This window comes from Cyclobacterium xiamenense (genome assembly GCF_009467825.1).
Lineage (GTDB): Bacteria > Bacteroidota > Bacteroidia > Cytophagales > Cyclobacteriaceae > Cyclobacterium > Cyclobacterium xiamenense.
On record NZ_WIOK01000005.1, the window covers coordinates 1 to 57,671 of the forward strand.

Below are 57,671 nucleotides of genomic sequence, written 5' to 3' on the forward strand. Positions count from 1 at the left end.
ACAAAAAGCTGGAAAACCATAAAAGATGATGTGTATGGAATGAAAGGCACATCACGAAGAGACGAACTTGAAAGAGATTTTGAATCATTTAAGATCGGGATATTATTAAAGAAAGCCAGGGAGGACAGAAATTTGACTCAGGAGCAACTGGCGGAATTAGTAGACAAGAAAAGAGCCTACATTTCAAGAGTCGAAAATAACGGAAGTAATCTGACACTTAAAACACTCTTCGACATAGTAGAAAAAGGATTGGGAGGAAAAGTCAAAATTTCCATTGAAGTTTGAAAACCAAATACGCGCTATAACATCACCTTGAATCCAGCGGGATTTCCGGTAAAGATTTTAGTAAGCACTCTTAAAAATACTCGGTCAGGACAGGAAGAAAAGGGCTCCGGAAGAACCCGCCGTCTCCAAGCTGAATAACGTGTGTGACTTGAAGTCACAGCGCCTTGAAACAGCTTATTGCCATGCTGATGTACGGATGGGAGAATCCCGGTAAAGTGGGACGGCCTCTCGAAGAAGGCCTTCTGGGGAGTTTTCAAAATGCTGCTGCAAAGGAAACGATGTGGTAGTGAGCGAGGGGTTTAAAGGCGGGAGCAAAGACTTGGGCAGTTGCGCCTTGAAGAGCTGATCCTCCGCGGCGGAGATCCAATAATAAAGCCCCGAAATGGCAAGATGAAGAGAAAAGCGGGTGGGTACGTTTGCACCACACGACCAAGTAAAACGGAAACCGGATTTGTGGGTCGGATAGACGAGGATTTTCCGCCCCTACAGGGCTTAGGAGGCAGTTATTTTGGGTATTTATCACAGGGCTGCACCCTGTGCCGGGGTATTTCGCGCTTTCAGCGCTTGGAGTTTTCAATAGAGAATGGTATGCGTTGCTAGATAACGGTCAGGGATTCGGTTAGTAATAAGCGCTGGCGCCTAACTCCAATTGCCTACTTTTAGCCCTGAAAGGGCGTCATCTCCCAGCGATGGGTGCAGCCCATCGTCGCGATGTCAGTATTTTTTTGGTAGCCCTGTAGGGGCGCGATAGGTTTCTAATCAACGATTACACTTGCAAATAGAACAAAATTCAAATATCTTTAACCGGCTGGTTTTTTGATAATTAGAATAGTTGTACAACAGGCCAGTCCCTTGTTAAAATTTATATTCACCTAATCTTCTATCCAAAAAATCGTCTCCCATTAATAAATAATGCGGTTGAGGGCTCGCTCCATCGTTAGTTGGGTGGTATTTGTAATAAAGTAGATGGTCAGGTTATCAAAATTGGTGGTGGTACATACCGATCAGGTTCACATGTTTTGTTTGCTACCGAAAAAAGGTCGTTTGGGTAAATTTACTTTAAAGATCCGAAATCCTATTCCTCAAAATGGGTGAAGAAACAAGGAATAGGATTGAAAAATTTCTATTGGCAGAGAGGTTATGGCGCTTTTTCAGTAGATCTTTCGGAAGTTGAAACCTTCAGACAGAAGGACAACTAGATCGAAAAAAACGAAAAGACGTTTTCAATGCAATTGAACACCGAAAACGCTGGCATGGTCCGGCCTGAATATCCACATGACACAGGATTTGCGATAATGCTCCCTAAAGGGTCGCAAGACGCTTATTCTAACCTTTGTGCGAAATAAAACCAATGTCGGATGAAGCAATTTACACGTAACGATTGGCTACTAAAGAACTTCCTGGGATTTGCTTTATCCTATTCTATTTACAGTCTACTGGCACATGGCTATACAGGAGGGCATGATTATGAACTTAGTTTTGCTCAATTTTTGGCTCATACGGTAGCTCTTATTGTAGTAGGATCGATCGTTGGCGTTGCCCAATATTCTGCGCTATCAGAAAGCTATAACCTAAGGTCTTCAAAAATCATTGTTGTCCCGCTGTTTTTTGTAGCTTTTTTTTGGATAGGATATTATCTCTCAGGGCCACCACTTGACATAATTCTTGGGTTTCCGGTACTTGGTTCTGTATTGTGGATTTTTGATGAAAAGATTAGGAAATTAACCATTCCCTATAAAATTCTTGCGTATTGCGGTTTCTTCTGTGGTGCTTTGGTGGGAGGAATGGTATTAACCCTCATTGACACACAAACCGGAATTATTGGTAAAATGCAAGACAGTATTGGGCTTCATACGATCATGTGGCTTATTTTGGCGTTACCGACAGCTGTGATCGGAGGATGGATAAGTGGAATTTCGATAAAAAAGTCTCTTTAAAAGTACGGAATATAAGGATGCAAATAAAAATAGGCGAAACAGTAGTAAACGGAAGGCTTTTGGCTCGTTTCAAAGTAAGTGCTTATCCGCAATTTTTGTGCTTTGAAATCGCCGGCTTTTTATATACCAACTCTTAGGTCTCATTGTAAAATAACACTGTAACAAAGAAAATGCTAGGCACTTTTAAACAAAATATACAACTTGACAAATTCTTTCGGGACGGAAACAACTTTGCAATCAAAAGACAATCGGACTATATTTCATATACCGAATTTTTAAAATATTTCAGCGACCTAAATACTATAACTCGACACAACTTAATTATCGGTATAAATTTTACTTATGGTTGGATGCCGACAATTTTTGACTTCCGTTCAGATAACTTTAAAGAAGCACTTGACATTTTGAATGATGCAAAAACAGGTGTCAAGCCAACAGTTGAGAATTTAGTTTTACTAAAAGGCCTTCTGAACAATTCGTTAGTAGGAACAACCAAGCTTTTGCATTTTATCAACCCTGACAATTTTGCTATTTGGGACAGTAGAGTTTACCGCTACTTGACAAACCAAGAACCCTACAACAATAGAATTGGTAATTGCAATACCTACATAGACTACTTGGCGTTTTGCGACTACTTGACCAAACAATCGGAGTTTGAAACATTGCAAAAAATTATTGAATCGAAAATTGGATATTCTATGACAGCATTTAGAGTAGCAGAATTGGTAATGTACTCAAATGGAATTAATAAGATGAAAGAATGAAAAGGAAAGAGTTTGAAAAGGAGTTTTTAACCTACAACAAAAATGGAAAACAAGTTTGGGTAATAACCAAAGTGAAGGAATTACCGAAAGAAATTGTTATTATGGCAAAAAACCTTGCTGACTTGGATTTTATAAAGTTCGTAAGAGTATCAGACGAATCACTTTCTGCATCTAGTGAAAATTATCCAAACAGACCAAAAGTTCCAATAACTGATATGAACCACGACACAGCAATAGGAGTACAAATACTTTACAGCACCGATTACAAGACTATTGACTTTTTCGATATTAATTCCCCAGTCAAAGGAAATGGAAATAAAATGGTAGACGCTATTTTAAAAGACTTACCAAAAGATTGGCAACCCGCTGTTTTAATGGATTGGAGTGACGGATTTTGGGATAAAATGAGGGCGAAATATAAAAATATTGAATGGTTAATGTAAATCTAAAATGACTACTTTAACCAGACAATACAAACTGAATATAAACGAAGAAGAACAACGAAGACATAACAGCACCTACCCAAAAGTGGCGGTTCAGTGGTTAAATCAAGCTTTGTGCTTCTATCAACGTTTGTGCTTGGTTGGCAGGGAAGTGCTTCGAAATCGCCACCTTTAGGTAGCTGCAAAACGTGTGTGACTTGAAGTCACAGCGCCTTGAAACAGCTCATTGACATGCTGATGTACGGATGGGAGAATCCCGGTAAAGTGGGACGGCCTCCCGAAGACGGCCTTCTGGGGAGTTTTCAAAATGCCGCTGCAAAGGAAACGATGTGGTAGTGAGCGAGGGGTTTAAAAGCGGGAGCGATGACTCGGACCGTTGGGCCTTGATGAGCTGATCCCCCGCGGCGGAGGGCCAATGATAAAGTCCCGAAAGGGCAAGATGGAGAGAAAAGCGGGTGGGTACGTTTGCACCCGCGACCAAGCACAACGGAAACCGGATTTGTGGGTCGGATAGAAGAGCCTGTTCCGCCCCTACAGGGCTTGGGAGGCCGGGATTGAGGGTATTTATCACAGGGCTGCACCCTGTGCCGGGGTATTTCGCGCTTTCAGCGCTTGGAGTTTTCAATAGAGAATGGTATGCGTTGCTAGATAACGGTCAGGGATTCGGTTAGTAATTAGCTCTGGCGCCTAACTCCAATTGCCTACTTTTAGCCCTGAAAGGGCGTTATCTCCCAGCGATGGGTGCAGCCCATCGTGAAGGAGCCCGTATCGTATCTGAGCCCTGTAGGGGCGGGATAGGTTCCCGTAAACCGATGTAGGGATCGATGTTGCCAAAACAGTATCGTCACCAACTAGTAAAAGTGGCCGCTTGGTATCAAAAAAAAATCCGTTCACGCTTGATTCCTTACCCGAAATCCTTAATTTGACCAATGAGAACAGGAAATGTGCTGTTGCATCTAGTACCTATATATGCAACGCTTCTTCCAGGACATACCTTTATACCCAGGTTGGCATGCATTATTAAGAACATGAAATCGATAGTAGAAATATTACACAATGATGCTGGATCTTTAACAATGACATTTGGCAAAGGAGAAATCATACAGAAGCCCAATTCTCTTAATACGCATGCGATTTATGTGAAAAAGGGGCTTTTGAGAAGCTATATCATTGATAGCAATGGCAAGGAGCACATCTATATGTTTGCTGCTGAAAATTGGATTATTGGAGATATTGAAGCTATGGAATACCAACAACCTACAGCATTGTTTATTGACTGCCTCGAAGCTTCTGAAATTATTTTCTTTAATAACGACATTTTGTTCAAGCCTAACCTCGACCAATCACAAATCCTTGAAAATGTGAAACTGCTAACCAGACGCATTGGCCGCCTTCAAAGAAGAGTCTTAATGCTTATGGGAGCTCCTGCAGCTGACCGATATAACTATTTTTTGGAGATTTATCCCGACCTAATAAATCGTGTCCCACTGAAATTGATTGCTTCGTTCTTAGGCATAGCCCCACAGACACTCAGCACCATAAGAGGTAAAATCGCTCGATCTGAGTAATTTCATTTCTTCATCTATGTGAATGCATTTTTCATGCTCAGTATGGAAATTTGAAAAAAAATGATCATACCATGAAAAAGGAATATACCAACGGTGAAATCACCATTAAATGGCAACCAAAGCTTTGTCAACATGCAGGAGTTTGTGTGCAGTCACTTCCCTCTGTTTACAATCCTAAGGAGTCTCCCTGGATTAAAATTGAAAATGCTTCAACAGAAGAATTAAAAAACCAGATTTCAAATTGTCCATCTGGGGCTTTAAGTTTTACCATAAACACATAAGCAATGCGTAAACCAAAAATAGCGGATAGAAAACCAATTAAAGTTGAATTGCAAAAAGGAGAAGAGCAATATTGGTGTGCCTGTGGGTTGAGCAAGAATCAACCCTTTTGTGACGGCTCCCATAGAAGTACTGACATCACGCCGAAAAAATTTGTGCCTGAAGAATCAGGAGATGCCTATTTGTGTATGTGCAAACATTCTAAAAATGCACCTTACTGTGATGGAACACACGCCAAACTGAAAGAAGAAGGCTCTTCCGATACCGAAGCACCTATCAATGATGGCCCAACAAAAGAAGAACCAACCATTGCATACATTAAAGAACTCGCTAGAAATGGCTTATCCAAAACTGGGCATCATGGAGAAATGGGTGCCATGGGTGTTCCGATACCTGAATTGCCACAGTGGAAGGATATCCAAATCTTAGCAGCACAAATGGCCACCAAACCGCTAATGGAAGATGTGCCAGTTGGCTCAGAGCTAATTATTGGGCCAAATGCTAAAAAACCACTGAAATTGGCTATACCATTATTTGTATCGGATATGAGTTTTGGCGCACTGTCTGAAGAAGCTAAAATTGCATTGGCAAAAGGCGCAGAGTTAGCTGGAACTGGAATTTGTTCAGGAGAGGGAGGTATGCTTGAAGAAGAACGACAAGCTAATTCCCGATATTTTTATGAGTTAGCATCTGCCAAATTCGGTTTTGACTGGGATAAACTAAAAAGGGTTCAAGCTTTTCATTTCAAAGGCGGACAAGGGGCAAAAACAGGTACCGGAGGTCATTTATCAGGAAATAAAGTGGTTGGAAAAATTGCACAAGTACGAAACCTTGAAGAAGGGACAGCAGCCGTATCACCTCCTACTTTTGACGATTTACATACGCCGGAGGATTTTAAAGCCTTTGCAGATAAGGTTCGTGAAATCTCTGGTGGCATTCCAATTGGATTTAAACTATCTGCCAATCACATAGAAGAAGATATTCAATTTGCATTAGACGCAAGTGCCGACTACATTATTTTGGATGGTAGAGGTGGTGGAACTGGCGCTGCACCATTGATATTTAGAAATAATATTTCAGTTCCTACCATTCCTTCATTAGCCAGGGCAAGACATTATCTGGACAAAGTAGATAGAAAAGACGTCACGTTAATTATTACCGGTGGAATCCGTGTACCCGAGGACTTTATTAAGGCTATGGCTTTAGGCGCAGATGGAATTGCCCTATCTAATTCCGCCTTACAATCCATAGGTTGTATAGCGGCAAGAATGTGCAATACAAACAACTGTCCTGCAGGCGTTGCTACTCAAAAACCAGAACTAAGAAAGCTCTTGAATGTTGACAAATCGGCAAAGCAACTGTTTAACTTCTTTTCTGCCTCTACCCAACTTATGAAAGTCATGGCCAGGGCATGTGGTCACAATCATTTAAATCAATTCAACCAAAATGACATTACCACGTGGAAAAAGGATATGGCAGATTTAGCTGGGATTAGATTCGCTGGAATGAAATAAAACGACACGCCAACAATGCATAAAAGCATAGCGGTTTGGGTATGAACTCGAACCGCTATTGCATTAATAAACTATCTTGCTATCCGAAAGTAACGTGCATTTAAGCCGCTACCGCTCATACACGTGATCATTGGAGAACAATTTCGTTTTCTGCGCAGGGTTTTTAGACCAAATCAAATGTATGAATTCGCCTCTCCCATAACAGGCAAAAAGTTTCACGCTCCGGAAGGGTCATGTTGGAAAAAAGTTGAATCAGAATAATTCAGACTACTCAAAGAGGGAAGGATGTATTTTGAGAAAGACGGAAATGCAATGCCACAGGGAATTCAGTTTCTTTTTGATATTGAAGGTATTACACCTTGGACCTTATGAAGAAGTCGGGCACACAGATGAATTTCTCTCAGGAATCAAGGTCATAGCCGAGCAGTATGTCATTTTTGCCGATAAATGCCTGCTCACCAAAAAGTTCATGAAAAAGCATCGTATCATTTTTAAAAAAATTCCAAGGGACATCACTAACTGGGTAAAAGGAAGAGTCACAGCAGGAACGCTGGTACACTTACCGGAACGCGAGGAATTTGGAAAGTACCTACTGTTTTTTCATGGTTCAGGTCCCAAATCCGAGGGGGAAGGAGATTTTGATAAAAATGCATCGATTGGGATGCCTGGAGCGATGATCTACTCAATTGGGATTGGCCCGGAAAGAATAACTAGTCGCGCCAACCGGTCAGGTCCAAAAGCGGTTGAAGCCAAAGCGATCGTACAGCGAACGTTCGAACCGTTTCACCCATTGGAAAATGGTTCAACGATGCCTAACTCAGTGGAAGAAAAACAGGACGAATCCCGGTACATCGGGGCAGACCTTTGAAATAGCGCCTTGATTTATAGTTCCGGTCACCCCCGAGATAGGGCAGAACAAGAAATAAAATTTGTTTGGAAGGGGCATTCGCTGTATATTTAACTTCATTCCAAACCAGCAAACCATGAATTACACCCACTACTTGTACTCCTGTTTGGTCGCCCTGCTCTTTACTGCCGCTTGTGGCAGTCCCTCTGAGAAAGCGGCGGCCCCCACGCCCTATTTTACGGCCGATGAAGATCAGGGCGGATTGAATTTAGGTTCCGGACTTCAGGCCTACGTGGTCGCCGAAGACCTGGGACGAGGCCGCCACCTGGCGGTGAATGAAAACGGCGACATTTACATGAACCTGCGGGAAGCCACCGATGAAGGGGGTATTGTAGCCCTGCGGGATACCGACGGCGATGGACGAGCGGACGATATCCAATACTTTGGTGATTTTGGAGGCACCGGAATGGCCTTTTACAAGGGTAACCTGTATGCCTCGAACGACAGTACCGTGTTCCGGTTTACCTTTTCGGGAGACAACCTGATTCCGGATAATGCCGCTGCACCCGATACGATCGTTTCCGGTCTGCCCGTGCAGACCTCCCATGCGGTAAAGCCCTTTACCTTTGACGAAGAGGGCTACATATATGTAAATGTGGGCGCGCCGTCCAATGCCTGCCAGGAACAGGACCGCACCCAACGTTCCCCCGCCATGGATCCTTGTCCGCTATTGGAGCGGCAGGGAGGTATCTGGCGTTTTGAAGCCGAGACAATCGGGCAAACCCAATTGGAGCACGGGTACCGCTTTTCCACCGGGATCCGAAATGCAGTGGCACTGGACTATAACTCGGCAGACGGACACGTTTACGTGGTACAGCACGGCCGGGACATGTTGCATGCGCTTTTTCCGGAGATGTATTCCGAAGAGGAGAGTGCGGAGCAACCCGCCGAAGAAATGTTTCGGCTAAGCGACGGAGCCGATTTTGGCTGGCCGTATTGTTACTACGATCCGTCTCAGGACAAGCGGCTGACCGCTCCGGAATACGGAGGGGACCGGCAGCAAGCGGATCGCTGCGAAGGGACGGAGGACCCCGTCATGACCTTTCCTGCCCACTGGGCGCCCAATGACCTGCTGTTTTACACCGGTGATCAGCTGCCGGAAAGCTACAAGGGTACGGCTTTGGTGGCCTTTCACGGTTCCTGGAACCGGGCTCCTCTGGAGCAGAAAGGGTATTTTGTCGCCGCTGTTCCGTTCGAAAATGGCTCGCCGACCGGGAGTTACGAGGCCTTTGCAGAAGGGTTTGCCGGGGTAGCGACGATCGAAGCACCCAGCGATGCCCGGCATCGGCCCACCGGCCTGGCACAGGCGCCGGATGGTACCGTACTTATTTCCGATTCCGTAACCGGAAAGATCTGGCGGGTATTTTACCAGGAGGACGAAACCGTAGCCATGAACTAATTTTTCGTTTTTTTAAGATTCAAAAAACATGTTTAGTAAAAAAGCCGGTTTTCCGTCGCGAGACCGGCTTTTTTCATTCGCTTTGGTTTTGGGGCGCGCATGTTTCGACACCGATTGGCTTTTTCTGAACGAGTGTCCGGGAAATTATATCAATGCATGTACCTCGCGAACCTCCTAACCTACCTATCTTTTGATAAACGGTTGCAATTTTTGTCTATGGGTGTTTATTTTTAAGCCGAATAAAATGGAAATGGTATGTAAAAATAAAGCAGTGGTTATTTTTTTACCCATTACCTCCATTTAAAACAAGAAAAAAAATTAAATTTGGCAGCAAATGGGGGTGATGTTGATCTTACTGTCAGGTATTCCCGCCTTAACCACTTTCGTATACTTGAGCCTACAGACTTTACCACGCACCCCTTATCGCATGATGCGTTCCGTTCCCTTCTTTATCGTACTTTTCGTACACAGTTCGTTTCTATGGGGCCAATCGACTACCGAGACACTGGCCGACTATCGGTTTCAAATTCAGCGGGCAGTAGATCCCCTGGTAGTGGACGGAAAACTGGACGAACAGTCCTGGGCGGAGGCCGAAGTGGTGAGCGACTTTTGGATGCAACAGCCGCTTGACGGCATCAAAGCAGGTCCCCGCACCGAGGTGCGCATGACCTACGATGCCGACCATGTCTACATCGCCGCCACCTGTTACGACGTGCAGAACTACGTGGTACAGACTCTGGAGCGCGATAAAAGTTTTTTTGAAGGAGACGGTTTTGCGGTCATAATCGATCCCGTTAATAGCCGGACCAATGGGTTTTTTTTCGGGATTAGCCCGTTTAACGTACAATCGGAGGATCTTTTGGGGCCCAATGCACCCCGTGAACTCACCTTTAGCTGGGACAACCGCTGGTTTTCGGCCGTAACCCGGCTTCCCGACAGATACGTCGTGGAATTGGCCATTCCCTTCAAAACCCTTCGGTTTAAAAAGGACATAGCCACCTGGGGAATCAACTTTATCCGGAACAACATGGCGAAAAATGAGTATTACAGCTGGACGCCCATGCCGGTTAATTTTCGCCTCTACGACCTTGGCTACACGGGAGCGATGCGCTGGGATAAGGCTCCGGATAAAACGGGAACCAATATTTCGCTGATTCCCTACGTCACTTCTGGGGCGGTGCAGGATACCGACACCGAAATGACCACCGATCTGGGCATGGACGCAAAGGTAGCCATCACCTCTTCCCTGAATCTGGATTTGACCTTGAATCCGGATTTTTCCCAGGTGGACGTGGACGTGCAGCAAACCAATCTGACCCGATTCAACCTGCGGTTTCCGGAGCAACGGGATTTCTTTCTGGAAAACAACGACTTGTTTACGGGATTTGGGCCGAATTCGGCCAAGCCGATTTTTACCCGCAGGATCGGCTTGGACGAAAATAACCAACCCATTCCGATCGCCTACGGTGCCCGCCTGAGTGGTAACCTAAACCCGGACTTTCGAATCGGCCTGATGAACATCCGTACCCGGGCAACTCCCTCCCAGGCAGCTCAAAATTACAGCGTGGGGGTATTCAATCAAAGCCTTTGGGAACGATCGGTTCTCCGAGGCTATGTGACCAACCGGCAAGCACACACGGCCGGTAATGGAATCGATAAAACGGATTTTGGCCGAAATGCCGGAATGGAACTCAACTACCTAAACGAATCCGGGACCTGGAATTATTTTGGGGCTTTTCACCTCTCGGAAAAATCGCAGATCGGCATGGGAAATTACCGGCAACTTGGCTTTGAGTACGGAGGGAGAAAATGGAATTTCCGGCTGAATTACTACGGGATGGAAGACGATTACCATGCGGATATGGGCTTTATTCCGCAGATGCGAAATTACGATGCGCTGAACGATACGGTTTATCACCTGGGGATGGAGCATTTTCACGGGCGGATCGGCTATATCATTCGGCCGGAAAATGGTAGCCGAATCGTGGCGCACGATATTCAGTTGCGAAATACCATCAATTACTACACGGATTGGTCCTTTATGGATAACGAATTGCGCCTGGATTACCAAATACGTTTTCGAAACACCAGCAGGGTTGATTTTCAGGCGCAGGGATTGGATACCCGCTTGCTCTTCCATACCGGCTTTACCGAAGGGGAGCCGCTGCAGCCGGGGCTGTACCGCTACCCACGGGTAAGTTTGTCCTACAGTTCCGATGCCCGAACTGGCCTGCCCTTTCGCGGGGAAATTGGATCGGGGCGGTTTTACAACGGATACCTGACCTCGTATTTGCTCGAGCTGAACCTTCGACGGCAGCCCTGGGGCTTGTTTTCTCTCTCCTGGGAGCAAAATGCCCTTTCCCTGCCGGAGCCCCATGGGGCATCCACGCTCACACTTATCAGCACCCGTAGCGAGATCAATTTTAGCACCAATATGTTTTGGACCAGCTTTTTGCAATACAATACGCAGCAGGAAAACTTCAATATCAACAGCCGCTTGCAATGGAGGTACCTGCCCATGTCGGATTTTTTTGTGGTGTATACCTACAACTATTCCTTTTCCCCCTTTATCGAAACCAGAAGAAACCAAGCTCTTTTGTTGAAATTTACGTACATGTTTACCATCTAGCCGGCAGCCCGCCTTGCGCGACAGAAAGCCAACGTCCAATTCGTGGCGGAGCTGACACCGGAACCTTTCTTCCCTAGTAAACGGGGTATTTTGCCGGCTGGCACATTGTTTGCCCGCTTTTTATTGTATTGATTTACATAAAACAATCGTTACCCATGATCCCTACCCGCCTCTTATTTGCCTGCAGTTTGTTTGCCGCCTTTTCCGCCTGTGTGCCGGAGGATTCCGACCCCGCTCCTGATCCGGTTGAAACCGGTGAGCCGCAATTGGTCAATGCCTTCCCCAGCCTTTCCTTTGACCGGCCCCTGGAGATGGTGCATGCGGGTGACGGATCCGATCGCTTGTTTGTCCTGGAGCAACGGGGAGTGATTTCGGTGTTTCCCAACGAACCGGCTACGGGGCAACGATCGGTTTTTCTCAATTTGGAAAACCAGGTGGACGACGCGGGCAACGAGGAAGGGCTGTTGGGCCTGGCGTTTCATCCAAACTATGCCAGCAACGGGTACTTCTACGTCAATTATACCGCATCCAATCCGGACCGGACGGTCGTCTCCCGATTTTCGGTGGCGGCCGCCGATCCCAATCGGGCGGATCCGGGGACGGAACGGGTCTTGCTGGAAATCGAGCAACCCTTTTCGAATCACAATGGGGGGCACCTGGCCTTTGGGCCCGATGGCTTTCTCTACGTGTCGGTAGGTGATGGTGGCTCCGGGGGTGATCCCCAAAACCACGGTCAGAATCCGCAAACGCTGTTAGGCACCATCCTACGACTGGATGTGGACCGGGAGGAAGGGAATTTGGCCTATGCCATCCCTGCGGACAATCCATTTGTCGGTAATCAGGAAGGGTTCCGGGAGGAGATATTTGCCTATGGGTTGAGAAATGTGTGGAAGTTTAGCTTTGACTCGGAGACCGGCGCATTGTGGGCGGCAGACGTGGGGCAAAACCGATTTGAAGAAATCAGTCTGATCGAAAGCGGTGGCAACTACGGATGGAATACCATGGAAGGCAACGCCTGTTTTTCTCCTTCGTCCAATTGCGCGCAGGAAGGGCTGGAATTACCCCTGTGGACCTATGATCATAGTCAGGGAGACGTGTCCGTGACCGGCGGCTACGTATACCGGGGAACGGCGCTTCCTGAATTGGCCGGTCGGTACGTCTTTGGCGATTTTGTTTCGGGGCGTATCTGGGCCCTGGATTTTTCGGAGACAAGCGAACCCATCGTATCCGAATTGGTGCAGGCTTCCTTTCCGGTAGCTTCCTTTGGTCTGGATCAGGAAGGCGAGCTCCTGATCAGCGGCTTTGATGGGAGGATTTACCGGATCGAATACAGCGGGGAGTAAGGAAACGTGGATCGTGTTTGGTTAAGGGGATCGTTTGGTAGGTAAACCAGCCCTTGTACCAGATCTGCAGCCTTCGTGTAAACCAGCCATTTTTTTAAAAGATGTTCGCCGATTTCATTGGCGGTTAGTTTACCGGTTTTGCAGCAAGGGTGCTAACTTTACGCTTCAATCAACAATTTCCGGCTCATCAGATTAGCTTTGTTTGATTATAGCCCACAAGCAGATCGATTTACCCTATTCCATCCGCAGAATTTTCTCCATTTTCCGGCCTTTCGCCAATTCGTCGACCAGCTTATCCAGGTACCGGACTTTCTGCGTCAACGGATTTTCGATATCCTCGATGCGGTACCCGCATATCATTCCGGTAATTAGGTGGGCCTGTTGGTTGAGTTGAGCTTCCTGAAAGAAGGTTTCGAAGGTGGCCTTTTCCGCGATAAGCTCCTGTTGCTTTTGCTCGTTAAAGCCGGTGAGCCATTCAATGACCCGGTGCAATTCTTCTTTGGTTCGGCCTTTTCGCTCAACTTTGTTTAGGTAATGCGGATAGACGGAATCAAAGGTCATGGTAGCCATGCGCCGATCGTGTTTTTCTGTGGTAGCCATGCGTGTGATCGATTTCTGACAATTTCGAATTTTATTGTTACTTTGTTAAATGTACGATTTTTCCGGCATACCTCACAGGCCACAGGCCCTAGGCGCCCGGAGGAAATCGGTGCAGCAGATCCATTTGTTTACGACATTGAAAACCCCGGTTGCCATGACCTATTCTAATAAAGTCCTCCTGTTTCTTACCTTCCTGCTCGTTTCTTTTGGTGCGTTTTGCCAACAAACCAGTGGCCCCAGATTGATTGTTCGGGGGGACGACATGGGTTCCTCCCGTTCGGCGAATCTGGCCAGTATTGCGGCGTTTGAGGAGGGTATCGAGACCTCCATCGAAGTAATGGCCGTGGCTCCCTGGTTTCCCGAGGCGGCGCAATTGCTGCGGAAACACACCGGCGTGGAGGTGGGCCTTCACCTGGCCATTACCAGTGAATGGGATGGCGTCAAATGGAGGCCCTTGAGCCATTGTCCCAGTTTGACGGACGAAGAGGGGTATTTCTTTCCAATGATACGACCCAACCCCAATTATCCGGAACGGGCTATCCTGGATAATCGCTGGAAGCTGTCGGAGGTGGAACAGGAATTCCGGGCCCAAATTGAAATGGCCCTGAAACACGTACCCCAAATCAATCACCTTTCCGGACACATGGGATCGACTGGTTTTGATCCTGAGGTAGCCAAGATGGTTGCTGGGCTGGCGGCCGAATACGGATTGTTGCTGATCGATAGTGATTTTATGCAGGAGTTGGGGGTACACAGGGCCACGTACGCTGGTCCCAAAGGAACGTCCGAAGAAAAAGAGGCCTCTTTTATCCGCATGTTGGAAAACCTGGAACCGGGAAAAACCTACCAGTTTGTTGATCACCCGGCCTACGACAACCTGGAAATGCAAGGGGTGGGACATATCGGCTACGAAAACGTGGCCGGGGACCGGCAGGGCGTGACCGATACCTGGACCAGCGAGAAGGTGAAGGAAGCAGTGGCCCGGAAGGAAATCGAACTGGTAACTTTCAGCAGCATCGCCAAGGCATTACCCAGAAGCGATCCTGACTCGGAAAATGTCAATCCAACGGCCATCCGGAGCTACCTTGAAGCCGTAAATAATCAGGATCAGGACCTTCACAGCCTGATGATTCTAAGAAACGGCAAGGTGGTATTCGAAGCCTGGTTGGGAGACAACGCCGCCACGAAGCCCCACGTGATGTTTTCGGTTAGCAAGACGTTTACGGCAACCGCCATCGGCTTTGCCGTTCAGGAGGGCCTGTTGGACGTCTCCGATCGGGTGATATCCTTTTTCCCCGACAAACTACCGAATGAGATCAGTCCGAATCTGCAGGCAATGGAAATCCGCCATTTGCTGACCATGACGGTCGGTCACGATGTGGACCCTACCGGCATCCTTCGGGAACGTAGCGATTCGGACTGGGTGGAGGCTTTTTTGGCCTTTCCCATTCCCCACAAGCCCGGCGAGCAGTTTGTCTACAACAGCCTGGCTACCTACCTGCTTTCTGCCATTCTTACGCAGGTGACGGGAGAGCGGATGTTGGATTTCCTGCAGCCAAGGCTTTTCCGGCCCCTGGGAATAACAGGGGCTACTTGGGAGGAAAGCCCCCAGGGCATCGCTATAGGAGGCTGGGGACTGAAAGTAAAGACGGAGGATATGGCCAAATTGGGGCAGTTTTACCTGCAAAAAGGTGTATGGAACGGCAAGCAGCTGCTCGCGGAATACTGGTTTGACGCTGCCACCGCTGCCCAGGTGCCTTCTCTGCCTGCCGGTGCAAAAAAAGAGAACCTGAAAGTGACCGCAAAGGATTCGGATTGGTTGCAGGGCTACGGTTACCAGCTCTGGCGCAGTCGCCATCGTTCTTACCGGGCAGATGGGCGCAACGGGCAGTTTATCCTGATACTGCCGGAGAAAAATGCGGTAATTGTCACTACGGCCAATATCCCGAACATGCAGGCGGAACTTAACCTGATTTGGGCGTATTTATTGCCGGCTTTTGAGTAGTAGTCCGTCTAGAAGCGGTTTCGGCCAAATCGTTTTGTTTATTAGGAACCCGGCGAGCGCTAGCCAGGTAGTTCTGGATTTCAAGGCGTTGCGCGTTTGACTTCTGGAAATAAGAAGGGGGGGTAACCACCTAGGCACATAGTCACATAGTTTTTTTTTAGGAAAGGTATTTTTTCTGTTAATCTATGTGGACTATGTTCACTATGTGGTTCAGGAATTTGGGGGAGTAGGCCGCTAACTTCCGGAAGGAAAAAAAGGTGTAACCACATAGGCACATAGGGTCACCTGGTTTTTTTTGGGCAAGGTATTTTTCCGTTGATCTATGTGGACTAGGTTCGCTAGGTGGTTTAGGAATTTGGGGATGTAGGGGACGGACTTTTGGAAAGAAAAAAAAGGGTAACCACATAGGCACATAGGGTCACCTGGTTTTTTTTTGGGGAAAGGTATTTTTCCGTTGATCTATGTGGACCATGTTTACTATGTGGTTCACTAATTTGGGGGAGTAGGCTACGCCAGTAGGGGGAGGAAAGTCGCGAACGCTAGCTAACCCTTTTGGAAAAAAACCATGACACTAACTAATAGTGAGCATAAAAAAAGGTTCACCTAACTATTCGTTATTTCAAATCCCATTCAACGTCTGTGGATCCCATGGGAGGCGATGTTGGAGCAAATCTGCATCGATTCTTGAATTAATTCGCAACCTCCAGTTTAACCCTTGTTTTCTTTAATTTTCTTCCGGAAGTATTCTGAAGCAAGGCCAGCACTTTTTCGCGAGGGACGGCCACGTAGGTAGCCGTTTCGAGAATGCTAATCAAGCCAATTTCCTCACCTTTCAGTCCGCCCGTTTTGGTCAAAAAACCGAGCACGTCCCCTTTGCTGATTTTGTCTTTTTTTCCCCCACTGATGTACAGGCATTCCATGGGAGCAGGTCCCGGAATACTAAACGTTTCCGGAACTTCGTATTCGGGTAATTCCTTCGATAGGTATTCCGGAAGCTGTTCGTCATGGGCCAATACCAGGTAACCGGTACCCGAAGCCTGCATGCGGGCGGTTCTGCCATTTCGGTGGATGTAGGCCTGCTCGGAGGTAGGGAGTTGGTAATGCACCACCTGCTTAATTTCTGGAATATCCAGGCCTCTGGATGCCAAATCCGTGGCGATGAGCACCTGCTGGCTACCATTCCGAAAGCGAATCAGGTTTTTTTCCCGATCGATTTGTTCCATTCCGCCGTGCAATAAGGCATGGGCAAAATTGTTTTCGGTGAGCAGCTGGCTGATGCGGTTTACCGCTTCCCGGTGGTTACAAAAGACCAGGGTGCTATCCTGATTCAAATTTGCCAGCAGCCGCAGGAGCGTATCTGCCTTTTCGACGCTGGAGGTTCTCACCAGTTTCAGCGCCAAACCTGCCGCAGATGTATCTGTCAAAAAATCGAGGGTCACCCATTCCCGGGATGGAAGCATATCCGGTAAGGGATTCAGCGGTGTAGCAGAGGTTAGGAAAAACCGTGAATGACCGCTTAGTTTTTCAAACAGGATCTTCAATTGTTCCTGGAAGCCCAGTTGCAGCGATTTATCAAATTCATCCAGGACAATCAGCGAAAAATCATCGGGATTGAGGTTGCCATTCAGGACATGATCCGAGAGTCTTCCGGGTGTCCCCAATACCAGGCCGGGATTTTCCTTCAGTCGATTCGTTTCCACCTTCATTTCGTGCCCGCCGTAGCAGGTACAAGAGGAAATACCCGTCTTCAGGGATTTGAATACCTGTTCGATCTGCAAGGCAAGTTCACGAGAAGGTACCACAATCAAGGCCCTTTCGGAAGATTCATTCCGTTTCAATCGTTGCACGAGGGGGAGGAGATACGCCAGGGTTTTTCCCGTCCCGGTCGGCGCCAACAGGATGAGTTCGTTGCAGGACGCTGCCTTTTCGAAAAAGGCAAGTTGCATTTCATTAAAGGCGGAGAAGGGAAGGTTTTCCAAAAAGGGCTGAAATTCCGTAGGGGATGCTGCAGTCATGGGACAAAGGTACGGATTGTCTGGTCCATTTAGTGCATCCGTAAAAGATTCATTCATCTCCACAGCATTTTTGGTAGTTCGATTCGAATGCAATCGAGGAGTTTTCAAAAAAAAAGCACCCGACCAATCGTGATCGGGTGCTTACCAACGTTCACGTGGAAACGTATTAGTTTCTGGTCAAGATCTTAAACTGGTCCATGACCTTATAGGTGGCACGGGTTAGATCGATGTGGATATTGGGAGAGCTGTAGTCGAAATAAGCAGAAGTATATCCTTGCCAGATGGTATTTCCCTTTTTATGGTCGATGACCAATACGACAAGCATGCCGTCGTTTTGGGTATATTTGACCGCATTGTAATTTTCGCCCCGCTTTTGCCGTTCCAGACTGTCTAAAACGGACTCTTCTACCAGTTCAATGCCTTGTTTCTTCAGCCAGTAATCGAAATTCGGTTGGTTGTATCCCCGGTATCGAACCTCACTCATGTACAGCTTATGGATAACCAATAGGTCGGGATTGGCATCTTTCTGTCGGAACCCCTGGGATCCCAGGCGGGAACTGATCGATTTTTCGATGATGCCTGTGAATTCGGCATCGTTTTTTCCTTCCTCCTCAACAAAACCAAAGGTTTTGTATTTCTTAAACGCTCCCTTGTAATTGTAATCGTACTCAGCAATAAAGTCTTTTTGAGATAAACAGGCTGAATTAAAGATCAGCAAAACAAAGATGAAGTAGTTGATGTTTTTCATACAGATTTGTTTTGAAATTGTTGGTGATTACACACGAAGTTTCATGCTAACTAAACGAACAAGCATTTTGATCAAACAAAATCGATTCGTATCGTTTTAGAAATAAACTTCAAAATAAAATTTTTGTTTGCCGGGGTTAGGAACGAATCCGAGTTAATGTTAGCAATTTTCGATTCTATTTCCAAAAAAATGCCCGGGAAATACATAAAACTTATCTGCCTGAGCCTAAGAGAGATGTATTTAGTTGTGTTACTGGCGGCGTGTCGCCGTTCGGATTAAAAAAAATGGCAACCAGAAATGATTGCCATTGCCGAGACCCTGCGTTTAAGCAAAGGAGTGCACCTCCCGATTAACTAAGATTCTTTTCAATAAATTCTCCCAACTCCAGGTATCTTTGGTATTTTCTTTGGTACGTATTGCGGTTTTCCGCCCTGGGTTTGTATACCAGATCGAATCCATTTCCCATGTGGGCAATGGCATCCGCAACCGTCGGATAAATACCGGCGGCAGTGGCTGCATACATCGCTGCGCCAAGAGCGGGGGCCTGTTCCGATTTAGCTACCTTAATGGGCATATCCAATATATCTGCCATGGTTTGCATGACCAGCGTGGATTTTTTAGCGACCCCACCCAGACCAATTACCTGCTGAATGGAGACCCCTTCTTCTTGGAATCGCTCGATGATCCGCTTGGAACCAAAGCATATCGATTCCACCAGCGCTTTGAAAATCTTTGCTGCATCGGTACCCATGTCCAGCCCGGATAATGCGCCCTTTAGATTTTGGTTGGCATCGGGGGTTCGCCGTCCATTGATCCAATCCATGGCAAGCACCTGGGTGTTCTCAGGAGACACCTGTTCCGCCTGGCGGGAAAGCGTTTGGATTAGGTTTTCCTCCAGGTGGCTGCGGATTTCTGAGAGGGTATTGGGGTTCATGCCGGCGTCGGAAAGGGTATCCAGCAGGGGTTTTTGGAGCATTTGGACGAACCAGGCAAGTACGTCTCCGAAGCCGGATTGACCTGCTTCCAAACCGATTTGTCCGGGTAGCACCGATCCGTCCACCTGACCGCAAATTCCTTTTACTGTTTTGTTTTCCAGTGCTGCGGGTGAAGTGACCATGATATCGCAGGTAGAGGTGCCCATGACTTTCACCATTGTGCCGGGAGACACCTCACCGCCAACCGCTCCTGCATGGGCATCAAAGGTGCCTACTGCCACCGCAATTCCTTCCTCCAAGCCAAGTTTTTGTGCCCAATCAGCAGCGAGGTATCCGGCTACGGTATCCGAGGTGAAGGTATCCGTGTACAGATTTTCCTTCAGGGAAGCCAGTCGGGGGTCCAATCGGCTCAGAAAATCTGAATTCGGGAGCCCTCCCCAGCTTTCGTGCCATAGGGCTTTGTGCCCGGCGGCACAGCGACTTCGTTTTGCCTCCTGTATCTTTGTTCCTCCTGTTAATAAAAAGGTCAGGTAATCGCAATGCTCCATCCAGGAATAGGCAGAGGCGGCTACTTCCGGATCTTTCCGAAGTATGTGAAGGATTTTGGCCCAAAACCATTCCGAAGAATAAATCCCTCCTTCGTAGCGGGTAAAGTCTTCTCCACCCCAGGACCGGGCCAGCTGATTGATTTCATCGGCTTCTGCCACAGCCGTATGGTCTTTCCACAAGATCATTTGGGCGTTTGGATTGTTCGAAAAAGCCTCCGACAGCGCAAGTGCCTGGCCGTTTTGGTCCACCGGGAGGGGTGAAGAGCCGGTGGTATCCACGCAGATGCCCTTTATTTGCGCTTTCGGCAGGCCGCTATTGGCTACAACCCTCCGGACGGTTTGTTCCAATCCCTCCAAATGGTCCAATGGATGCTGCCGAAACTGGTTTTTTTCGGGATCGCAATACGCGCCAGCTTTCCACCTGGGGTAGTAAAATACCTCGCTGCCTTTGGTGCTGCCGTCATCGGCGTTTACCAAAAGAGCCCTCACGGAATCCGTTCCGAAATCAACTCCCACTACGTAATTGTCCATGTGTGTTTTTTTTGGGTTAAAAAAAAATCGCTAAAGAATGTACTCTGGATCGTAAAAATAGACGCAATTATCCAAAAAAAAACCAAATAACAGGAAATTAAAAAGGGGCTGGAGTCAATGAAGCTCTGACTCGGAGGGGTCTTCCTGGTGCCAGGTCTGAATTTCCACAATGGAATCGTTTTCCGTTTTTACGGCCATGTGGTATTCGTACTTAACTGACTTTAGTGTGAGGCCATCCAAGGCCGAAAAAGTAGTCCATACCAGGGTCCAGTCTCCCTTTAGTATCCCCCGGTTTACCCGGATACTTTTCAAAACGGGGTCGCTAAACGACAAGTGACTTAATTTTTCATGCTGCGCCTTCCAATGGGCCAACTCTTGCATGCAATCCCGGATCGAGTCGGTGTTGGTATTGATGCACTTAAAATCCGGGTGAATAAATTCTTTGATATAGTCATAGCTTTCCAGCTGTAAACTTTCCAGATAGCGACGGATTAATTTTTGGTCGGAGTTTGCTTTTGGGTTGGTCGTAACGGGAGGCAAGGTGTCGCCTGTGGTTTGTTTTTGTTGTTTTTCGTATTGGCTGGAGAACAGATAGCCTGGTAAAAAGGCCAATGCCAGTGAATTTTGTATGTTGGTCATTTTCGTTCGCTTAAGGTGTAAAAATAGAAGAGATGCCTGGAGTAGGGTGATAAATCCAGTATCTCAGTATTGTTCCTACAAAATACAAAAAAAGGCATGAGAAATCCAACTATTCGGCTAGATTTTAATTTTATTTTTTATTTGGCGGGTACTGTTCCCCAGTTCTCCCGAAGGAGATGCGTATCGGTGAAAATGCCAGAGCCGGAAACCTGTTATTTTTGTTTTGCGGCCAGTCCAGGGGAGTGGGGAAAATGGGCCGGCATGGGGATTTACCGGCCCATTTCCTTAAATGCCGGCTATGGCGTTACGAAGGAGTTGTTCCCATTTTTTCGCCAGAGGCCATTCTCCGCATAGGTCGGAATGCTTGTCCCCGTCAAAAAAAACCAAACTGAAGCACGGAAAAACAGCGGGTTCGCCCAGCAGATGGATTTCTAGGCGGTCCACAATTTCTTCTCGAGATCTCCCCCTGCCCGTTAAATGACTGGTTTTATGAAACCGTACCTCCCGGATGTCAGGTAGGGAGATGCACTGAATTGTCGGTTCGGATGAAGTGTTGTAATAGACCACTGTTTGATTGGCTGTATCCAGGCCGATTCCGTATTGTCCTCGCCAAAAATCGGTTTGGGATAGGTGGAGGCCACGCGTTTTCGCTTCGTTGAGAAACGCCGCACGTTGCAAAGCCCGTTGGGCTTTTTGTCGGATGCAGGCTCTTAGAATTGGGAAGATAAATGCACAGATGGCCAGCAGGGAGATTCCTGTACTGACCGGCTCGATAGGTACCATGTAGGATGAGATGAATTGGTTAAGAAATGAAGGTACTCCGGAAACGATTCCCAGGCGCGATGCGGGTGCGGTTGAATAAGACCTGCCCGATTGCCGGCCAATTAGTAGAAAAAATGGTACGGAAATAAAATCAACCGCAAACGGGCCATTGCATGTACGACAAAGGTCGTTTTCCGTACACCTCTTGCTCCAAAGGCATCGAAGCGTATTTGCAATCCTTCGTAGGGATGCTCCCGGACCGGTACCGGGGGTGGATTGGGTGCATCTACCGTTACCTGATCTGCCTGGTGAATCGGTGTAAGGCTGGCCGGACTACCTGGTTTAAAAGATGCCTCTGGCAGTCCTTCTGGTTGGGATTTATCGTTTGTAGCACCATTGCTGGTAAAAAACGCGATTGCAGCAATCCCGGTTAGGAGTAGCATAGCAAAGAGCAAAGCCGCAGATTTTGCTTTCATGTGCATCAGAAGATATAGAACTAACGGAAAAACGAAAAAAGAAATGGTTCGTTTATCATCATTTTAATTTTCAGCTGTCATGCGTTTCGCGCAAGCAATTCTTCCTACCTTTGCTACCGTACCGTACCATTTCAATTTCTATGCTACTTTCCCTGATAGTGCTTGTATTTGGTTTTGTACTGCTGGTGTATGGAGCGGACAAACTGGTAGAAGCAGCCACTAGCATTGCTGCACGGCTATCCATTCCGAACAGCGTCATCGGACTTACGGTGGTGGCTTTTGGCACCTCGGCACCGGAATTGTCCGTAAACGTGATGGCGGCCATCGAGGGCTCGGGAGAAATGGTAATGGCAAACGTTTTGGGAAGCAACGTTTTCAATGGGCTGGTCATACTGGGTCTCTGCGCAATGATTTTTCCGCTGACTGTAAAATCTGCCACTACCTGGATAGAGGTGCCGCTTAGTTTTTTGGCTGCCCTGCTGGTGTGGATCCTTGCGAGCGACCAATGGTTGGACGGGGGAGACATCAATCTGGTAAGTAGAAGCGAAGGATTGGTTTTGCTGCTGTTTTTTGCCGTTTTTTTGGTGTATACATTGCTTGTTTCCAAAAACCCCCAAAGCCCTACGGAAGAGGTTTCGGTTACCGAGATGAAGCTCAGCCATGCTGTTTTCTGGTTGCTACTTGGCCTGGCAGGATTGGTTGTCGGCGGAAATTTTATAGTCACAAACGCGATTTTCTTAGCCCAGTCGATTGGATTATCCGAGCGAGTGATTGGACTCACGGTCGTTTCCATTGGTACATCGCTTCCCGAACTGGCCACCTCACTGGCCGCGGTTAAAAAGAAGAAAGTGGATATCGCTATCGGTAACGTGGTCGGGTCAAACATCTTTAATATTTTCCTGATTTTGGGACTTTCTTCGACAATCCATCCGGTGCTTGTGAACGATGGGACATTTGTGGACATATTGGTGAATTGTGTGGCGGGCTTGCTCTTGTTCGTGTTTATTTTTTCTGGAAAAGGGAGAATGTTGGAACGATGGGAAGGGGGAGTATTCGTGTTGTTATATGGGGCCTATCTGAGCTATTTGCTTTTTTTCTGATCGTACTGGCTCAAACACCAAAATAAAAAGAGCTGCCCTCTTTTGAAGGACAGCTCCTGGTAGCGCGTGATTTACAAAGCGATGGATGCTGAGTCGATTTCCAGCTGCAGGGAATCTGCCGTCGCCGGCATTTCTTCCAGAACTTCTTCCTCCGGTACTACTTGCACCTGTTCGGAAGGGGTGAGCAAGGCGGGGTCAGCGGGCTTTTTGCCACAGGAAACCAGAATGCCTGCGATGCAGGCGATTGGAATTAAGATGCTTGTTTTCATTTTTTTCTTTTGCTTTTTTTACGTCACAAGGACAGTCATCGCACCCTAAATTGCATGCCAGTTTTTTCAAATCCGGGCCCTTGCTAAAAATAAATTTTTGACATTGGTGTTCCTTTATTGCGGAGGGCTTCGGTGGTCGTTTTTTAGCCATCAGCCTGGGGATTTTTCTGGCATCGTACGGTTTGGGAAGGTAAAACAGGAAGGGGAAAGGAGGTTAGAGAAGCGCATGGGAAGGATCTAACGGGCAAATAAAAAAAGGGTCCGCCGTAGAAGGACCCTTTGACCGTTTCCGGAATGTTTTCAAATTAATCTTGAAAACGAATGTATTTCTCCCTGCCCTGGGAATCGGTGACTTTCAGCGTTAGTTCTTCCACCGGAAATTTATCGAATACGTAATTTTTTCGAAAACCCTTCGGTTCGTCAATGGTTTCCTGCATCAACAACTTGTTGGAGGCGTCGAAGAATGTAACCCTGGTTCCGGGCTTTTCCAGGCCAACTACCAAAAGAGAAAGGGTATTGGGGCCGATTTTTTTACCGTAGGCCATAAGCGGTAGGGACGCTTCTTTCCGGTTTTCCAATTCGTATTGGTTGCTTCCGTTTTCGCCAATTACGTGCAGTACGTAGTTACCTTCCTGGATCTGAGACAAATTTATGGGAATTACTACCGGTTCCCTGGTTGTATAATTGGCTTTGAAAAGGGTTTTTCCAGAGGTATCGGTGAGGCGCAGCACCACGTCTTCCATGGCGGATGTGAAATGTACCTGTACCAACTGCCCTTTGGTTTCGATACGGGTGTTTTCTTTTAACATTTCTACGGTCGGGCTGGCCAGAGAAGCGAAAGATAGGGTACTGCTGAGAACAAGTGTGAGTAGCGTTTTCATGGGATTTACGGTTTATACGGTTAAATGCTAAGGGTTTAATGGATACATTCGGTTTGTTTTGCTCCTTTGCCTACTGCGAATGACAGGCCAAAACCACTATCAAGCCGGTCTGGCGTATGTACAGTGAGTCTGGCATGCGGAAAAATGCGGGTAGGTTGTCCGCTTTTTGAGCAGATCTGAACGAATCTGTCCGGTACCGAGCAGAAATGGGGCGCCCTACGGGCCATACATTCGTTTCTGCTCGAATTGTTTTTTTCAGAAAAAAGTTACCGCTTTTTTTTTCGTTGATTTTTCCGTTTTTGGTGTTCGTTTACGAACAGGCGCTGTACGGATACGAGGTTGCCGGATCCGGTTAATCCCAGAAAAGGAGCGATTGGATACGTTACGAGCGGTCGGGATTGTGAAAGGCGATTTGGTTATATTTGTAATTCACAGGTAATTGCCTAATTTTAAACACATGATTGGAGGGATTACACGTATAGCAGTTTGGTTTGGCTTGAGTAGTTGGATGCTCAGTTGCAGCAGCGATTCCAGCCAAGGTCTTGCCGACATTCCGGAAGCGGTTAGTTACAACCTGCACATCCGGCCTATCTTATCCGAAAACTGTTTTGCCTGCCACGGGCCGGATGCCAACAAACGGGAAGCGGGCTTGCGATTGGACCGGGAAACGGATGCCTATGCTGCCTTGAAAGAACAACCCGGGCGACATGCATTGGTTCCGGGCGACCCGCAGGCATCGGAGGCGTATTTGCGGACGGTCAGCACCGATTCCTCCGAGCGGATGCCTCCCCCTTCTTCCAATTTGAGTCTCACGGACCATCAGGTCCGTTTGATCGAAAAATGGATCCGTCAGGGAGCCGCTTACGAACCGCATTGGGCCTTCGTGCCCCCGGTCAAGGCAGCTTTGCCCACCGATGATCTGGGATGGGCGCAAAATGAAGTGGATTATTTTGTGTTGAAAGGTATGCGGGAACAAGGGTTGACGCCGAATCAATCGGCAGATAAACGGAGTTTACTACGTAGGGTGTATTTGGATATCATAGGATTACCGCCACCACCTGCGGTTTTGGATCAAGTTGAAACCGCCGAACTGGATCTGGATGCCTTGCTGAATAGCTTGTTTGCCAATCCGGCCTTCGGAGAAAAAATGGCTATCCATTGGATGGACCTGTCCCGCTATGCGGATTCTCATGGGTATCAGGACGACTATTACCGTACCCAATGGCCCTGGAGGGATTGGGTAATCCACGCGTTTAACCAAAACATGCCGTATGACCGCTTTGTCACCTGGCAACTGGCTGGGGACCTACTGCCGGATGCGGGGAAGGAACAGGTGCTGGCCACTGCTTTTAACCGAAACCACAAAATAACCGAGGAGTCCGGAGCGATAGACGAGGAATACCGGGTCATGTATGCCGTAGACCGGACCAACACCCTCGGTAAGGCACTGCTGGGAATTACCCTGGAATGCGCGCAGTGCCACGATCACAAATACGACCCCATTTCCCAAAAGGAATATTTTCAAACCTATGCCTTTTTTAACACCGTTGCCGAATGGGGCATGGAAGAGTCTACGCCTGGCTTCTCCAAGAAAAGTCCGGCGAAATTACCCATGCTGGAGATTTCAGAGGCGGATGTTTCCGATATTCTGCATTTTGTCAACCTGCCCGATAGTACCCGAAGGGTGCAGGCCTTGCTGGCCAATATGGGAAAAGGGGCCAACTACAATTCCCTGCTTGCGGAGTCCAATGTTCTAAAGGTGTCGGTAATGGGGGAACCTGACAGTACACGACAAACCTATTTGCTGGACCGGGGCATGTACGATGCCCCATTGGAAAAGGTGTCGCCGGGAGTACCCGAAGCGATCTTGCCCTTTCCGGAACAGCTACCAAAAAACCGGTTGGGTCTGGCAAAATGGCTATTTGATCCGAAAAACCCATTGACCGCCCGGGTGTTTGTAAACCGCATCTGGCAGGAGCTATTCGGGCAGGGACTCGTAAGCACCCCCGGCGACTTTGGGATGCAGGGGAACTTACCGGTCAACCAACCATTGCTGGATTGGCTGGCAGTGGATTTTATGGAAAGTGGCTGGGACATACAGGCACTGCTCCGAACGATCGTTCTTTCGGCGACCTATCAGCAGTCCTCTCAGGTCACCGCAGAAAAACTGGAACGGGATCCCGAAAACCGCTTGCTTTCTCGCTTTCCCCGGCAGCGCCTTCCTGCCGAAGGAATTCGGGACCTGGTACTCGCCAGCAGTGGGCTGCTGGTTCCGGAAATTGGCGGGCCCAGTGTAAAGCCTTACCAACCCGAAGGACTGTGGGAAGCAGCAACCTCTGGCAGGGGAAACCTGTCCAGGTATCAGCAAGATACCGGTAAATACCTCTACCGAAGGGGATTGTATACGTTTATCAAACGCACGGTCCCTCCGCCCAGCATGATGCTGTTCGATGCCAGCAACCGGGATGCCTGCGAAGTAGAGCGATTGAAGACCAATACGCCCTTGCAGGCACTTGTCATGATGAATGACCCCGTTGTTTTGGAGGCATCCCGGGTACTTGCCGAGCGCTTGCTGGAAAGTCGGCAACCGGTACCCGAGTTGATTGGAAATGCATTTTACCGGATTCTGGGCAGAAAGCCGGAAACAGCGGAAAGGCTCATCCTTGAGGAGAACTACCGGTCTTTTTTCGAGGCATTTGAGGCCGACGGAGCACGGGCAGAGCAATTGCTCGCCGTTGGGGAGTATCCCTTGAGTCCGTCCTTGCCGATTACGGAAAGAGCTGCCTTGATGCAGGTAATTTCCCTGCTTTACAATTTAGAGGAAACGATCACCAAATCCTGAGGTATGGAAAAGGAACTATTGGAACACCGGCTTCACATGAACCGCAGGCATTTTCTTTCCAAAATGAGCCTTGGCTTGGGAAGTGCCGCTTTGGGATCGCTGTTGATTCCGGATTTATTCCGGGGCAATGGTGGTATTGGCGAATCCCCGGGCTCCCTGGGGATCCCCCACTTTGCACCCAAAGCCAAACGGGTTATTTACCTGTTTCAAAACGGAGCGCCCTCCCAGTTGGAATCCTTTGACTACAAGCCAAAACTCCGGGAAATGTGGGGGGAGGAGTTGCCCGAGTCCATCCGGATGGGGCAGCGGTTGACCGGTATGACGTCCAGTCAAAATTCCTTTCCTTTGGTTGGATCCTTTACCAATTTCCAGCAATATGGCGAAGCAAGGGCCTGGATTAGTGAACTTTTTCCCCATACAGCGGGCATTGTAGACGATATTTGCATCATCAAGTCCATGCATACCGAGGCCATCAACCACGATCCGGCACTTACGTTTTTCCAAACGGGTGCCCAGCAGGGCAATCGGCCGAGCATGGGTTCCTGGCTGAGCTACGGGTTAGGGAGTGAAAACAGCAACCTTCCGGCGTTTACCGTATTGCTCTCCAAAGGCAAGGGCAATGGGCAGGGCGTCTATTCGAAGCTTTGGAACAATGGCTTTTTGCCGGCTACCCATCAGGGCGTACAGTTTAGCAATGGGGAGGATCCGGTGCTCTATCTGAGCAACCCGGAAGGAATGCGCCCCTCCGAACGGAGAAAAATGCTCGACCATCTGTCCGAGCTGAATCAAATGGCCTTTCAACGCACCGGCGATCCGGAGATTCAGGCCCGGGTGGCCCAGTACGAGATGGCCTTTCGTATGCAGACGGCCGTGCCCGAAGCCACCGATCTTTCCAAAGAACCCGACCGCATCTTTGATATGTATGGAGCGGATAGCCGCAAACCGGGAACGTTTGCAGCCAATTGCCTGCTGGCCAGAAAATTGTCAGAAAACGGTGTCCGTTTTGTGCAATTGTACCATCAGGGATGGGACCAGCACGGAAACCTTCCTTCCGAGATGACGGTGCAGGCGAAAGACGTGGACCAGCCCTCTGCGGCTTTGATCAAGGACCTGAAACAACGGGGGTTACTGGACGAAACCCTGGTAATCTGGGGAGGGGAATTTGGCCGCACCAACTATTCTCAGGGGAAACTAACCAAAGAAAATTATGGCCGCGACCATCACCCCAGGTGCTTCAGTATCTGGATGGCAGGAGGGGGCGTGAAGCCCGGTATGGTCTACGGCGCCACGGACGAGTTTGGGTACAACATTACCGAAAACCCAGTACACGTGCACGACTTTCAGGCAACCGTGCTGCACCTCCTGGGCTTGGACCACGAGCGCTTGGTTTACAGGCACCTGGGCAGAAAGTTCCGCCTGACGGATGTTTCGGGAAAGGTAGTTCCGGACATTTTGGTATGATGCCCGAGGGGTGCCTGTACCCCTTGCGTCCGTCAACAGGAGCGATTTCGAGCCAAAAATCAAGCGGCTGAAATTTGGGATTGCTCGAAAAAAGCCCCATTTTACCTGCTTAGAAACCATCTTATCTGCTAATTTTCAGATTACCAATTCATTTCATGAAATCGAGCCTGTCTGGCGGGTAGGCAGGCATGACGAGAACGTCACTCCTTGGGGTGGGCCGAAGGGTATCGACGTGACACCATGGGAGATTCCATATGGACTTTAAACATGCAAATTACAAACCTATGAAAAAACTAGTATTTGCCAATGGCGATGCCATGCCTGCGCTGGGATTGGGCACCTGGAGATCCAAGCCAAATGAAGTATTCGAGGCCGTGTTGGAGGCGTTGAAAGTCGGATACCGGCACATCGACTGTGCATCCATTTACAAGAATGAAAAAGAAATCGGGGATGCGCTGGCGACTGCATTTGATGAAGGCTGGGTCCGCCGGGAAGAGGTATGGGTTACCTCCAAGCTATGGAACGACAGGCATCTCAAAGCGGATGTGCTGCCTTCCATCGAACAAACGCTGTCCGACCTGCAACTCGACTACCTGGATCTGTACCTGTTGCATTGGCCGGTAGCCGTCCGGAAAGGGGTGGATTTTCCGTCCAAAAAAGAAGATTTTTTGAGCTATGAGGAAGCACCCCTTACCGAGACCTGGGAAGGCCTGGAAGAAGTGCTGGAAAAAGGCCTTACCCGGCACATCGGTGTTTCCAATTTTAATACCCAAAAGCTGCGTGAAATCCGGGAGTCGGCCAACAAGCAACCCGAATTGAATCAGGTGGAATTGCACCCGTACCTGCCCCAAAATAAACTAAAAGCTTATTGCGACGAGCATTCCATGTTGCTTACCGGCTACGGTCCGCTGGGAGCGGCCTACCGGGTAGCCGCCAAGGAGGTAGATTTCCCCATTCTTCTCGAGGATAACACCCTAAAGGAGATCGCTTCTAAACATCAGGCAACAGTGGCGCAGGTAGCTTTGGCATGGGCTTTGGGGCGCAATACCTCGGTGGTGCCCAAATCGGTTAATCCAGCCCGTATTGCGGAGAACTTTGAAGCCAACAAGCTGCGATTGGATGAAGCGGATATTGCACGGATCAACCAGCTGGAGGGCCCTTATCGGTATACGCCCGGGCCAGCCTGGGTAAGCAACGGCAGTCCTTTTACGTACGCCGATCTTTGGGAAGAATATTTATAAACGATCAGATAATTACCTAAATCGAAAAAACATGAAATACGTAACGTTTGAAAACGGCGATCAAATGCCTATGCTAGGACTGGGTACCTGGAAATCTGCTCCGGGAGAAGTATACCAGGCGGTCTTGTGGGCGCTTGAAGCCGGCTACCGGCACATCGACTGTGCCGCCGTGTACCAAAACGAGAAGGAAGTAGGAAATGCGCTGAAAAAAGCATTTGGAGAAGGCCTGGTCAAACGAGAAGAGGTGTTTGTTACCTCCAAATTGTGGAACAATGCGCACGAAAAGGATCAGGTGGCAGAAGGATTGAAGCGCACGTTAAGTGATCTGCAATTGGACTACCTGGACCTGTACCTCGTTCATTGGCCCGTTTCGCTAAAGACCCATGTCATGTTCCCGGAAAAAGGGGAGGACTTCCTCAATTACGAGCAGGTTCCTCTTGCCGATACCTGGGCCGGCATGGAAGCCTTGAAGCGGGCAGGGAAAGCCAGGCACATCGGTGTCTCAAATTTTAATCAGGAGAAAATCAACGAAGTGCTTGAATCCTGTCAGGTAACGCCCGAAATGAACCAGATTGAATTGCACCCTTACCTTCCCCAAAATGAGTTGGTGACCTTTTGCAAAGAAAATGGACTACAGGTAACCGCCTACTCCCCGTTGGGTTCCGCAGACCGGCCCAAAGCACGAAAGAAAGCCGATGACCCCGTGTTGCTGGAGCACCCGCTGTTCCGGAAACTGGCAGAAAAGCACGAAGCGACCGTCGCACAGGTACTGATCGCCTGGTCGCTTCATCGCGATATTGTGGTAATCCCCAAATCGGTGAATAAGGAACGGATCCACCAAAACCTGCAAGCGGCCTCGCTTCAATTGGATGCGGCAGACATGCAGGCCATCGCGGGAATCCTTGAGCGGCACCGCTACATCGACGGAACGTTTTTTACCGAGGTCCCTGGAAGTCCCTACAGCCAGTCTGATCTTTGGGAACCCGTTTGATTTCGCTACAACAAATGAGCCTTAAGGTATCCCGGATTCGGAAAATGGGTCGTTGGTACCCAAAGGCTGAATAATGCGTACGCATCCATCCCCCCTCGGGTGGATGCTTTTTTGTTTGCCGTTGCGGGGAGAAATGAAATAAATGCTGTGCCGGAAAATGACCTTAACGGGTATCGCATAGCAAATCGTCTGCGGATATAGCGTTGCCGATAGATCAAAACGAGGAGGCTGTTAGGGAGCGGCTCCCGCTCCGGGTTTCGAACAAGGCACAGGCACAGGTGCCAACCAACAGGCAAGCTGACAAGCACATGGGAAATCTGTGCGATAAGATCTCCGATATAGGTAGTTGCTTTCTGCATGAACGGCACAAAACCAACGAAACCGGGACAAGCAGCCGGCACTAACGGGAGCTGTTCCGATTGTTTCTTGCAACGGTGGGCGTATGCGGAATAAGCGTATTTACCGATCAAGTGCGATGCCTGGTCCGCCACCGCACCCGTTGGGTATACTGAATTTTTTATCAAATCAGTACATTTAATCCCTTATTTTTAATAGATTTGTAAGGAGCGTAGAAAAAAATCACTTTGATTACTAGATGCTGACGAAGAGTCGATACTACACGATCATTTACCACACTTGGATTACGTTATGAGGTTGGTGCACGTTTTATTGGTAGAGGATAACGAAGGGGATATTTTTTTGACGACGGAGGCGTTGGAAGAAAGCAAGTTTATCGATCGGATAAGCATCGCGCGGGACGGTCAGGAGGCGCTGGATTTTGTCTGTAAAAACAGAGGCTTTGAAACCTGCCTCACGCCGGATTTAATTCTTCTGGACGTAAACCTACCAAAAAAAAGCGGCCACGAGGTTCTTGGAGAATTGAAAAACCACGAATTGTACAAGAAAATTCCGGTAATCATGCTGACTACTTCGTCCTCGAAAAGAGACATTGACCTGTCCTACGAGAATTATGCGAACTGTTACATTACCAAACCTGTAGAGGTGGGGGATTTTTTAGATGCCATCAGTACGATTGAGCAATTTTGGCTCAACATTGCTGCATTGCCTTCCGTTTAATTCGCTAAACAGGCTTGTATCGAGCAGCGTTGGGTTTTGTTAAGTCGTTTGAGATTGCTAAATTTTGTCAATCAACCATATACCCATGACGCAAACCAAATTCACGACACGCTTGCCCCGGTTACTTTTACTCTGTTTTTTAGTGGCCTGTGGTAGTCAAAACGAGGAGTCCGGTACGGATACGTCGCTTCCCAATATTGTACTTATTTTTACCGATGATCAGGGCTATGCCGATCTTGGTGTTTTTGGGGCACAGGGTTACGAGACCCCGCACCTGGACCAACTGGCAAGTGAAGGGACGAAGTTGACCAATTTTCATGTGGCCAATGCGGTCTGTTCGGCTTCCCGGGCAGCCCTGCTTACCGGTTGTTATTCGAACCGGCTGGGAATATTCGGAGCGTTGTCTCATGAGAGCCAGCATGGGCTGAATCCGGAGGAGGAGACCCTGGCCGAGGTGCTAAAGCCACTGGGATACGCCACCGGAATCATCGGAAAATGGCATTTGGGGCATATGCCCCCCTTTTTGCCCACCAGGCAGGGATTTGATGAGTTTTTTGGCTTGCCGTATTCCAACGATATGTGGCCCTATCATCCGGAACGGCCTAATTTCTACCCCCCGCTTCCCCTTTACGAGAACGAATCGGTCATCGATACGCTGGACGATCAAACCATGCTCACCACCTGGTACACGGAACGTGCGGTGGATTTTATTGCGCGTAAGCAAAATGGCCCCTTTTTCCTTTACCTGGCGCACAGCATGCCGCATGTTCCCTTGTTTGTCTCCGATAAATTCAAAGGCAAATCCGAAAATGGATTGTACGGCGATGTCATTATGGAAATCGACTGGTCGGTTGGTCAGGTGATGGCAGCGCTGCAAAAGCATGGCCTATCGGACAATACGCTGGTGATTTTTACCTCCGATAATGGTCCCTGGCTTTCGTATGGGACCCATTCCGGTAGTGCTGGACAACTAAAAGAAGGCAAAGGCACCTCCTGGGAAGGTGGAGTTCGCGTACCGGGAATCATCAAATGGCCCGGAAAAATCCCCGCCGGAAAAGTGATGGACCAACCGGTCATGACCATAGATTTGCTACCCACACTTGCCCACCTCACCGGGGCCGATCTACCGGAGAAAAAAATTGATGGAAAAAATATCTGGCCCTTGCTTGCGCAGGAACCGGGAGCAGTTTCTCCCCACGACGCCTATTACATTTACTATAACCGTAACGAACTGCAGGCGCTGATTATGGATAACTGGAAACTGGTTTTTCCCCATCGTTACCGATCTCTTCCGGCAAGCAGCGAATTGCCGAACGACGGCACGCCGACCCGGTATGAAATGGTGGAACTGGACCAGCCGGAATTATACGATCTTTCCAGCGATCCTGGTGAAAGCCAAAACCTTGCCGGGCAGTATCCGGAAGTAGTGGAAGAAATGATGCAGCTCGCCGAGCGTGCCAGGGAAGATATGGGAGATGCCCTGCAAAATAGGACCGGAGCAACTAATCGCCCACCCGGCCAACTTACCGCTACCGATAACTAGCAGGTTTGAAGGGTGGCTTGCCTTTAGAAGATTAGGCACACTCATTGCGGTCGGGTAACTAGAAAATTAACAGGAACCTTTAACGAAAAAAAAATTTATGGTAAAACAGCAGGAATACAGTCTTTTTGAAGATGTGTGCAAAGTGGTGGACCACGCTGCCAGTCACATGGATATCCATCCGGGACTTTTGGATCAGATCAAACAATGCAACAGCGTGTACAAGTTTAATTTCCCCCTTCGAAACGGGGATGGGACCTACCAGGTGATCGAAGGATACCGGGTGCAGCACTCCCATCACAAATTACCGGTAAAAGGAGGGATTCGCTACAGCAGTTTTGTGAATGAAGAAGAGGTAAAGGGCCTGGCCGCACTGATGACGTACAAATGCGCGCTGGTAAATATCCCGTATGGCGGTGCCAAAGGAGGTGTCACCATTGACCCAACAAAATACACCACCGATCAACTGGAGAAAATCACCCGAAGGTATACCTCCGAGTTGATAAAAAAGAAATTTATCGGTCCGGCCATCGATGTTCCCGCGCCGGATTACGGAACCAGTAGCCGGGAGATGGCCTGGATAGTTGATACATTTGAGGCGTTTAATCCCGAGGTGATCAACGCCAAGGGATGCGTGACGGGCAAACCCCTTTCCCAACATGGCATTGAGGGTCGGACAGAGGCCACCGGTATGGGAGTGTTTATTGGAATCCGCGAAGCTGTCAGCGTGCGTGAAGACATGGAAGCACTGGGTCTCGGTGTGGGATTGGCCGGAAAGAAAATCATCGTTCAGGGCTTTGGAAATGTCGGGTACTATTCGGCAAAATACTTGCAGGAAGCCGGCGCCAAAATCATTGGCATTGCGGAATACAACGGTGGTATTTGGAACGAAGACGGCATTGATGTAGAGGAAATCAAAACCTATCAACTGGTGAACAAGGGGTTTTTGGGTTATAAAAAGGGAACGTTTGTTGAGAATGCCGCATCCATGCTGACCTATCCCTGCGATATTTTGATACCGGCTGCCCTTGAAAACCAGATTACCCTGGATAATGCGGATAAGGTTCAGGCGAGAATCATTGGCGAAGCCGCAAATGGTCCGGTAACCCAGGATGCCGACAACATTCTCCTTGAAAAAGGGATCATGGTCATTCCCGATATGTACCTGAATGCGGGAGGGGTGACCGTTTCCTATTTCGAGTGGTTGAAAAACCTATCCCGGGTTTCTTTTGGAAAACTCGAAAAGCGGTACGACATGAAGAAATACGATGCGCTGTTGGAAACCATCGAAAAGGCGACGGGGGATTCGTTTAGCGAGCAACAGAAGGAACTGATCGTTCGGGGAGCAAGTGAGCGGGACCTTGTCAATTCGGGTTTGGAAGAAACCATGGTAACCGCCTACCATCACATGAATGGTGTGCGCAAGGAAAAAAATATCAAGGACCTGCGAACCGCAGGCTTTATCGTCGCGCTGGAACGTATCGCCATCTCCTACATGGATCTGGGAATTTTCCCTTGATTTTTTCCCGGATGAAAAAAAGGAAATTCTTAAAAAACACCTCTCTTGTCCTTGGAACCAACCTGATTTTGCCCATGGTAGCATGTGATTCGCAACCCCGTTCGCAGACTGACCCCGAGCGGTTCAACTGGGCGGGAAACCTGCGGTATAGTACCGCCATTTTGGACAAGCCCACGGACCGGGATGCCCTCCGGCAACGTATCAAAACATCGTCCAGGCTAAAGGTGTTGGGTACCGCGCATTCCTTTAATGCGATCGCGGATAGCAAACACCGGCAGGTGGCGCTGGATCAGCTGGAGGCGGACATTCAAGTGGATGCTGCCCGGGGCACTGTTAGCATGAATGCGGGGGTGCCCTACGGTGTCCTGGCTCGAAAGCTGGAGGAGCAGGGCTTTGCGCTGCACAACCTGGCTTCCCTGCCGCATATTTCGGTAGCGGGTGCCTGCGCCACCGGTACGCACGGGTCCGGTGATGCCAATGGCAACCTGTCTACCGCCGTTACGTCCATGAGCCTGATGAAAGCCGATGGGGAAATCACCGAACTCAACAGGGAGAATAATCCGGAGGAATTTCAGGGGACCGTTGTCCATTTGGGCGCATTGGGGGTTGTTACCCGAATTTCGCTTTCGATTCAACCTACCTTTTCCATTCGGCAGTACGTTTACGAAAACCTGCCATTTGAGCAATTGGCCGGTAATTTTGATGCCGTTTTTTCTTCCGGATACAGCGTAAGTTTGTTTACAGATTGGCAAAAAAATCGCTTTAATCAACTCTGGATCAAACAGAAAGCAGGGGATCTGGAAGAGGATGCCATGCCGGAGGAACGTTTTGGGGCAACATTGGCCAGGGACCATTTGCATCCCATCAAGGAAATCTCTGCGGTAAACTGTACCGAACAAATGGGGCTGTCAGGACCCTGGCACGAGCGTTTGCCGCACTTCAAGATGGATTTTATGCCCAGCAGTGGAGAGGAACTTCAATCGGAATATTTTGTTCCCCGGGACCGGGCAGTGGAAGCGCTTGCTGCATTGTTTGCGATGGGAGAAACCATTTTTCCGTACTTGCTGATTTCTGAGGTAAGGTCCATACAAAAAGATTCGCTGTGGTTAAGCCCGGCTTACGAGCGGGACAGCATCGCCCTGCACTTTACCTGGAAACGGGATTGGGAAAACGTGCGGAAACTCCTGCCAAGGATCGAGGAAAAGTTAAGGCCGCTCCAGGTCAGACCTCATTGGGGGAAATTGTTTACCCTGGATCCCCGCTACCTTCAGAATCGGTACGAACGCATGGATTACTTCCGCGCGCTGATGAAGCGAATGGATCCGTCCGGGAAGTTTGTAAATGCCTTTCTTCAAGAAAACCTGCTGAGTAAAACGTAAAGCAAACGGCATCTCAACCGGAAAAAAGAGAGATGGGACGCATTGCAGGTATGCCAGGCAAAAGTCAACGTACAGCGGCGGTCTTTCCGTGGGAGAGACCGCCGCTTTTGCTTTTTGAAACCCCTTATTCGGCTGTTTTTAATAGATCCAACACCTCTGCCAGTTTTTCGGGATCGTCCTTGTAGGGAGCCAAATCAAAGATTTCCACCCGCCTGAAATCAATGGGATGGCTTTCACTCTGGAGCGAAATGAATCCCTCGGAAATCAATTGGCCATCTTTTTTTATCTCGGGATTGTGGTTGCTTACGTTGCCTCCGCCCATTTGGGGCTGCTGGTAGGTGAGTACTGTGTCTCCTTCCACAATGTGGTGAATGATGGAATCCCCCAACACCAGAAAATCGGCCGTTACCCACTGTTCGCCATGATAGGTTTTAGAGGAAGAACTGGTACAGTGCGGGGTAAATAGCTCTCCGCTCATGACCACGTTGGTGCCCGGGGTACACAGGTTGCTCGTGGTACGCGGATTTTCACCGTCTCCGCCCAGTAATTGCCCTTCGATGGAAATCGGAAAATCCTGATCCCGGGTCATGGTTTCGGGATCCTGACCGTGCAGCATCACGCCGGAGTTTCGCAGCGCCCAGCCTTCTCCCTCTGGAGCTTGCTCGCCCACAAAACGGTATTCCACCCGGTACAGGTAATGGGAAAAAGACTCATCGTAAAAAATATGCCCGTATTGCCTGTCAAAGGATTCGTACCCATCGTAGCGGACTTTGAGCAAACCGTCCTCTACCCGAAAGGTATTGGCATAGTTTTCATCGAGTTCGTGTTTGGCTATTTTTATTCGCCAGTTTTCCATATCCTTCCCATTAAAAAGGGAGCGCCAGCCGGAAGTGATATCCAGGCTTTCTTTTTCGGTTTCGGTGCGCGGCGAACAGGCCAGCAACAGGCTACCGGCAAAAAGAAATGCCAGCAATTGGGTTTTGGTACGTGTGGGTGTCATATTGGTAAATTAACTGCTTCACAAGCTGGATTGAACATGTAATTTAAGAATTTTCACTTCATGTATTCGATCCGGAAAATAGCCCGGATCGAGTAGTACGTAAAACGGCTGGTCCGGTCCCTCAAAATTAAGCAGAAACAATAGCTCTTTTGGCAGGGCGAGTGGCTCGGACCAACCGCTTTCCGGGAAATACCATTTCACTACTTGTCCGGGCAGGGTAGCGGCTGGCGGCAGGCTGTCCCGGTACAGGCCCTCAAAGTAACTTACCGCGAAGCCGTTTTCCAGGCCAAACAGCCCCGTAATCTCCCCTTCGGCAAGGATGGAGCCATCGTTGCCCAGGGGAAGGGTTTGGCCCTTTATCCGTGCAAATGACGCGGCCTCTAGCGGTACACTTTCCTCCCAAGCCCCTTCCTCGGCAAGGTTGTATCGGTGGATCAACGGCTCTTTGTTGAAAGCAAGGTACAGGTGATCACCAGCCCGGCTGATTAGCGGAGTGGAGGGTTCAAAATGCAGGTCCTGCTGGTATTGACTTTCGGGGGATAGCCGTAAAAATGGGGCCGTTTCGCCGGTCACCAAATCTAACTTTTCCAGCAAGTGATTGTCCCGGTAGTATCCCTTCGCATAGGGGCTTTTGTTTCCTCTTCCGGGAAAAAACAGTAACAGCTCTTCGTTCCATTTCTCCATGATCTGCACGTTCCGTTTCAGGTCCACCACCCCATTTGGGAACGGCATCAGCCGCTTTTCCCGAAGGCGTAGGTTTTGGTCGAGCAGGCCGATTTCTCCTTTGATCGAATGGGCGAATAGCTCCCCATTGGGTAGTAGTTTTAAGCCATTGACGTAAAACAGGCCGTTATCGCCTTGTGGAGGCAACGAATTGCTGGCCAGCACGGCTCCGGTGCTATCGAAAGCCAGGTAGGTCCCGGAACGGTAGTTGTAAAGCACACCCCGGTTTCCCAAAAAGTCTGCGGCATGAATTTCTCCTTCAAAAGGAATCGACAAGGTATCTAAAACGGCCAATGTATACCGGGATTGCTTCTCAAAATCTCCAGGCCCGCAGGCCACGACTACGAACGCAACCAACCCGTGTAAGATAAAGGAACGGATAGAATTCATGTCGAAAGTTACGTGCATTTTTTAGCCTTTTCAAACATTTCAGGGAAACTAATCGGTGATTTTTACCCGAAATTCTCAACAAATGGTTTATCTTCATGCGTCCTTTTCCGTTTCTTTAGAGACGGGGTGCAGGGATCGTTTGGGACGAACAGATCAAAATAACCAAATAAATAAATGAACGATAAACGCAGACAATTTATCAAGTCCGGGCTCCTCGGAGCTGCCGGTATTTCCATTATCCCATCCTTTGTTTTGGGCAAGCCTCTGGGGCACATTGCACCCAGCGAGAAAGTAAACCTCGCCTGTTGCGGTATCGGTCACCGAGGTGGAAGCATCACCAAATCGCTTTACCAAACAGGGCTGGCCAACATTGTGGCCTTGTGCGACGTGGACATGGGAGCGCCCCACACGGAGGAGGTCATGAAAATGTTTCCCAATGTGCCCCGATTCAAGGACTTTCGGGAAATGTTTGACAAAATGGGGAAGGACATCGAAGCGGTCAGCGTAGGTACGCCTGATTTCTCTCACTTTCCCATTACCATGCTGGCCATGTCGCTTGGCAAACACGTGTACGTAGAAAAGCCGATGGCCCGTACCTTTCAGGAAGTGCAGCTAATGATGGACGGTGCCAAAAAATACAAGGTGGCCACCCAAATGGGAAATCAGGGCCATTCGGAAGCCAATTATTTCCAATTTAAGGCCTGGAAAGAGGCAGGAATCATCAAAGATGTCACCAATATGACGGCCCATATGAACGGTCGCAGGAGGTGGCACGGTTGGGACACCAATATCATCTCCTTTCCCGAAAAGCAGCCCATACCGGATACGATGGACTGGGATACCTGGCACACCACTGCTCATGAGCACGCCTATAACGAAGATCTGGTGAACGGACAATGGCGCTGCTGGTACGATTTCGGCATGGGTGCCTTGGGCGATTGGGGCGCGCATATCATGGATACCGCCCACGAATTCCTGGATTTAGGGCTTCCGGAAGAAATCATTCCTACCCGATTGGATGGTCATAATACCTTCTTCTTTCCCATGGAGACCACCCTGGAGTTCAAATTTCCCAAGCGAGGAGATATGCCTGCCATGACCATTACCTGGTATGATGGGCAAAATAACATCCCGCCGGTACCGGAAGGATACGGTGTATCCGAATTGGACCCGAACATCCCTCCTCCGAGTGACGGACAACTGCAGCCGGCCAAGCTCAACCCCGGAAAAATCATTTACGGAAAAGACCTAACCTTTAAGGGGGGATCGCACGGCAGCACGCTATCCATTATTCCCGAGGAAGCAGCCAAAGACATGGCTTCGCAGCTCCCGGAAGTTATGGAAAGCCCTTCCAACCACTTTGCCAATTTCCTGAAAGCCTGCAAGGGAGAGGAGAAATGCCGGTCTTCTTTTGATATCGCCGGACCCTTGAGTCAGGTATTTACCCTGGGCGTTCTTTCACAGCGACTCAAGGCCCATTTGACGTTTGACCGGGAGTCCAAACAAATCACCAATCACGCACTGGCCAATCAGTTGCTGGCAGGCGTTCCGCCACGAAAAGGCTGGGAGGAATATTACAAGCTATAAATTGGCTTGTTGATGAATCGTTTTCAGCAATTTCTGCTGGTTACGCTAGGCTGCTGGGGAGGGGTTTGCTGCAAGCCCTCCCCCCAGCTTCCATTGGAGGTTTCTGCGGAAACCATGCAGGAGGTGTACGAACGGATCAAAACCCCTTATAAATACGGCGTGGTATTTCAGCACAGCGATACCACCAAACTGGTAGACAGTCCCACCGTCTTCCGATACGACGATCAGTGGTACATGAGCTACATCGTCTTTGACGGAACGGGCTACGAGACCTGGCTGGCCAAAAGCAGTAATTTATTGGATTGGGAAGAGCTGGGCAAGCTGCTTTCCTTTACGAAGGATACCTGGGATGCCAATCAAAAAGCCGGATACCTGGCGCTCGTCGACACCGAATGGGGTGCCGGAAACGAAGTGCATCGCCATGCAGGTACCTACTGGATCTCGTATCTCGGTGGAGCCACCGCGGGGTATGAAGCCGGTACGCTGGGTGTGGGTATGGCCAAATCGGAAAATCTGGTCCTTGCCGAAGAATGGGAGCGGATCACTAGTCCGGTACTGTTGCCTGGCGACTCCTCCGCGCGCTGGTTCGAAACCGATAAAATCTACAAATCCCACGTCATCCGCGATGAAGATCAATTGACCGGGTATCGGTTTGTCATGTATTACAATGCCAAAGGGGACACCGCCGCCTATGAAAGTATCGGCATGGCGGGGTCGGAGGACATGGTAAACTGGACTCGGATCGGCGAAGAACCTGTTATCACCCGTGGAGAGGGTATTTGCGGAGATGCGCAGGTAGTAAAGATAGATGACCTATATGTGATGTTTTACTTTGGCGCTTTCTGGAAACCCGGGGCTTTTGAGCGCTTTGCCTGCTCCTACGATCTGCTGCATTGGACGGATTGGGAAGGGGAAGACCTGGTGGCGCCCTCCGAGCCCTACGATGCCGTGTACGCCCACAAACCCTGGGTGATTCGTTGGGAGGGTATTACCTATCATTTTTACAATGCCGTTGGAAATCAGGGTAGGGTGATTGCACTGGCCACTTCCGTTCCTTTAAATTGAGAACCCATGAAAAATTGCTTGAATTTTAGCTTTTTCCTGTACCTGATCCTTTTCTGGGGAACAGATGTCCTTGCTCAGGGTCTGGATGCGAGGGAGAATCCCCCCAATATTGTCATCATCTTTGCGGATGATATGGGGTACGGGGATATCAAGGCCCTGAATCCCTTGTCCAAAATTGAAACACCTGCCTTGGATGCACTGGCTGCGGAAGGCATTACCTTTTCCAATGCCCATGCCAGTGCCTCCGTATGTACGCCCTCCCGTTTCGGCCTGCTTACCGGGGAATACGCCTTCCGAACGCCCGCCGCAGCCCGGGGAATTGGCGGATTTACTCCCCCGGTAATGGACACAGACCGCATGACCATGGCTACACTTCTCAAAAATGCCGGCTACCGCACCGCTATCGTCGGGAAGTGGCACCTGGGTTTGGAATGGGTCACTAAGGACGGCAAGGCTGCGGTATTGGATGTGGAAAGTGGCCATTCCAATGTGGATTACAGCCAGCCGGTTCGGACCGGACCCAACGACTTTGGTTTCGATTATTCGTTTATTCACCCGGCATCTTTGGATATCCCTCCCTACGTTTTTTTGGAAAATCACCGGACGGTGGATCCGGAAGTGATTTTAACGACAGACGTGTATCCCCGGCGCAAGGAAAACACGGAATTTTCCTGGGATAAGAAACACAGCAACGATCAGGCCGTGTATTGGGAAAAAGGCGTATGGTGGCGGCAGGGAGAGATGGCCCCTTCCTTTCGGGTGGAGGATTGCCTGGATGAAATTACCAGTCAGGGCCTGGCCTTTATCGAACGCCAATCGGCGGACACCCCTTTTTTTTTGTATGTACCACTGACCGGCCCCCATACCCCCTGGCTACCTTCGGAGGAGCATACAGGTAAATCCGGAGCGGGGCTGTACGGAGATTTTGTTATGGATATCGATCAGGTGGTAGCCCGCATAAAGCAGCAGCTCCACGCGCAGGGCTTGCTGGAAAACACCATTCTGATTTTTTCAAGTGACAATGGGGCCTATTGGCCGGAGGAAGAGATTTTATTGTACGGTCACGATTCGAATAGGGGTGTACGGGGACAGAAGGGCGATGCTTGGGATGGCGGCCACCGGGTTCCGCTGCTGCTATCCTGGCCGAAGGGCATACGGGAAAAAGCAACTTACCCAGGGCTAGTCAGTCTGACCGATCTTTTCGCCACGGTGGCCGGCTTGCTGGATCAAAAGATACCGGCAGGAGCGGCCCTGGACAGCTACAGTTTTTTACCGGTAGTGCAGGGAGACATGCAATACCTGGCTCGTACTGAGATGGTCCATCATTCCTCTTCCGGTATGTTTGCCATCCGGACGTCGGAATGGAAATACATCGATGGGCTGGGTTCGGGGGGCTTTAGCGCTCCTACTCGGCTTAAGCCCGCGAAAGGCGGGCCCAAGGGGCAGTTGTACCGAATCCGGGAAGATCCCTATGAAAGAGACAACCTATATGCGAATTATCCACAGGTGGTAGAAGAGCTTAAAGCCCAGCTGGAGGAGATCGTCGATCGGTGAGCCGACGGGACTCAGATAGGGTTCGCCTAGAGACAACCCCAAACGTAAGAAGTACCTGGAATACAATGGGTAGGCGCTTCGCATAGTGTTCAGCCCGGGATTATTCAGTGAACCGAAATGGTAAATCTACCGAGTTGAGCGTACCGAATATTCCGAACCCACCGCTTACATTTGACAAAATGGTCACTGGCTCCTGAAAAATCTGGTTGGCGTTGCTGTTATCATAAATAGATCTGGCATAATCCATCATGGATTTTGAGATTTTGGACACCCGGACGGTCTGCGCGTATTCTATTTTTACAGTTTCGTTTGGGAAAGATACCTCGTAATCCTCAAAGTAATCCGTTGTCAGTTGTAATGTGATATCCGGGCTGTCGGCAAAGGCTTCGTTACTGAAGTAAAGGGCTTTTCTATTACCCGTGTCGCCGTAGCAGTTATCCAGGCAAGTATAATCCTTCAGGAGCGGATTAGCGGAGGCCAGTCTGTACCAATTGATGGTTTCCTCACGCTGAATTTCTCCGTTTGAATAATGTATGGCCCGGATATCCAAACTGATTTTGTAGTATGCTGTCTGACCTGGAGTATTCTCGAGCGTGAGGGTATGCTCAACTGAAGGATTCGGACTGTTGGTTAAGGGGCTGTTTTTAGTATAACGGTGATCGTTGACTTTGGGCCTGGCTGGCAATACCTCAACATCGGTGGTTACCTCTGGTAGTCCTTCAGCCTTTACCGAAATACTGTAAATGCGATTTTCCCTGGGAATTTGGTCCAACACATATACCCCCGCTCCCTCATGGGTCATGGTTCCCAGCAGCGCGTCGTTCTCAAACACGTTTACTTCGGCATCGGCAATGTGGTAACGTGCGCGGTCGTAATCTACCTGAGCAGGAACGGGAATGGATCGTACCAGGTCCACGATCATCGGTTTTTCTTTTTCAAAATAGGCATGCAATACTACCTTGGGTTCCTCCCGGATGATAGCAATACTGATGTCGTCCTCGCAGGATAACAGCATTGAGCTGCACAATAAAGGATATAGCATTTTTTTCATATCAGAAACTTCTTCTATAAGAAATACTTGGGATCAATTGAAAGAGGCTGTACTGGACAAATCCTGCATTCTCCCCACTTAGATACTCCAGAAAAACCGGATTTCTTCGGGCATAACTATTGTAGATTCCGAAAATCCAGCGACGCTCCCCATTTTTCTTTTCTCTGATGAGGGAAGCGCTAAGGTCCAAGCGATGATAAGCCGGCATCCGATACGCGCCTCTTTTACTAAATGCCACAATGAGCTGATTATCTGGATTGAGGTATTGTACTTCCGGTAAGGTCACCGCCTGTCCGGTTCCAAGTACCCACACCCCTGAGTAGACAATTTTTTTACTTTTATTGAAGTTTACCGCCAGACTTAAATCGTGTCGACGATCAAAGCGGTAAAAATATTCCTTTCCCAGGTTAAGGTCTGGAGATTTTCTAAAAGCCCATGCAAGGGTATAACCCAGGAATCCGTCCAATTTTCCGGCTTTCTTCTGAGCGAGAAATTCTACGCCATAACTCCGGCCTTCCACGGCAGTTACTGTTTCCTGCCAGTCGGTATTGATATCGGCGTAGTTGATTCCTTCCTTGTATTCCAGCAGGTTATCCATTTCCTTATAGTAGCCTTCGAGAGAGAACTCGACATTAGGATTGGGGGTATAAGCCAAACCTCCGGTTACCTGATACGCATCCTGGGGAGGTATATTTTCGGTAGTCGGCACCCATAGATCGGAAGGCAGTCCGACGGTAGTCGTTGTTAACAGGTGCAAAAACTGGGTCATTTTTGCATAGGCCATCTTGGTAGATAGCTTGGGGCCTAGCCGGTAATTCATAGAAACCCTTGGTTGTAGCGAACTGTAGGTTTTTTCTGGTAGGGAAAACGAAGAAAAATGCAGCCCCATGTTGATGTCGAATCTGTTGCCCAGCTTGATATCATCCTCAAAATAGCTGGCAGTTTCCAAGGCAGTAATGGGTTCGGTAAACAGGCTGATTGCGGAATTGAAATTAGCGGTGGACAGCGCTTTGGGCGTAAACGTATGATAGGTAAGCATGCTGCCAAACTTGATGGATTGGTTTGGAAGTGGGAAATAATCGAAATCGGCTTTAAAGGCCACATCGTCAATGCCCGAGTTGAGTGAATTGCTATAAATTTCCGGTTCAGGGGTATTTCCTGCTACGCCTTCAAACGTGCGCACATAGGCATTGCTAATGTCATAATAAAACCGGCTGTAGGTGATACCCATATTGCCAAAAAGCTTTGAATTATAGGTATGATTCCACCGGAAGGCGGAGATGAAATTGCCCCATTTGAGAGCATTTCTTTCCTCATTACTGACTACCTGACTACTGTTTTCAGAGATAGCGTCATTCATCAGGCTTAGTTTGTCGTTACCCAGATACGTACTGAAATAAATTTTATCCCGATCTGACAGCGAATGGTTTATCTTGGCGTACAAGTCATAGAAATGGTAGCCGATATCTTGGTTCAGGGACCTCAAAATGGGCCTGGCAAGCACATCCCAGTACGTACGGCGTCCCGAAACCATAAAGGAAGTTTGTTCATTTATGGGTCCTTCCAGCGTGATTGCGGAGGCGAGCAGCCCTACCGTGGCATCTCCCCGAAACTCCTGTCGATTTCCTTCTTTCATTTGAATGTCCAGTACCGAAGATAACCTACCGCCGTAGCGGGCCGTAAACCCGCCCTTGTAAAGATCCACATTGTTGAGGGCATCGTTGTTAAACGTGGACAGAAAGCCAAATAGGTGCTGCGTGTTGTACAGGGGAACGCCATCCAGAAGAATTAGATTCTGGTCAGGCCCGCCGCCTCGCACGTAAAAGTTGCTAAACCCCTCCAAGCCGCCACTAACCCCCGGTAGCAGTTGAATGCTCTTCATCAGGTCCGTTTCTCCCAGTAAAACAGGTAAATTGCTCATCTGCCGTATCGGTATTTTCAGGCCGCTGATTTGTGAGGTCTCGACGAGCGACTGCCCGCCGTGTACAAGTACTTCTTCCAGGTTACTGGTGCTTTGGACCAGTGCCACATTAAGTTTTACATCCTCGCGTAGCTCCAGGCTGTGCTTTAACCGTTCATATCCCAAATAGCCTACCCCGATGGTATGGGTACCTGCCGGCAGGCTGGCCGAAAAGAAGCCGTACGCATTGGTCACGACGCCTGAATTGAGTTCCGGAAAGAAAATGTGAGCACCAATAAGCGATTCGCCGGAAGCGCTGTCTGTCACATAGCCGCTAATGCTAAACCTTTCTTTGGATGCCTGTTTTACCCTTTTTTTCTTTTTGACCAGGACTTTCTTCTCGCTGATCTGGTGTTCGTGGGTTTGGGAAGGAAACATAAGGTTGAGAAGTCGTGTGAGTTCATACCTTTCTTCAGGGGTGCTGACGATCTGCTCTTCGTCTACATCAGAAGACGGATAGATAAACGAATGCTGCGTCTGCTCGTTGATGATCTTCAGAAGATTACGGATCCGGTATTCCTGCTGAGGTAGCCTTATGCCGAAGTGATCCTGTGCTTTTATATCGAATGCCGATAGGAAAAAAAGCAACACATATACATTTTTCATATCATTTACTTACTTTTTTGAACTCGCGAAGGGAAGCATGATGGTATCGCTGAAATCCGCCGGCCTTATTCATTACAGTCAATTTTTTCAATAATGACCAGCTTTGCGTTTATGCTGTAGTTGATTCCCAGGATGAAATCCAGGTGTTGCATCGTTTCTTCCAGTGTTCCGGCATCCAGATTTCCGCTTATCTCGCAGCCGGGCCAGGCGCCATCGTAGAAAAATTCTACCAGATAGGTTTCACTCAGAACACTGAATACCTCCTCTAGTGGGCTATTTTGGAAGTTCAGGGACTTTGGATTCTCCCGAAGGTTTTTTTTCTCTAGCTTACTTCCCGTTAAAATTACCTCTTCACCGGGTTGTAGTGTTACAGAGTCACGGGTAGTGGTAAATAAAACTTTTCCTTCGTAAAGCCTCAGACGGGTGGACGTTGCTTTTTTATCGGTATTGAGCGTGAAGGCGGTTCCCAGTACAATGGTTTGACTGTTGAACGTATTGACGATGAAGTGCTCAGCGGCATTTTTTTTCTGAATCTGAAAGTAGGCTTTTCCAGCAAAAGATACGTTCCGATCCGAGGACTGAAAGCTTTCGGGCCTATAGCTTATCCAGGAGTCGGGCTGTAGGTAAACGAGGCTGCCATCGGGAAGATAATGGGATTCAGCCTGCTCTTGGGCGGCAATTGTGACCGTTTGCTGTCCAATCCAAAAATCGTATCCCAGCCAGGCAAAGCTCAGTGCAAATACCAGTACCGCTGCTACTTTCCACCAGGTGTTGTGGACTGACCTGCCCTCACCCCACTTGGATTGTGTTTTAAACGTTTTCCAGTTTTTGTCAAGATCAATCGCCCGGTAAATTTTGGAATCCATGGACTTTTCCCATATTTTCTGTGTCTGCTCCGCATACTGTCGATTTACCTCGCTACTGTTCAGCCAATCTCCCAGCGTATGTAGTTCTTCCTCAGTCGCGGTACCGCTGAGTTTTCTGATGATGAGCGTATCGATATTTTTACTTGTTTTCATAATTTGTCGTGATTTAACGGTATTGGCTCGGTCTGTCTCCTACGGGTTCAATTCGAAGAAAAGAAGTAGGAATGCCAGGATTGTGTACACCCTTTCCCGTAGTAGCTTCAGAGCTTTGCTAATTTGGGTTTCTACGGTTCTGATAGAGATATTCAGCTGAATGGAGATATCCTTGTTACTGAGTCCATCATTTCGGCTCATGGTGAAAACGTTTCTGCAGCCCTGGGGCAGCGCATCTATGGCCACCTGTATTTTTCGCTCAAATTCCGCTTCTTCCATCAGGTCCCGGAATTCTTCCTGCACCATTTCATCCGTATGTATACCCGATATTTTTCTTGATTCACGCTTTAAGACATCCATGGTCTGATTATACACCGCTCTGTATAAGTAGGATTTTAGGGAACTATGTATCTTCAGGTGGTTTCGGCTGTCGTAGAGGGACAGAAAAACGTTCTGTACCACATCCTCCGCCAACTCCAGATCGCGGGTGTATTTGTGCGAAAAGACCGCCAGGGGCTTAAAAAATTGCAGGTACATTAGTTTAAACTTTTTATCGTAGTCATTCATTGCAAAGTAGCCTGAGAATAAGTTGATAGTAATGAATTTCCGGAATTTAAATCAAAAGTGCTTGATCCTGAGCGTTTATCGATGATTTATTCTTTTTATGGCAAAAGCCAGAGACAGGCTGAAAGCTGCATTATGTAGAACAGGATTGGCATTATCCAGCGCATTTGAAATCAGGTTGCTCAGTCCTTTACTGTATTGAAAGCTGAGTGTACCGGTATCGGATAGCCGATAGGCGATGCCTGCCATGAAGCCAAAATCGCTTCTCCGGAACCCTATGGGAATCAGTGGATCGTCCTCAGCTGCCGGTGTGTCGCCGAAAGTCAGTGATTGCTCATTGACAAATTTTCGAGGTTCCCCCAATTCCAGGTACTCAAAGATTGTGGTGCTCCTGCCGCTGATCGCGTAGGCAGCGTATGCCCCAAGTTGTATTTGGAATTTGTTGATGTTGTAATAAGCCATCAGTGGCAGTTCCATGTAATTGAGGGCAAACGTTGCCTCACCCTTTCCAACACCATCTCTCAGCTGCTCAAAATCCAGTTGGAATCCTTTCCCTGAATAAAGTAGGCCGGTATGCAGGCCAAACTGATCGAGGAATCCCTGGTCCAGTGTCAGGCCGATTCTGGGCGAAACCTGCGCACGCGCACTTCCACCGATGTAGGATGAGGAAAATGAAGAATTGCCAGAGGAATAGTTTAGGCCTCCCATTATACTGACCGTCGTCTGGGACGTGGCAGCATGTACAGAGAAAAAAGAGAAGAACAGAATAATGAGATTTTTCATAGTAGTATGATTTTTCTCTATGTCCGTTAAGCTGGATAAAACACGTACGCGAAATGAAAAAAAATACCAATTTGAGGACGATCGGTCCTGCCGAAGAAATTTATCGGCTTTGGATGTTGCGTGAACAAGGTTTCATCAGGTACACTGGCAGCGGGCAGTTTAACTCGTTCTCTACGGTACGGGTAGATCCTCCATTACCTGCCTGCAGGAAGCTTTGACAAACTGATGAAGATAAGAATATTTTCCCTAATTGGTAGGGTGGCGAATCCGCCGAGCCAACGCCCACCAAACTCAACGCAGGCACCTACCTGACTCAATCCGCAAAGGACCAGATGGTGATAGTGAGCTGGCCGGAGGTCTGCGACGCTCCGGATCCGGCAACCCCATTGCTTTACTTAACCTGGCCAATATCTTTGCAGGAGATTTACTCCAGAAACAAGCCCCCGAAGCCTATCGATCTATGCACTATACGATCAGGACAGCAATAGATATGGGGTGGAGGACTGAGCGTTAAGAATTAGTCCTTTAGGACTAATTTTAAAAAAACAGGGTTTTCCAGGAAGCCGCACCGCCCTCCGGGTCTTCGCTACGCTCCCGGCCTGCCAGCGCTTATGCGCTCCTTCTGCTTACTCCCTGATTTGCTCAAATACAAAAACCCCCTTCTTGTTGGCGACTACGATATCCACCAACCCGTTGCCGGTAAAATCCTCCGTAACCACATGGACCCCCACACCGGAATCGGTATCAATCACATGCTGGATCCATTGGGGGTCTGACCCCGGAACAAACTCGTACCAGGACAGATACGGCGTGTCGTATTCGCCGGGGTCGTTGCCCATATGGGCGAAATAGCGTTTGCCGGTAACCAGATCCGGATGTCCGTCCCCATTGATGTCCACCAGTTCCAGTCCGTGCGTTTGCGTAAAAGAGTCATCAATAAGGTGGGTTTCCCATTGCCCGGATTTTCTTTGCTCGTGCCACCAGACTCCCAATTGATGGGCAGAGGAAGAAACCACATCCGCAAGACCGTCCCCATTGAAATCGTACACGTACATCTGTGCGGCCGGTTCACCCAGGTCGGCGGGATGAAATTTCCAGGGCCCCTGGCGAGGGTCTTCCGGGCCTTCCCACCAGCCCTCGGTGATGAGCAGGTCCATTATTCCATCCCCGTTGATATCTCCCACGCCCATACCGTGGGCAAATCGCGCCGTGCCCGGACTCTCTTTTTCACTGATTGGGTATTTTTCCCAGGCCAGATCATCCGGATCCCCGGGGGCTTTGAACCAGACCATTTCGCCCGTCTCGGGAATACTGCCGACAATATCCTTGATGCCGTCCTTGTCCATGTCAAAAAAGCCCGCCGACTCGTTGCCGAGCGATCCGGAAATCCGATGTGTCTTCCATTGTCCGGCTTGGTTTTTTGGGTTTTCAAACCACTGAACCTCCTTCCCCGGAAAGCCTATCCGCACAAAATCTACCCAGCCGTCCTGATTCACATCCATGCCGTAGCTGATAAAGGCATTGCTGTATCCTTTGTCGTAGTAAAACTCCTGCGGTTCTTCCAGTTCGTGCGGTGTCCAGTCCGGCGCTTCAAACCAATAGGCCCCGGCCATGACGTCCATTAAGCCGTCCCGGTTCACATCACCGATGGCAGCGCCTTCTGCCAGAAAGGTACTGCTGAGCGTATGTTTCTGGAAAGAAATCTTGGACGCGGGAACTCCGGACGTATCCTGACGGGCCATACAGGGTGGGAGCAAAACCGTTCCAACCAGGGTGATTAGTGATGCTGCAATTTTGTTGGGGAGGTGGGCTGGAATAATCATCTTATCGAAGGCTAAGTAGGTAATTCATCAACTCATTGAACTGTTCCTGATTCATTGTGGTGCTGAAGTAATCTGGCATCAGGGTAATGGTAGAGGCGGTTTGTTCGGCAATAGCGCTTTTGGGAACGGAAAACTCCTGTCCAGTCTGGTCTGCCATTACCAGCAGCTGTCCTTCTTCCCGCCGGAAAAGACCGGAGTGGGTTTGCCCATTTTTGAGTTTCAGGGTATAGGTCCGGAAGTTCTCGGAAATATTTCGGTTGGGATCCAGCACTTTGGTGGCCAGAGCGGAAAGGCCCCAATTACCAATGCCGTCTAGTTGAGGGCCAATCATGCCTCCGTCTTCCTCGATTCGGTGGCACATGCTGCAATGCTGTTCGTAAAGGGATCTACCGGATAGCACCTGTGCTGCGGACTGTTCAAAATTCTCCACACGCTCGGCAATCAACTGTTCACGTTCCTGACTGATGGGAAGAAGGTTTTCGGTGAGGGCCTGGAAGGACTCCTGCTGCGCGCTGCTGGCACCGGAAAGGAAGTTCTCTTCCACGTTTCGGCGCTGTAAAATTCTCGCGGGGGCCAGGCCCTCCCGGATAAGCCTGATCAAAAGGTCTTTGCCTTCATCCTCCGCAGCGAGTAGCGCAGCAATGGTTTCCTGTAGTTCAATCGGTGCATGCCGCATTCCCTCACCCAATGCATCCAGGCTGCGGCTGGATGAGAAAAGGGCCATGGATTGTGCCATTTTGCGACGAAAGTCGAGGGCGTTTTCCGGATCGGTCATCCAATCCTGTAAAAATGTCAGTTGCGTCTCCGGGTCAATTTCCATCAAGGCTCTGGCAGCTGCTACCCGGATCTCCTCCGGCAGATAGGGCCCGCTTACCAGTTGCCGAAGTTGGGGAATAGTGGACCTAAGCCGCAGCATACCAGATACGCCGGTCGCGTAGTGCAGTTCGTCGATTTGGGCTTCGTTAAGGGAACTGGAGTTCCCAGCCTGTTTTTCCAGCAGCTGTTCACTTAAAGACCGGTTCCAGGTGATCAGTTCTTCGGGCCATTCCACATCCTGCTGGGTAAGCCCGGCGTTGATAGCGATGGCTTTCCGATACAGGGGTAATCCTGGCTGTTTTTGCAGGGCCAGCTGGATCAGTCCATGTATTTTGGAAGCAGGTAATGCTTGTGCCGCAGCTGTCAAATAGGGTAAAAAACGATCTTCCGATACGGGGTTGGTTTGCAAGTGCGCCACCAGAAAGGCTGCGGAAACGCGGGAGGTGATGTCCGAAAAAACCAGGGCCACTTCGGCTGCTTCCTCTTCGTTCCAGGATTCGCTGGCAACTGTATTGGCAATCTCGGGATGGCTGGCATGCCGAAAAAAGGCATGCTGCAAAGCATATCTCAGGTGGCTGTCGCTTTCCGGGGTTTCCAAAAATGCCTGCATCAGGGGGCGGACCATGCTTCTGTCCTGATGCCGGATGAGATTTTCGGCAGCCACGCGTCGCACGTGGGGGCTGTTGTCCACCAGGGCTTCTTTGGTCCATTCATAGTCGGTTGAATCAAATTTGGTCTGTTCCCCCAGAATCCGGTGCAGGTGAACCCGAACCAGGGGATCGGGATGCAGGCGTGTTTTCTCCAGGGTCTTCTTCGGTAGGGCCTCCAGGCGTGATAGTGCCCAGAGGGCTTGTACCAGTTGGCGCGAAGGGCTACGCCGGTGGTTGACAATCTTTTGAAGGGCGGCGGTCGCTTCGCTTCCGTACCGATCCACCAGCTCGTCCGTAGCAACCAGCCGGGTTTGGAGCACGGGATTTCCTATGGCTTCTATGAGTCGTGCCATGCTGGCCCGTGACCAGTCGGTAACGGTTTTTTGCTGTCCGCGGTAGGTGATTTTCCAGATGCGCCCGCTGTTTCGGTCCCGATCCGGGTGATCCAGAGGAACCTCGTAATGCCCGATAATGGGGTTATAAAAATCGGCAACATACAAGGCACCATCCGGTCCCACTTTGATATCTACCGGACGGAACCAGGGATCTTTGCTCACCAGAAAATCCGCCTGCCGGGTGGCCTGGGGCGTGGAGCCATTAAAACTCATGGTGCTCCTGCTGATCCGGCAGGTGACCACGTCTCCCGAATAAAAACTATTTTGGTACGCTTCCGGAAACTGGGTATCTGTGTAATATACCAGTCCGGACAGTGCCGTGGAATTCAGCCCGTAATCCATCATGGTAGGGGCAAAGCCCCGGTTGGGTTCCTTTTTCCCCCATTGGGTATAATTCCCCTCCCGGATTAATTGGTAAATGGGCAGGGTATGGCAATCGGCCGAATAATGGTACCCCAACTCGTCCAAATCGGAACCGAAGGGGTTGATCCGTCCGTCGCTGGTTTTTTCGGCACGGCTGCCGTCCATGGCAAACCGAAACGTGTTTCCCGAAACCATGCGGATGGAATCCCCATCTTTTCCGGCCACGGTAGAAACATTGCTAAAGCCATGGGAAGCGTGGATCCATCCGTCAAATCCACGAAACAGGTTATTCACCATCCCATGCGTATCGCGGGTCTCAAAAGGCCCCAATAGTATTTCCCGCTTGTCCGCTTTATCGTCTCCGTCGGTATCGTAAAAGCGGTAAACGTGGGGAATGCTGAAGCCAATGGCTCCACCCTTCACCGGTTGGACACCGATGGGGATATTCAAGTCCTCGGCAAAATGGGTGATTTTATCGGCCCTGCCGTCCTTGTTGCTGTCTTCCAGAATACTTATTCTATCTCTTCCCTGTCCCTCACCGGCTTTAATGGGGTATTCCGAGGACTGGCTGACCCACAGCCGCCCTTTTTCGTCAAAGGCCATGTTGATGGGTTTGGTGATGTCCGGTTCGGCGGCAAATAGCGTCACCTCAAATCCCGGTGGAAGAATAAAATCGGCCTTCTCTTCCTCTGGCGTCTGGAAGGGGCTGGTTCGCACATGGGCGGAATAAATGGGGTCTGGATCTTCTTCCACGTAGGTGGAAGGGCTGGGCTCCGACAGGTCGGCCGATTGCGTGATTTGCCTGGGCTGCTGGCAACATACGAGTAGCAGGAGAAGTCCAGCGGTAGGAAAGTGGGTTTTCATTAATTGATACGGGATATAGGTAGTAAACTATCCCTTAACATACACTTTATTCTCCAAAGATACAACCAGGCGGTATTTCCTTTACACGGAAGGAGCAACAGGTAGCGCTACAGGTACGCCTAGCTCCGGTCTTTGATTGTTTTTAAGAGTCCCAGGCCCGAACTGAAGAAAACGAACCCCAATACGAATACCACCAGAAGTGTTTTCCAATCGGCTTCCCCAGGCCCCAAAAATGCGTAGGCTCCGTAAATAAGAGCACCCAACCCGATCAAGGTGAGAATGGGTCCAAAAATGCGTTTAAAGTTCATACCGTTTTTTACCGGTAAGGAAACAAAAACACTGCCAGACTGAAAAACAAGTTCTGGATATCCGATTTTGTTTATCCTCGTCCCCGGGGATTAGAAATCGGTATCCGGTTCTTCCAGCTTGAGCCGTTGGACCCAGATATTGCGGAACAGCACTTCGTGTCCTTCGGCTTGCAGTTTGATGCCTCCTGGGCGATTGGTGATGCCTTTTCCACCATCCCTGCCTCCGTCCAGGCCGGAGTTTGCGCCGCCCCATACCTGCTGAATGGCCACATTTTCGTGGATTTTTTTCCCGTTAAAATAAATGGTGGTCATTGCTTTTTCCGACAGTTTGCCGTTCTCATCGAAACGGGCACTTCGGAATTGGATGTCGTAGGCATTCCATTTGCCTACCCCCCGGTAAACGCTGTAGGGAGCCGCTTTCTCGTTGATCACTGCCGCCATGCCATGATCGGTGCTGTCTCCATCGAGGATCTGTATTTCGTAGCGATTTTGCAGGTACACGCCGCTATTACCACCCGGTTCTTTGATCAGAAACTCCACATGCAGGCGAAAATCCGTAAATTTTTGCTTCGTGACAATGTCGGCCGCACCGTATTTCCCACCGGCACCGTCGGGATCGTTGGAACTGACTGCGGTTCCTTTGTCGACCGGATCCGGTACAATTTCCCATTTGATGGGCAGTTTGGCAGTAAGCCGGGGGCCTTCCCAATAGGTCCAGTTTTTATGTAGGGATTTTTTCTTTCCGTTGAACAGCTGTTCCGCGCCCTTAGGAGCGGCGGCGCCCACGTCCAACTGCGCCCTCGCGGGTACTTGAACCAACAGGAACAGCAGGAAGAAGGCCGATAGGCAGAAAGGAAGTAAACGAGGGAAAGAAAACGTTTTTAGAATCATAAGGAGGTTGTTGACAGGCCTAATGGATTATTGATGAACCTCCCGCAGGAGGTCGTTGATGGTTTTGACGGGGTTAAAAGTAATCAGCGGTACCTCTACGAAGAGGGAGTTCCAGTGAGCCATGGATCCGTTCCACAGACCGGGAAGTTCCTGGGCTTTTAAATCCCGTCCGCTTTTGGATTTTTGGGTAATGAACCCGGTCTTTGGGTCCCGGTAGGCCATCAGGTCGAAGGGTTTGCCCCTGTAGTCTTTGATGCCACAAACCAGGTCGGTCGGGTTGAAATGCGTCGCTGCCTGAAAGATGGCTTTTTGATCCGGATCATCGAGGTCTAATTGGGCCGTTTCGGCGATCTGCAGGGAAAGCGAGCCATCCGACTCTTTCACCCAAAAGGGGCCACCTCCGGGCTCACCGGTATTTTCTACCATCCCACAAACCCGAATGGGACGGTTTAGTTTGTTGTGCAGGAAACTGCCCTGTTCGTCTAGTGTAAGCGTTTGAAATGCATCCGGGAGTTTCCCTCCGAGGGTCTGCGTAAATACCTGCCGGGCATTTTCTACGGTGGCCTCGCTGACCGCCTTATCGAGCGCTTTCAGCGCCTGAAAGGCCTCAGACTGTGCCCGGAGGAGCAAGCCGCCAATGGCTTTTTTATAGGTCGTAGTGGTCTCTTTCAGGCGATCCGGTACCACGTTGTCGATGTTTTTGATAAAGACCAGATCTGCATCGATTTCGTTTAGATTCGCCAACAGCGCCCCGTGCCCTGCGGGCCGAAAGAGCAGGTCCCCATTGTCTTCGACAAACGGCTCGTTGTCCAGGTCTACGGCAATGGTGTCGGTGGTCTTTTTTTGCTGGGAAAAATCGACAGAAAACGTAACACCAAACCTTTTCTCCATAGCGGGTCGTACCTCGGCTACTTTTTCTTCAAATTTTTTCTGATGCTCGGGCGATACGGTAAAATGAAGCCGTACCGTTCGGTCCTTTCCTACGCCATACTGTGCGCCTTCGACAAAATGTTCTTCTACCGGCGTGCGGTTTTCGCTGCCGTACGCATGGAATTTTAATAGGCCCTTGGGCAAATTTCCGTATCCAAGGCCCTCGTCTTCCAAAAGGACGGTCAGAATACGTGCATATTCCTTTTGGTTTAGTGCAGTGGGCAAATCGTTGCCGCATTTTTGAAGTTCCCGGTTCAGGTCTTCATAAAAGGCAAAGGAGTCGATGGACGCGAAAAATTGGCGCACAAAGGCATCGTCTTCCAAGGAGTCGGTTCCCTTTTCGAGAAAGCCGAATAGGTTTTTAAACATGCGGCTGGCGGCACCACTCGCAGGAACAAATTTCACCAGTGCTTGCGTTGGGGCAGCGGATTCGTATTCATTCACCGCGGTGGTTAACTCCTCCTCCGTCAAAACCTGGATGCCGTCTCCGATTTTAGCAGCATCTTGAATTTCTAAAAATGGGAAGCCCTGTTTAAAGTTTTGTAGTTGCTCTTCTACCGTTTGCAGGGGCATTCCCAAGGCGCTAATTTGTTGCTTTTGTTCGTTGGATAACATGAATGGATATCGGGTTAATCAGATTTTTTTGACGATCCAATATAGCAATTTCAATTGTGAAAGGCCCTATTTTTTTGGGAATTTAGCCCAATCTTACCTACCTGTGGGAAGGAATTTCTTGCACGTTGCCTATCGACAGAATTCTTTTCCTGGTTTTGGTAAACAATTTTCCGGGAAGGTGTAGTTACCAAACGAAACCTACGCTGCAATGATAAAGAAAAGAGACCTGCCTCAGAAGACTTGCCCGGTTTGTGGAAGGCCGTTTGTCTGGCGAAAGAAATGGGAGAAAAACTGGGAGGAAGTCAGGTATTGTTCCGACCGATGCCGAAATCAGAAATCAAAATCCCCAGGATAATCCGGCATGTACATCCAGTCGACTGCTATCCGCCAGGAGTCCGGTGATAAGGGATTGGCTGCCAACAAAGAAGCCGCCGAATTGTATACCGAGTCCGCCTGCCAGGCCAGAAACCTGATGGTGCATCCAGGGTGAGTAAATCTCCAGTTTGCCTGCAATAAACCGGGGCGTGATGACTAGCAAATCCGGGGCGCTCAATTGCCGGTTGCGGCTTTCGTCGTCGATGCGTTTTTGTCCGTAGACCGCTACCTGAAAATGGCGTACGGGACTGAATTCTACATAAGCCGCGAGTTGTTGGGGCAGGTGGATACGTGTGGCGGTTTGCTCACGGGAAACTGAAAAGAACCCGCTATTCACCAATTGCTGCTCGATTTCTTCAACGCTTCCTGCCAGGTTGTCGATCCGAAAGGATTCACTCTGGCCAATGTCGATCTGGTAATTTCGGGTAATTTGGCTGCTAGCTGTGGTCATTGCGCCCAGGTTTTTCAGGGACATGCCCAGATTCAGGAAGCGTCTCCCATTTCGGTTTATGAGGTAATTGGCGCCCAGGTCGACTGCAAAGCCACGGGGAGAAAAACCCGACCAAAGGTCGGTGTCGAAGCCCAGTCCACCATTGCGATTGATATCCCAGCGATCGTCGTACGATAGGTTCAATATACCCCGTGCGTTGGAAAGGCGTATTTGGTCCGGTCCGGTTAGCAGGGTTGCCTGGATTTGGTCCAATCCCAGGTT

General features: G+C 49.2%; 48 protein-coding genes (1 of these 48 running past the window's edge). 26 read left to right on the forward strand and 22 right to left on the reverse strand.

Annotated elements, in window-relative coordinates:
* The 12 genes from GCU44_RS04875 to GCU44_RS04925 form a co-directional block, all read left to right on the forward strand.
* Window positions 1-285, forward strand: a 285-nt coding sequence (locus GCU44_RS04875; RefSeq protein ID WP_154854557.1) for a helix-turn-helix domain-containing protein, incomplete at its 5' end; no start/stop codon positions are given.
* Window positions 286-1,643: 1,358 nt separating this feature from the next.
* On the forward strand, window positions 1,644-2,222 hold the full coding sequence (locus GCU44_RS04880; protein WP_154854559.1) for a hypothetical protein: 579 nt from the start codon (window positions 1,644-1,646) through the stop codon (window positions 2,220-2,222).
* Between the two features lie 170 nt (window positions 2,223-2,392).
* Window positions 2,393-2,986: a hypothetical protein gene (locus GCU44_RS04885; protein ID WP_154854562.1), complete on the forward strand. Its 594-nt coding sequence runs from the start codon at window positions 2,393-2,395 to the stop codon at window positions 2,984-2,986.
* Window positions 2,983-3,429: a hypothetical protein gene (locus GCU44_RS04890; protein WP_154854565.1), complete on the forward strand. Its 447-nt coding sequence runs from the start codon at window positions 2,983-2,985 to the stop codon at window positions 3,427-3,429. The genes GCU44_RS04885 and GCU44_RS04890 overlap by 4 nt, the downstream gene beginning before the upstream one ends.
* Window positions 3,430-3,642: 213 nt before the next feature.
* Window positions 3,643-3,765, forward strand: coding sequence for a hypothetical protein (locus GCU44_RS23370; protein WP_262885310.1), 123 nt, complete (start codon window positions 3,643-3,645; stop codon window positions 3,763-3,765).
* Window positions 3,766-4,358: 593 nt separating this feature from the next.
* Complete coding sequence (locus tag GCU44_RS04895; RefSeq protein ID WP_154854569.1) at window positions 4,359-4,997, forward strand: Crp/Fnr family transcriptional regulator; 639 nt, start codon at window positions 4,359-4,361, stop codon at window positions 4,995-4,997.
* A 71-nt stretch (window positions 4,998-5,068) separates the two neighbouring features.
* The gene (locus tag GCU44_RS04900; protein ID WP_154854571.1) at window positions 5,069-5,278 is read left to right on the forward strand and encodes a (4Fe-4S)-binding protein; all 210 of its coding nucleotides are present in this window, start codon (window positions 5,069-5,071) and stop codon (window positions 5,276-5,278) included.
* Between the two features lie 3 nt (window positions 5,279-5,281).
* Window positions 5,282-6,790 (forward strand): glutamate synthase-related protein, encoded by a 1,509-nt coding sequence (locus GCU44_RS04905; protein WP_154854574.1) that lies wholly within the window; start codon window positions 5,282-5,284, stop codon window positions 6,788-6,790.
* A 469-nt stretch (window positions 6,791-7,259) separates the two neighbouring features.
* Window positions 7,260-7,658 (forward strand): hypothetical protein, encoded by a 399-nt coding sequence (locus GCU44_RS23170; RefSeq protein ID WP_206670807.1) that lies wholly within the window; start codon window positions 7,260-7,262, stop codon window positions 7,656-7,658.
* Between the two features lie 115 nt (window positions 7,659-7,773).
* Window positions 7,774-9,096 (forward strand): PQQ-dependent sugar dehydrogenase, encoded by a 1,323-nt coding sequence (locus tag GCU44_RS04915; protein WP_154854577.1) that lies wholly within the window; start codon window positions 7,774-7,776, stop codon window positions 9,094-9,096.
* Between the two features lie 427 nt (window positions 9,097-9,523).
* On the forward strand, window positions 9,524-11,725 hold the full coding sequence (locus GCU44_RS04920; RefSeq protein ID WP_161993892.1) for a DUF5916 domain-containing protein: 2,202 nt from the start codon (window positions 9,524-9,526) through the stop codon (window positions 11,723-11,725).
* A gap of 155 nt (window positions 11,726-11,880) precedes the next feature.
* Window positions 11,881-13,068, forward strand: coding sequence for a PQQ-dependent sugar dehydrogenase (locus tag GCU44_RS04925; RefSeq protein WP_154854583.1), 1,188 nt, complete (start codon window positions 11,881-11,883; stop codon window positions 13,066-13,068).
* Between the two features lie 234 nt (window positions 13,069-13,302).
* On the opposite strand, the gene GCU44_RS04930 is transcribed toward GCU44_RS04925, so the two are convergent.
* Window positions 13,303-13,668 (reverse strand): DUF2200 domain-containing protein, encoded by a 366-nt coding sequence (locus GCU44_RS04930; protein ID WP_154854586.1) that lies wholly within the window; start codon window positions 13,666-13,668, stop codon window positions 13,303-13,305.
* Between the two features lie 154 nt (window positions 13,669-13,822).
* Between GCU44_RS04930 and GCU44_RS04935 the strand changes: the two genes are divergently transcribed.
* Window positions 13,823-15,673: a ChbG/HpnK family deacetylase gene (locus tag GCU44_RS04935; RefSeq protein ID WP_154854589.1), complete on the forward strand. Its 1,851-nt coding sequence runs from the start codon at window positions 13,823-13,825 to the stop codon at window positions 15,671-15,673.
* A gap of 689 nt (window positions 15,674-16,362) precedes the next feature.
* Here GCU44_RS04935 and GCU44_RS04940 read toward each other — a convergent pair.
* From GCU44_RS04940 to GCU44_RS04965, 6 genes are all read right to left on the reverse strand, one after another.
* Entirely contained in the window at window positions 16,363-17,745 is a 1,383-nt protein-coding gene (locus GCU44_RS04940) for a DEAD/DEAH box helicase (RefSeq protein ID WP_241684842.1), read from the reverse strand.
* A gap of 109 nt (window positions 17,746-17,854) precedes the next feature.
* Window positions 17,855-18,436 (reverse strand): DUF4136 domain-containing protein, encoded by a 582-nt coding sequence (locus tag GCU44_RS04945; RefSeq protein ID WP_092177289.1) that lies wholly within the window; start codon window positions 18,434-18,436, stop codon window positions 17,855-17,857.
* A 349-nt stretch (window positions 18,437-18,785) separates the two neighbouring features.
* Complete coding sequence (locus GCU44_RS04950) at window positions 18,786-20,450, reverse strand: ribulokinase (protein ID WP_154854592.1); 1,665 nt, start codon at window positions 20,448-20,450, stop codon at window positions 18,786-18,788.
* A 114-nt stretch (window positions 20,451-20,564) separates the two neighbouring features.
* Window positions 20,565-21,089 (reverse strand): hypothetical protein, encoded by a 525-nt coding sequence (locus GCU44_RS04955; RefSeq protein ID WP_154854602.1) that lies wholly within the window; start codon window positions 21,087-21,089, stop codon window positions 20,565-20,567.
* Between the two features lie 285 nt (window positions 21,090-21,374).
* Window positions 21,375-21,872 carry a hypothetical protein gene (locus tag GCU44_RS04960; RefSeq protein ID WP_154854604.1) on the reverse strand — a complete coding sequence of 166 codons (498 nt, stop codon included), beginning with the start codon at window positions 21,870-21,872 and terminating at the stop codon, window positions 21,375-21,377.
* 101 nt (window positions 21,873-21,973) lie between these two features.
* Entirely contained in the window at window positions 21,974-22,327 is a 354-nt protein-coding gene (locus GCU44_RS04965) for a hypothetical protein (protein ID WP_154854607.1), read from the reverse strand.
* A gap of 140 nt (window positions 22,328-22,467) precedes the next feature.
* Here GCU44_RS04965 and GCU44_RS04970 point away from each other — a divergent pair, with 140 nt between their 5' ends.
* Window positions 22,468-23,427, forward strand: coding sequence for a calcium/sodium antiporter (locus tag GCU44_RS04970; protein WP_092177278.1), 960 nt, complete (start codon window positions 22,468-22,470; stop codon window positions 23,425-23,427).
* A 71-nt stretch (window positions 23,428-23,498) separates the two neighbouring features.
* Here GCU44_RS04970 and GCU44_RS04975 read toward each other — a convergent pair whose 3' ends face one another.
* A complete protein-coding gene (locus tag GCU44_RS04975; RefSeq protein ID WP_092177276.1) occupies window positions 23,499-23,696 on the reverse strand; it encodes a hypothetical protein in 198 nt (65 codons plus the stop codon).
* Between the two features lie 305 nt (window positions 23,697-24,001).
* Entirely contained in the window at window positions 24,002-24,577 is a 576-nt protein-coding gene (locus tag GCU44_RS04980) for a DUF3244 domain-containing protein (protein ID WP_154854610.1), read from the reverse strand.
* A 457-nt stretch (window positions 24,578-25,034) separates the two neighbouring features.
* Here GCU44_RS04980 and GCU44_RS04985 point away from each other — a divergent pair, with 457 nt between their 5' ends.
* The 8 genes from GCU44_RS04985 (at window position 25,035) to GCU44_RS05020 (ending at window position 36,627) form a co-directional block, all read left to right on the forward strand.
* Window positions 25,035-27,419, forward strand: a complete 2,385-nt coding sequence (locus GCU44_RS04985) for a PSD1 and planctomycete cytochrome C domain-containing protein (RefSeq protein WP_154854613.1) — start codon at window positions 25,035-25,037, stop codon at window positions 27,417-27,419.
* A 3-nt stretch (window positions 27,420-27,422) separates the two neighbouring features.
* Window positions 27,423-28,880, forward strand: coding sequence for a DUF1501 domain-containing protein (locus GCU44_RS04990; protein WP_154854616.1), 1,458 nt, complete (start codon window positions 27,423-27,425; stop codon window positions 28,878-28,880).
* Window positions 28,881-29,164: 284 nt separating this feature from the next.
* Complete coding sequence (locus GCU44_RS04995; RefSeq protein ID WP_154854619.1) at window positions 29,165-30,121, forward strand: aldo/keto reductase; 957 nt, start codon at window positions 29,165-29,167, stop codon at window positions 30,119-30,121.
* Window positions 30,122-30,152: 31 nt separating this feature from the next.
* Complete coding sequence (locus tag GCU44_RS05000) at window positions 30,153-31,112, forward strand: aldo/keto reductase (RefSeq protein WP_154854621.1); 960 nt, start codon at window positions 30,153-30,155, stop codon at window positions 31,110-31,112.
* A gap of 648 nt (window positions 31,113-31,760) precedes the next feature.
* A complete protein-coding gene (locus tag GCU44_RS05005; RefSeq protein WP_092177264.1) occupies window positions 31,761-32,189 on the forward strand; it encodes a response regulator in 429 nt (142 codons plus the stop codon).
* 85 nt (window positions 32,190-32,274) lie between these two features.
* Window positions 32,275-33,732, forward strand: a complete 1,458-nt coding sequence (locus GCU44_RS05010; protein ID WP_154854624.1) for a sulfatase family protein — start codon at window positions 32,275-32,277, stop codon at window positions 33,730-33,732.
* Between the two features lie 97 nt (window positions 33,733-33,829).
* Entirely contained in the window at window positions 33,830-35,248 is a 1,419-nt protein-coding gene (locus GCU44_RS05015) for a Glu/Leu/Phe/Val family dehydrogenase (protein WP_154854627.1), read from the forward strand.
* 11 nt (window positions 35,249-35,259) lie between these two features.
* Entirely contained in the window at window positions 35,260-36,627 is a 1,368-nt protein-coding gene (locus GCU44_RS05020; RefSeq protein WP_154854630.1) for a D-arabinono-1,4-lactone oxidase, read from the forward strand.
* A gap of 124 nt (window positions 36,628-36,751) precedes the next feature.
* On the opposite strand, the gene GCU44_RS05025 is transcribed toward GCU44_RS05020, so the two are convergent.
* Window positions 36,752-37,627 carry a 3-keto-disaccharide hydrolase gene (locus GCU44_RS05025; protein WP_154854633.1) on the reverse strand — a complete coding sequence of 292 codons (876 nt, stop codon included), beginning with the start codon at window positions 37,625-37,627 and terminating at the stop codon, window positions 36,752-36,754.
* An 18-nt stretch (window positions 37,628-37,645) separates the two neighbouring features.
* Window positions 37,646-38,758 (reverse strand): hypothetical protein, encoded by a 1,113-nt coding sequence (locus GCU44_RS05030; RefSeq protein WP_154854636.1) that lies wholly within the window; start codon window positions 38,756-38,758, stop codon window positions 37,646-37,648.
* A gap of 156 nt (window positions 38,759-38,914) precedes the next feature.
* Between GCU44_RS05030 and GCU44_RS05035 the strand changes: the two genes are divergently transcribed.
* The 3 genes from GCU44_RS05035 to GCU44_RS05045 are packed head-to-tail and all read left to right on the forward strand — an operon-like array spanning window position 38,915 to window position 42,946.
* Entirely contained in the window at window positions 38,915-40,327 is a 1,413-nt protein-coding gene (locus GCU44_RS05035; protein WP_154854639.1) for a Gfo/Idh/MocA family protein, read from the forward strand.
* A 12-nt stretch (window positions 40,328-40,339) separates the two neighbouring features.
* A complete protein-coding gene (locus tag GCU44_RS05040) occupies window positions 40,340-41,392 on the forward strand; it encodes a glycoside hydrolase family protein (protein ID WP_241684843.1) in 1,053 nt (350 codons plus the stop codon).
* A 6-nt stretch (window positions 41,393-41,398) separates the two neighbouring features.
* Entirely contained in the window at window positions 41,399-42,946 is a 1,548-nt protein-coding gene (locus GCU44_RS05045; RefSeq protein WP_154854642.1) for a sulfatase family protein, read from the forward strand.
* Window positions 42,947-43,046: 100 nt separating this feature from the next.
* On the opposite strand, the gene GCU44_RS05050 is transcribed toward GCU44_RS05045, so the two are convergent.
* The 10 genes from GCU44_RS05050 to GCU44_RS05095 all read right to left on the reverse strand — a co-directional run bounded on the left by GCU44_RS05050 (window position 43,047) and on the right by GCU44_RS05095 (window position 56,584).
* Window positions 43,047-43,961 carry a DUF4249 domain-containing protein gene (locus GCU44_RS05050; RefSeq protein WP_206670808.1) on the reverse strand — a complete coding sequence of 305 codons (915 nt, stop codon included), beginning with the start codon at window positions 43,959-43,961 and terminating at the stop codon, window positions 43,047-43,049.
* 37 nt (window positions 43,962-43,998) lie between these two features.
* Complete coding sequence (locus tag GCU44_RS05055) at window positions 43,999-46,563, reverse strand: TonB-dependent receptor (RefSeq protein ID WP_154854648.1); 2,565 nt, start codon at window positions 46,561-46,563, stop codon at window positions 43,999-44,001.
* Between the two features lie 65 nt (window positions 46,564-46,628).
* On the reverse strand, window positions 46,629-47,582 hold the full coding sequence (locus GCU44_RS05060) for a FecR family protein (protein WP_154854651.1): 954 nt from the start codon (window positions 47,580-47,582) through the stop codon (window positions 46,629-46,631).
* A 39-nt stretch (window positions 47,583-47,621) separates the two neighbouring features.
* The gene (locus tag GCU44_RS05065) at window positions 47,622-48,149 is read right to left on the reverse strand and encodes an RNA polymerase sigma-70 factor (RefSeq protein ID WP_092177242.1); all 528 of its coding nucleotides are present in this window, start codon (window positions 48,147-48,149) and stop codon (window positions 47,622-47,624) included.
* 75 nt (window positions 48,150-48,224) lie between these two features.
* A complete protein-coding gene (locus tag GCU44_RS05070) occupies window positions 48,225-48,929 on the reverse strand; it encodes an outer membrane beta-barrel protein (protein ID WP_154854654.1) in 705 nt (234 codons plus the stop codon).
* 626 nt (window positions 48,930-49,555) lie between these two features.
* On the reverse strand, window positions 49,556-50,752 hold the full coding sequence (locus tag GCU44_RS05075) for an FG-GAP repeat domain-containing protein (protein ID WP_154854677.1): 1,197 nt from the start codon (window positions 50,750-50,752) through the stop codon (window positions 49,556-49,558).
* Window position 50,753: 1 nt separating this feature from the next.
* Window positions 50,754-53,840 carry a PVC-type heme-binding CxxCH protein gene (locus GCU44_RS05080; RefSeq protein ID WP_154854680.1) on the reverse strand — a complete coding sequence of 1,029 codons (3,087 nt, stop codon included), beginning with the start codon at window positions 53,838-53,840 and terminating at the stop codon, window positions 50,754-50,756.
* Window positions 53,841-53,959: 119 nt separating this feature from the next.
* A complete protein-coding gene (locus GCU44_RS05085; protein ID WP_092177232.1) occupies window positions 53,960-54,148 on the reverse strand; it encodes a hypothetical protein in 189 nt (62 codons plus the stop codon).
* A gap of 90 nt (window positions 54,149-54,238) precedes the next feature.
* A complete protein-coding gene (locus tag GCU44_RS05090) occupies window positions 54,239-55,039 on the reverse strand; it encodes a 3-keto-disaccharide hydrolase (RefSeq protein WP_154854683.1) in 801 nt (266 codons plus the stop codon).
* A gap of 27 nt (window positions 55,040-55,066) precedes the next feature.
* Window positions 55,067-56,584: a DUF4301 family protein gene (locus GCU44_RS05095; RefSeq protein WP_154854686.1), complete on the reverse strand. Its 1,518-nt coding sequence runs from the start codon at window positions 56,582-56,584 to the stop codon at window positions 55,067-55,069.
* 208 nt (window positions 56,585-56,792) lie between these two features.
* On the opposite strand from GCU44_RS05095, the gene GCU44_RS05100 reads away from it, so the two are divergent.
* Window positions 56,793-56,939, forward strand: coding sequence for a DUF2256 domain-containing protein (locus tag GCU44_RS05100; protein WP_174238233.1), 147 nt, complete (start codon window positions 56,793-56,795; stop codon window positions 56,937-56,939).
* On the opposite strand, the gene GCU44_RS05105 is transcribed toward GCU44_RS05100, so the two are convergent.
* Window positions 56,922-57,671, reverse strand: the 3' portion of a protein-coding gene (locus tag GCU44_RS05105) for a DUF5723 family protein (protein ID WP_154854689.1). Its footprint extends 591 nt past the window's final position; only the last 750 of its 1,341 coding nucleotides appear in the window; its start codon lies beyond the right edge, outside the window; its stop codon occupies window positions 56,922-56,924. The genes GCU44_RS05100 and GCU44_RS05105 overlap by 18 nt on opposite strands.

What these genes read in the sequence shown, in the direction of transcription:
- GCU44_RS04880 (WP_154854559.1), top strand. Translation starts at nt 1,644, where the DNA reads ATGAAGCAATTTACACGTAACGATTGGCTACTAAAGAACTTCCTGGGA.
- GCU44_RS04885 (WP_154854562.1), top strand. Translation starts at nt 2,393, where the DNA reads ATGCTAGGCACTTTTAAACAAAATATACAACTTGACAAATTCTTTCGG.
- GCU44_RS04890 (WP_154854565.1), top strand. Translation starts at nt 2,983, where the DNA reads ATGAAAAGGAAAGAGTTTGAAAAGGAGTTTTTAACCTACAACAAAAAT.
- GCU44_RS04895 (WP_154854569.1), top strand. Translation starts at nt 4,359, where the DNA reads ATGAGAACAGGAAATGTGCTGTTGCATCTAGTACCTATATATGCAACG.
- GCU44_RS04900 (WP_154854571.1), top strand. Translation starts at nt 5,069, where the DNA reads ATGAAAAAGGAATATACCAACGGTGAAATCACCATTAAATGGCAACCA.
- GCU44_RS04905 (WP_154854574.1), top strand. Translation starts at nt 5,282, where the DNA reads ATGCGTAAACCAAAAATAGCGGATAGAAAACCAATTAAAGTTGAATTG.
- GCU44_RS23170 (WP_206670807.1), top strand. Translation starts at nt 7,260, where the DNA reads ATGAAAAAGCATCGTATCATTTTTAAAAAAATTCCAAGGGACATCACT.
- GCU44_RS04915 (WP_154854577.1), top strand. Translation starts at nt 7,774, where the DNA reads ATGAATTACACCCACTACTTGTACTCCTGTTTGGTCGCCCTGCTCTTT.
- GCU44_RS04920 (WP_161993892.1), top strand. Translation starts at nt 9,524, where the DNA reads ATGATGCGTTCCGTTCCCTTCTTTATCGTACTTTTCGTACACAGTTCG.
- GCU44_RS04925 (WP_154854583.1), top strand. Translation starts at nt 11,881, where the DNA reads ATGATCCCTACCCGCCTCTTATTTGCCTGCAGTTTGTTTGCCGCCTTT.
- GCU44_RS04930 (WP_154854586.1), bottom strand. Translation starts at nt 13,668, where the DNA reads ATGGCTACCACAGAAAAACACGATCGGCGCATGGCTACCATGACCTTT.
- GCU44_RS04935 (WP_154854589.1), top strand. Translation starts at nt 13,823, where the DNA reads ATGACCTATTCTAATAAAGTCCTCCTGTTTCTTACCTTCCTGCTCGTT.
- GCU44_RS04940 (WP_241684842.1), bottom strand. Translation starts at nt 17,745, where the DNA reads ATGAATGAATCTTTTACGGATGCACTAAATGGACCAGACAATCCGTAC.
- GCU44_RS04945 (WP_092177289.1), bottom strand. Translation starts at nt 18,436, where the DNA reads ATGAAAAACATCAACTACTTCATCTTTGTTTTGCTGATCTTTAATTCA.
- GCU44_RS04950 (WP_154854592.1), bottom strand. Translation starts at nt 20,450, where the DNA reads ATGGACAATTACGTAGTGGGAGTTGATTTCGGAACGGATTCCGTGAGG.
- GCU44_RS04955 (WP_154854602.1), bottom strand. Translation starts at nt 21,089, where the DNA reads ATGACCAACATACAAAATTCACTGGCATTGGCCTTTTTACCAGGCTAT.
- GCU44_RS04960 (WP_154854604.1), bottom strand. Translation starts at nt 21,872, where the DNA reads ATGGTACCTATCGAGCCGGTCAGTACAGGAATCTCCCTGCTGGCCATC.
- GCU44_RS04965 (WP_154854607.1), bottom strand. Translation starts at nt 22,327, where the DNA reads ATGAAAGCAAAATCTGCGGCTTTGCTCTTTGCTATGCTACTCCTAACC.
- GCU44_RS04970 (WP_092177278.1), top strand. Translation starts at nt 22,468, where the DNA reads ATGCTACTTTCCCTGATAGTGCTTGTATTTGGTTTTGTACTGCTGGTG.
- GCU44_RS04975 (WP_092177276.1), bottom strand. Translation starts at nt 23,696, where the DNA reads ATGAAAACAAGCATCTTAATTCCAATCGCCTGCATCGCAGGCATTCTG.
- GCU44_RS04980 (WP_154854610.1), bottom strand. Translation starts at nt 24,577, where the DNA reads ATGAAAACGCTACTCACACTTGTTCTCAGCAGTACCCTATCTTTCGCT.
- GCU44_RS04985 (WP_154854613.1), top strand. Translation starts at nt 25,035, where the DNA reads ATGATTGGAGGGATTACACGTATAGCAGTTTGGTTTGGCTTGAGTAGT.
- GCU44_RS04990 (WP_154854616.1), top strand. Translation starts at nt 27,423, where the DNA reads ATGGAAAAGGAACTATTGGAACACCGGCTTCACATGAACCGCAGGCAT.
- GCU44_RS04995 (WP_154854619.1), top strand. Translation starts at nt 29,165, where the DNA reads ATGAAAAAACTAGTATTTGCCAATGGCGATGCCATGCCTGCGCTGGGA.
- GCU44_RS05000 (WP_154854621.1), top strand. Translation starts at nt 30,153, where the DNA reads ATGAAATACGTAACGTTTGAAAACGGCGATCAAATGCCTATGCTAGGA.
- GCU44_RS05005 (WP_092177264.1), top strand. Translation starts at nt 31,761, where the DNA reads ATGAGGTTGGTGCACGTTTTATTGGTAGAGGATAACGAAGGGGATATT.
- GCU44_RS05010 (WP_154854624.1), top strand. Translation starts at nt 32,275, where the DNA reads ATGACGCAAACCAAATTCACGACACGCTTGCCCCGGTTACTTTTACTC.
- GCU44_RS05015 (WP_154854627.1), top strand. Translation starts at nt 33,830, where the DNA reads ATGGTAAAACAGCAGGAATACAGTCTTTTTGAAGATGTGTGCAAAGTG.
- GCU44_RS05020 (WP_154854630.1), top strand. Translation starts at nt 35,260, where the DNA reads ATGAAAAAAAGGAAATTCTTAAAAAACACCTCTCTTGTCCTTGGAACC.
- GCU44_RS05025 (WP_154854633.1), bottom strand. Translation starts at nt 37,627, where the DNA reads ATGACACCCACACGTACCAAAACCCAATTGCTGGCATTTCTTTTTGCC.
- GCU44_RS05030 (WP_154854636.1), bottom strand. Translation starts at nt 38,758, where the DNA reads ATGCACGTAACTTTCGACATGAATTCTATCCGTTCCTTTATCTTACAC.
- GCU44_RS05035 (WP_154854639.1), top strand. Translation starts at nt 38,915, where the DNA reads ATGAACGATAAACGCAGACAATTTATCAAGTCCGGGCTCCTCGGAGCT.
- GCU44_RS05040 (WP_241684843.1), top strand. Translation starts at nt 40,340, where the DNA reads ATGAATCGTTTTCAGCAATTTCTGCTGGTTACGCTAGGCTGCTGGGGA.
- GCU44_RS05045 (WP_154854642.1), top strand. Translation starts at nt 41,399, where the DNA reads ATGAAAAATTGCTTGAATTTTAGCTTTTTCCTGTACCTGATCCTTTTC.
- GCU44_RS05050 (WP_206670808.1), bottom strand. Translation starts at nt 43,961, where the DNA reads ATGCTGTTATCCTGCGAGGACGACATCAGTATTGCTATCATCCGGGAG.
- GCU44_RS05055 (WP_154854648.1), bottom strand. Translation starts at nt 46,563, where the DNA reads ATGAAAAATGTATATGTGTTGCTTTTTTTCCTATCGGCATTCGATATA.
- GCU44_RS05060 (WP_154854651.1), bottom strand. Translation starts at nt 47,582, where the DNA reads ATGAAAACAAGTAAAAATATCGATACGCTCATCATCAGAAAACTCAGC.
- GCU44_RS05065 (WP_092177242.1), bottom strand. Translation starts at nt 48,149, where the DNA reads ATGAATGACTACGATAAAAAGTTTAAACTAATGTACCTGCAATTTTTT.
- GCU44_RS05070 (WP_154854654.1), bottom strand. Translation starts at nt 48,929, where the DNA reads ATGAAAAATCTCATTATTCTGTTCTTCTCTTTTTTCTCTGTACATGCT.
- GCU44_RS05075 (WP_154854677.1), bottom strand. Translation starts at nt 50,752, where the DNA reads ATGATTATTCCAGCCCACCTCCCCAACAAAATTGCAGCATCACTAATC.
- GCU44_RS05080 (WP_154854680.1), bottom strand. Translation starts at nt 53,840, where the DNA reads ATGAAAACCCACTTTCCTACCGCTGGACTTCTCCTGCTACTCGTATGT.
- GCU44_RS05085 (WP_092177232.1), bottom strand. Translation starts at nt 54,148, where the DNA reads ATGAACTTTAAACGCATTTTTGGACCCATTCTCACCTTGATCGGGTTG.
- GCU44_RS05090 (WP_154854683.1), bottom strand. Translation starts at nt 55,039, where the DNA reads ATGATTCTAAAAACGTTTTCTTTCCCTCGTTTACTTCCTTTCTGCCTA.
- GCU44_RS05095 (WP_154854686.1), bottom strand. Translation starts at nt 56,584, where the DNA reads ATGTTATCCAACGAACAAAAGCAACAAATTAGCGCCTTGGGAATGCCC.
- GCU44_RS05100 (WP_174238233.1), top strand. Translation starts at nt 56,793, where the DNA reads ATGATAAAGAAAAGAGACCTGCCTCAGAAGACTTGCCCGGTTTGTGGA.